General features: G+C 64.2%; 41 protein-coding genes, 1 tRNA gene and 7 pseudogenes. 26 read left to right on the top strand and 23 right to left on the bottom strand.

What is annotated here, in order from left to right; all coding sequences use genetic code 11:
• The 4 genes and pseudogenes from CLG85_RS21080 to CLG85_RS21065 all read right to left on the bottom strand — a co-directional run.
• Positions 1-1,004, bottom strand: a pseudogene (locus tag CLG85_RS21080) (CoA-binding protein); the annotation flags it as partial.
• 460 nt (positions 1,005-1,464) lie between these two features.
• Positions 1,465-1,938, bottom strand: coding sequence for a lipocalin/fatty acid-binding family protein (locus tag CLG85_RS21075; protein ID WP_260349953.1), 474 nt, complete (start codon positions 1,936-1,938; stop codon positions 1,465-1,467).
• An 82-nt stretch (positions 1,939-2,020) separates the two neighbouring features.
• On the bottom strand, positions 2,021-2,737 hold the full coding sequence (locus CLG85_RS21070) for an RlmE family RNA methyltransferase (RefSeq protein WP_260349952.1): 717 nt from the start codon (positions 2,735-2,737) through the stop codon (positions 2,021-2,023).
• A 131-nt stretch (positions 2,738-2,868) separates the two neighbouring features.
• Positions 2,869-3,980, bottom strand: a pseudogene (locus CLG85_RS21065) (Ppx/GppA phosphatase family protein).
• Between the two features lie 364 nt (positions 3,981-4,344).
• Between CLG85_RS21065 and CLG85_RS21060 the strand changes: the two are divergent.
• The 4 genes from CLG85_RS21060 (at position 4,345) to CLG85_RS21045 (ending at position 7,355) form a co-directional block, all read left to right on the top strand.
• Positions 4,345-4,671 carry a virulence factor gene (locus CLG85_RS21060; protein ID WP_260349951.1) on the top strand — a complete coding sequence of 109 codons (327 nt, stop codon included), beginning with the start codon at positions 4,345-4,347 and terminating at the stop codon, positions 4,669-4,671.
• Between the two features lie 81 nt (positions 4,672-4,752).
• Positions 4,753-5,589 (top strand): methylenetetrahydrofolate reductase, encoded by an 837-nt coding sequence (locus CLG85_RS21055; RefSeq protein WP_311735020.1) that lies wholly within the window; start codon positions 4,753-4,755, stop codon positions 5,587-5,589.
• 41 nt (positions 5,590-5,630) lie between these two features.
• Positions 5,631-6,281: an HAD family hydrolase gene (locus CLG85_RS21050; protein WP_095882517.1), complete on the top strand. Its 651-nt coding sequence runs from the start codon at positions 5,631-5,633 to the stop codon at positions 6,279-6,281.
• Positions 6,282-6,305: 24 nt separating this feature from the next.
• Positions 6,306-7,355 carry a dihydropteroate synthase gene (locus CLG85_RS21045; protein WP_095882516.1) on the top strand — a complete coding sequence of 350 codons (1,050 nt, stop codon included), beginning with the start codon at positions 6,306-6,308 and terminating at the stop codon, positions 7,353-7,355.
• A 78-nt stretch (positions 7,356-7,433) separates the two neighbouring features.
• Here CLG85_RS21045 and CLG85_RS21040 read toward each other — a convergent pair whose 3' ends face one another.
• Positions 7,434-8,303 carry an AraC family transcriptional regulator gene (locus CLG85_RS21040; protein WP_095882515.1) on the bottom strand — a complete coding sequence of 290 codons (870 nt, stop codon included), beginning with the start codon at positions 8,301-8,303 and terminating at the stop codon, positions 7,434-7,436.
• Positions 8,304-8,476: 173 nt separating this feature from the next.
• Between CLG85_RS21040 and CLG85_RS21035 the strand changes: the two genes are divergently transcribed.
• The 11 genes and pseudogenes from CLG85_RS21035 to CLG85_RS20985 all read left to right on the top strand — a co-directional run bounded on the left by CLG85_RS21035 (position 8,477) and on the right by CLG85_RS20985 (position 19,167).
• A complete protein-coding gene (locus CLG85_RS21035) occupies positions 8,477-9,703 on the top strand; it encodes an amino acid ABC transporter substrate-binding protein (RefSeq protein ID WP_095882514.1) in 1,227 nt (408 codons plus the stop codon).
• A gap of 68 nt (positions 9,704-9,771) precedes the next feature.
• Positions 9,772-10,644, top strand: coding sequence for a branched-chain amino acid ABC transporter permease (locus CLG85_RS21030; RefSeq protein WP_095882513.1), 873 nt, complete (start codon positions 9,772-9,774; stop codon positions 10,642-10,644).
• A 4-nt stretch (positions 10,645-10,648) separates the two neighbouring features.
• Entirely contained in the window at positions 10,649-11,587 is a 939-nt protein-coding gene (locus CLG85_RS21025; RefSeq protein WP_095882512.1) for a branched-chain amino acid ABC transporter permease, read from the top strand.
• Entirely contained in the window at positions 11,584-12,312 is a 729-nt protein-coding gene (locus CLG85_RS21020; protein ID WP_095882511.1) for an ABC transporter ATP-binding protein, read from the top strand. Before CLG85_RS21025 ends, CLG85_RS21020 begins: the two co-directional genes overlap by 4 nt.
• A complete protein-coding gene (locus CLG85_RS21015) occupies positions 12,305-13,039 on the top strand; it encodes an ABC transporter ATP-binding protein (protein ID WP_095882510.1) in 735 nt (244 codons plus the stop codon). The genes CLG85_RS21020 and CLG85_RS21015 overlap by 8 nt, the downstream gene beginning before the upstream one ends.
• Positions 13,040-13,058: 19 nt before the next feature.
• Positions 13,059-14,507, top strand: coding sequence for an aldehyde dehydrogenase (locus tag CLG85_RS21010; protein ID WP_095882509.1), 1,449 nt, complete (start codon positions 13,059-13,061; stop codon positions 14,505-14,507).
• 42 nt (positions 14,508-14,549) lie between these two features.
• On the top strand, positions 14,550-15,599 hold the full coding sequence (locus CLG85_RS21005; RefSeq protein ID WP_095882508.1) for a TRAP transporter substrate-binding protein: 1,050 nt from the start codon (positions 14,550-14,552) through the stop codon (positions 15,597-15,599).
• Positions 15,599-16,105: a TRAP transporter small permease gene (locus CLG85_RS21000; protein ID WP_095882507.1), complete on the top strand. Its 507-nt coding sequence runs from the start codon at positions 15,599-15,601 to the stop codon at positions 16,103-16,105. The genes CLG85_RS21005 and CLG85_RS21000 overlap by 1 nt, the downstream gene beginning before the upstream one ends.
• Positions 16,102-17,460 (top strand): TRAP transporter large permease, encoded by a 1,359-nt coding sequence (locus CLG85_RS20995; RefSeq protein WP_260349950.1) that lies wholly within the window; start codon positions 16,102-16,104, stop codon positions 17,458-17,460. Before CLG85_RS21000 ends, CLG85_RS20995 begins: the two co-directional genes overlap by 4 nt.
• A gap of 2 nt (positions 17,461-17,462) precedes the next feature.
• A pseudogene (locus tag CLG85_RS20990) lies at positions 17,463-17,810 on the top strand (thiamine pyrophosphate-binding protein); the annotation flags it as partial.
• 880 nt (positions 17,811-18,690) lie between these two features.
• Complete coding sequence (locus CLG85_RS20985) at positions 18,691-19,167, top strand: thiamine pyrophosphate-dependent enzyme (RefSeq protein ID WP_260349949.1); 477 nt, start codon at positions 18,691-18,693, stop codon at positions 19,165-19,167.
• A 192-nt stretch (positions 19,168-19,359) separates the two neighbouring features.
• On the opposite strand, the pseudogene CLG85_RS20980 reads toward CLG85_RS20985, so the two are convergent.
• The 3 genes and pseudogenes from CLG85_RS20980 to fabG form a co-directional block, all read right to left on the bottom strand.
• Positions 19,360-19,905 (bottom strand): annotated as a pseudogene (locus CLG85_RS20980) (YaeQ family protein).
• A 243-nt stretch (positions 19,906-20,148) separates the two neighbouring features.
• A complete protein-coding gene (locus CLG85_RS20975) occupies positions 20,149-20,382 on the bottom strand; it encodes an acyl carrier protein (protein ID WP_007800270.1) in 234 nt (77 codons plus the stop codon).
• A 219-nt stretch (positions 20,383-20,601) separates the two neighbouring features.
• Positions 20,602-21,339: a 3-oxoacyl-[acyl-carrier-protein] reductase gene (gene fabG / locus CLG85_RS20970; RefSeq protein ID WP_095881442.1), complete on the bottom strand. Its 738-nt coding sequence runs from the start codon at positions 21,337-21,339 to the stop codon at positions 20,602-20,604.
• A gap of 44 nt (positions 21,340-21,383) precedes the next feature.
• On the opposite strand from fabG, the pseudogene CLG85_RS20960 reads away from it, so the two are divergent.
• Both CLG85_RS20960 and CLG85_RS20955 read left to right on the top strand, forming a co-directional pair.
• A pseudogene (locus CLG85_RS20960) lies at positions 21,384-22,362 on the top strand (serine hydrolase domain-containing protein).
• A gap of 93 nt (positions 22,363-22,455) precedes the next feature.
• On the top strand, positions 22,456-22,749 hold the full coding sequence (locus CLG85_RS20955) for a hypothetical protein (RefSeq protein WP_260349947.1): 294 nt from the start codon (positions 22,456-22,458) through the stop codon (positions 22,747-22,749).
• A gap of 583 nt (positions 22,750-23,332) precedes the next feature.
• Here the strand turns inward: CLG85_RS20955 and CLG85_RS20950 are convergent.
• On the bottom strand, positions 23,333-24,412 hold the full coding sequence (locus tag CLG85_RS20950; protein WP_095881445.1) for an acyltransferase family protein: 1,080 nt from the start codon (positions 24,410-24,412) through the stop codon (positions 23,333-23,335).
• Positions 24,413-24,905: 493 nt separating this feature from the next.
• Between CLG85_RS20950 and CLG85_RS20945 the strand changes: the two genes are divergently transcribed.
• Together CLG85_RS20945 and CLG85_RS20940 are read left to right on the top strand one after the other, a co-directional pair.
• Positions 24,906-25,988 carry a helix-turn-helix domain-containing protein gene (locus CLG85_RS20945; RefSeq protein ID WP_095881446.1) on the top strand — a complete coding sequence of 361 codons (1,083 nt, stop codon included), beginning with the start codon at positions 24,906-24,908 and terminating at the stop codon, positions 25,986-25,988.
• Between the two features lie 107 nt (positions 25,989-26,095).
• A complete protein-coding gene (locus CLG85_RS20940) occupies positions 26,096-26,425 on the top strand; it encodes a plasmid mobilization protein (RefSeq protein ID WP_235865337.1) in 330 nt (109 codons plus the stop codon).
• Between the two features lie 404 nt (positions 26,426-26,829).
• On the opposite strand, the gene CLG85_RS20935 is transcribed toward CLG85_RS20940, so the two are convergent.
• Positions 26,830-27,222 carry a hypothetical protein gene (locus tag CLG85_RS20935; RefSeq protein WP_235865338.1) on the bottom strand — a complete coding sequence of 131 codons (393 nt, stop codon included), beginning with the start codon at positions 27,220-27,222 and terminating at the stop codon, positions 26,830-26,832.
• Here CLG85_RS20935 and CLG85_RS20930 point away from each other — a divergent pair.
• Both CLG85_RS20930 and CLG85_RS20925 read left to right on the top strand, forming a co-directional pair.
• Positions 27,221-27,739, top strand: coding sequence for a hypothetical protein (locus CLG85_RS20930; protein WP_235865339.1), 519 nt, complete (start codon positions 27,221-27,223; stop codon positions 27,737-27,739). The genes CLG85_RS20935 and CLG85_RS20930 overlap by 2 nt on opposite strands.
• 3 nt (positions 27,740-27,742) lie before the next feature.
• On the top strand, positions 27,743-27,979 hold the full coding sequence (locus CLG85_RS20925; protein ID WP_235865340.1) for a hypothetical protein: 237 nt from the start codon (positions 27,743-27,745) through the stop codon (positions 27,977-27,979).
• A gap of 32 nt (positions 27,980-28,011) precedes the next feature.
• On the opposite strand, the gene CLG85_RS20920 is transcribed toward CLG85_RS20925, so the two are convergent.
• Positions 28,012-28,155 carry a hypothetical protein gene (locus CLG85_RS20920; protein WP_260349954.1) on the bottom strand — a complete coding sequence of 48 codons (144 nt, stop codon included), beginning with the start codon at positions 28,153-28,155 and terminating at the stop codon, positions 28,012-28,014.
• Positions 28,156-28,341: 186 nt separating this feature from the next.
• On the opposite strand from CLG85_RS20920, the gene CLG85_RS20915 reads away from it, so the two are divergent.
• From CLG85_RS20915 to CLG85_RS20905, 3 genes are read left to right on the top strand one after another with little or no spacing between them, the layout of a single operon-like run.
• Positions 28,342-29,220: a hypothetical protein gene (locus CLG85_RS20915; protein ID WP_141244485.1), complete on the top strand. Its 879-nt coding sequence runs from the start codon at positions 28,342-28,344 to the stop codon at positions 29,218-29,220.
• Positions 29,217-29,633, top strand: a complete 417-nt coding sequence (locus CLG85_RS20910; RefSeq protein WP_095881450.1) for a hypothetical protein — start codon at positions 29,217-29,219, stop codon at positions 29,631-29,633. The genes CLG85_RS20915 and CLG85_RS20910 overlap by 4 nt, the downstream gene beginning before the upstream one ends.
• A gap of 53 nt (positions 29,634-29,686) precedes the next feature.
• A complete protein-coding gene (locus CLG85_RS20905) occupies positions 29,687-30,085 on the top strand; it encodes a DUF6634 family protein (protein WP_095881451.1) in 399 nt (132 codons plus the stop codon).
• Positions 30,086-30,224: 139 nt separating this feature from the next.
• Here the strand turns inward: CLG85_RS20905 and CLG85_RS20900 are convergent, their stop codons facing one another.
• The 10 genes and pseudogenes from CLG85_RS20900 to CLG85_RS20855 form a co-directional block, all read right to left on the bottom strand.
• On the bottom strand, positions 30,225-30,719 hold the full coding sequence (locus CLG85_RS20900) for a DUF3387 domain-containing protein (protein WP_260349946.1): 495 nt from the start codon (positions 30,717-30,719) through the stop codon (positions 30,225-30,227).
• Positions 30,720-30,781: 62 nt separating this feature from the next.
• Positions 30,782-31,004 (bottom strand): annotated as a pseudogene (locus tag CLG85_RS27845) (type I restriction enzyme endonuclease domain-containing protein); the annotation flags it as partial.
• Between the two features lies 1 nt (position 31,005).
• Positions 31,006-33,366, bottom strand: coding sequence for a type I restriction endonuclease subunit R (locus CLG85_RS20890; protein WP_260349945.1), 2,361 nt, complete (start codon positions 33,364-33,366; stop codon positions 31,006-31,008).
• Complete coding sequence (locus CLG85_RS20885) at positions 33,359-34,114, bottom strand: abortive infection family protein (protein ID WP_095881453.1); 756 nt, start codon at positions 34,112-34,114, stop codon at positions 33,359-33,361. Before CLG85_RS20885 ends, CLG85_RS20890 begins: the two co-directional genes overlap by 8 nt.
• Before the next feature lie 131 nt (positions 34,115-34,245).
• Positions 34,246-34,995, bottom strand: a complete 750-nt coding sequence (locus CLG85_RS20880) for a DUF6615 family protein (protein WP_260349944.1) — start codon at positions 34,993-34,995, stop codon at positions 34,246-34,248.
• Positions 34,992-36,608 carry a restriction endonuclease subunit S gene (locus CLG85_RS20875; RefSeq protein WP_095881455.1) on the bottom strand — a complete coding sequence of 539 codons (1,617 nt, stop codon included), beginning with the start codon at positions 36,606-36,608 and terminating at the stop codon, positions 34,992-34,994. Before CLG85_RS20875 ends, CLG85_RS20880 begins: the two co-directional genes overlap by 4 nt.
• Positions 36,605-37,009 carry a nucleotidyltransferase substrate binding protein gene (locus CLG85_RS20870; RefSeq protein ID WP_095881456.1) on the bottom strand — a complete coding sequence of 135 codons (405 nt, stop codon included), beginning with the start codon at positions 37,007-37,009 and terminating at the stop codon, positions 36,605-36,607. Before CLG85_RS20870 ends, CLG85_RS20875 begins: the two co-directional genes overlap by 4 nt.
• Positions 37,006-38,556: a class I SAM-dependent DNA methyltransferase gene (locus CLG85_RS20865; RefSeq protein WP_095881457.1), complete on the bottom strand. Its 1,551-nt coding sequence runs from the start codon at positions 38,554-38,556 to the stop codon at positions 37,006-37,008. Before CLG85_RS20865 ends, CLG85_RS20870 begins: the two co-directional genes overlap by 4 nt.
• Positions 38,553-38,843, bottom strand: a complete 291-nt coding sequence (locus CLG85_RS20860) for a hypothetical protein (RefSeq protein WP_095881458.1) — start codon at positions 38,841-38,843, stop codon at positions 38,553-38,555. The genes CLG85_RS20865 and CLG85_RS20860 overlap by 4 nt, the downstream gene beginning before the upstream one ends.
• A gap of 2 nt (positions 38,844-38,845) precedes the next feature.
• The gene (locus tag CLG85_RS20855; RefSeq protein ID WP_095881459.1) at positions 38,846-39,247 is read right to left on the bottom strand and encodes a helix-turn-helix domain-containing protein; all 402 of its coding nucleotides are present in this window, start codon (positions 39,245-39,247) and stop codon (positions 38,846-38,848) included.
• Between the two features lie 537 nt (positions 39,248-39,784).
• Between CLG85_RS20855 and CLG85_RS20850 the strand changes: the two genes are divergently transcribed.
• Positions 39,785-39,988 (top strand): AlpA family transcriptional regulator, encoded by a 204-nt coding sequence (locus tag CLG85_RS20850; protein WP_095881460.1) that lies wholly within the window; start codon positions 39,785-39,787, stop codon positions 39,986-39,988.
• A pseudogene (locus CLG85_RS27500) lies at positions 39,985-40,932 on the top strand (site-specific integrase); the annotation flags it as partial. The gene CLG85_RS20850 and the pseudogene CLG85_RS27500, both read left to right, overlap by 4 nt.
• Before the next feature lie 185 nt (positions 40,933-41,117).
• On the opposite strand, the gene CLG85_RS20840 reads toward CLG85_RS27500, so the two are convergent.
• Together CLG85_RS20840 and CLG85_RS20835 are read right to left on the bottom strand one after the other, a co-directional pair.
• Positions 41,118-41,201 (bottom strand) — tRNA-Leu (locus CLG85_RS20840).
• Between the two features lie 139 nt (positions 41,202-41,340).
• The coding region (locus CLG85_RS20835; RefSeq protein WP_260349943.1) for an ADP-dependent NAD(P)H-hydrate dehydratase at positions 41,341-41,965 on the bottom strand (625 nt) is incomplete at its 5' end.

Below are 41,965 nucleotides of genomic sequence, written 5' to 3'. Positions count from 1 at the left end.
CCCGCCGCCGCGCCGCCCGTCACCACCGGCGGCTCCGTTCCCGGGCGCGGCATCAGCAGCGCCTCGCCCCCGGGCGCCAGCCGGCCCGTCTCGATCGCGGCGCGCAGGGCCTCGAGCGAGGGGCTCAGCCCGGCAAGCGGGATCACTCCCGCCTCCAGCAGCTCGATCGAGCGTGCCTCGGTCATCTCGGTCCGGTTCGGTGCAAGCAGCGCCAGCGGCATGCCGACGTGTTCGCGCGCCAGGGCCGCCGCCTGCGCCGCCCGGGTCCAGCCGTCCTCGCTGGCATGGCGGATCACCGCCAGCGACAGCACCGCATCCCCCATCATCATTTCGGTGAAGACCCGGGCCAGCGCCGCGGCATCCCGCTCGATCAGCCCGGCACAATCGAGCGGGTTGGCCACCGCGCGCCCCACCGGCAGCTCGCGGGCCAGCGCCTCGCGCTGCAGCGCGCCCAGCGTGGCGAAGCGCAGCCCATGCGCCGCGCCGAGGCTTACCGCCCAGTCCACCAGCCCCGGACCGCAGGCCATGGCAGCCAGCGCGTTGGCGGGCAACGGGCCGACCAGATGCAGGATCCACAGCGCCTCGACCAGCGCTGCGGGCCCTTCGACATGCGCGATCCCGGCGCGCTGCAGCAGCGCGGTCGGGCCCGGCGCCAGCCCCCGGCTCCAGTAGATCACCGCCTTGCCGTGCTTGCGCGCAAGCCGGCCAAGCTCGAGGACGTCCGGCGGCGCGACCGGCCCGCCCGCCTGGATCGCCAGAACCGTCACCCGCTCGTCCGCCAGGAGTTGCGCGGCCAGGGGTAGCAGCCCCGGCCCCTCGGCTCCGCCCAGAGGAGCCACGCAGGCCAGCGGAAGGCCGTGGCGCAGCGCCAGGAACCGCCCAAGTCGCCCAGTGTCGGACAGAAGCAGCGCCGGACCGCGCGGGCTCGCCTGGATCGGCGCGACCCCCGGCCAGAGCGGCAGGCGGCTCGCGGCCGAGAGCAGCCCCCCGGCAAACACCGGCAATGGTGGCGCTCCCAAGGCGGCAAGACCCGCGGCGTCGAGATAGGGGCAGACAGCCCCCCCCGGCCCCACGCTCGGCGAGGGCCTCCAGCGCCGCGCCGAGCGGCGCGCCCCGTAGCGCCACATAGGCCAGATCAGGCGCCCCCGGCAAATCCGCGATCCCGGCCACCGAGGCGATGCCTGCCACCGCGGCGCCCTCCTCGGTCACCGGCCAGAGCTCCCAGGCATATCCGAAGGCGCGCAGCGCCTCGATCACCGCCGAAAGCTCGGCGGCGGGGCCAATCAACGCGATGGACCGCGGCGAGAGGCTGCGGGACAGGGCTTCGGACATGATACGGACACCGGTTCTAACCCTGGAAGTCTCACCCGAAACCCGCGCAAATTGCGAGAGAATTCCGGGTTTTACCGCTGCAAGCCCGGCGTGGCGCGCAGCATTGCGGCGCCAAAGCCACCCAAGGCCGCCTCAGCCCCCGCTCATCCGCGACAGATCGTAGCCGTACCAATCGAGAATCTCGCGCGCCGCCGCCCTTCGCTCGCCGGGAGCGCCGCGGCGATCCATGATCCAGACCCGGCCGCCGCCCGGCTCGCCCATGGCCGCCGTGCGGTTGTCGGCGTCGATCCAATGCACCCAGAGCACCTCCTGCCCGATCCGCAGACGCCCCGGCGTCTCCTCGGCCAGCGGCAGCGCGACGCCGTCGATGCGCAGCTCGGCGGGGGTGATCTCGATCCGCGCGCCCGCGGGCATGCCGGCGCCCTCGGTCACCGTCCAGCCGCCCTGCAGCCGCGCCAGCCCGGCATCGGCCTGCGAGCCCACGGGCGCGGTGGGATTGCGCAGCGGGATCTCCACCGCCGCGGGCGGCGCCTTGGCCGCGCAGGCGCCCAGCAGCGCCAGCGCCAGCAGCGCGGCAAGCGGATTTGAAAAACGACTGATGGACATACCGGCACACTCCCGAAACCTCGGGCGCAGCCTGTCGCAGCGGCAGGCGCAGTGCAAGCGGGTGCTCGGGCCCCGGCGGAGATCAGCCCCGGAAGCCGGTGGCGACGACGAATTTCTCCGACGAATCCGAGCGGCTCGCCGGCGGTTTCACGTTGGCCACCTTGTCGAAACGCTGCTTGAGGATCTGCTGCAGCGAGCCCTCGGCGCCGCCCGCCAGGACCTTGGCGACAAAGGTGCCGCCCTCCTCCAGCACGTCGAAGGCAAGATAGGCCGCCGCCTCGCAGAGCGCGATGATCCGCAGGTGGTCGGTCTGCTTGTGCCCAGAAGAGGCCGCCGCCATGTCCGACATGACCACGTCGGCCTTGCCGCCGAGCCATTCCTTGACCTTCTCGTCGGCGCCGTCTTCCATGAAGTCGAGCTGATGAATCTCGGCACCGGCGATCGGCGTCACCTCCTGCAGGTCGACCCCGAGCACGGTGCCGATGGCCTTGCCCTTCTTCTCGCCGAGCGCGTTGACCCGAGGCACCGCCACCTGGCACCAGCCGCCGGGGGCGCAGCCGAGGTCGACCACCCGCGCGCCGGGCACGAGGAAGCGGAACTTCTCGTCGAGCTCTAAGATCTTGAAGGCGGCGCGGCCGCGGTAGCCCTCGGTCTGCGCGCGCTTCACGTAGGGATCGTTGAGCTGGCGCTGCAGCCAGCGGGTCGAGCTGAGCTTGCGCCCGCGCGCCGACTTCACCTTGACCTTCAGATCGCGCTGGCCACGTCCAGAAGTGTTCTTTCCGTCAGGTTTCTTCGCCATGGTCCCGCTCTTCTTCCAGCCGCTTCGATCAACAGGTTTCTTCTAGGCCCAAATATCCCGGGGGAGTCTGCCGCAGGCAGACGGGGGCAGCGCCCCCTTTTCCGGGCGTGGACCACGAAGTCAAGCCGCTCCTATAGCGGCCCGTCCTCCAGAACACCATCCACCGACATCTGCGCATAGAGCAGACCCTCGCGCAGGCCCCGGTCAGCCACCGACAGCCGGTCCGTTGGCCAGATCCGCAGGAGCGCCTGCAGGATCGCCGCGCCCGACATGATCAGCGACTGCCGATCCTGGCCAATGCGCGGATCGCGCCGCCGCCCGGCCGGCCCATCTCGAGGTACTTGCCGATCACCGCCTCGATCTGGTCCGAGGACATACGCAGCCCGTCGACCTTGGTTCGGTCGTAGCGCCGCAGCCCGAGGTGTGAGGCCGCCACGGTGGTCACCGTGCCAGAGGTGCCGATGATCTGGAAGCCCTCGCGGCTCTGCGCGTCCTTGTAGGGCGCGAACTCGGAAAGGTTCTCCTCGAAGAACCAGCTCATCAGCGCGTAGCGCGCGGCGTCGTCCTGCACGTCGTTGAACTGGTCGCGCAGCGTGGCGACCCCGAGCGGCACCGAGATCCAGTCCACCACCTTGGCGGCGGGAAACGGGCTTTCGGGTGGGTGGAAGCCGGAATGCAGCCGCATGATGGCGCGCGGCCGGTCGCGGTTGGGCACCGACGACAGGTCGATCCACACCAGCTCGGTCGAGCCGCCGCCGATGTCCACCACCAGCAATTGCTCGGTGCGCGTCGAAACCAGCGGCGCGCAGGAGATCACCGCGAGACGGGCCTCCTCCTCGGGCTGGATGATCTCCATCTCGAGGCCGGTTTCGCGCTTGATCTGGCGGATGAAGTCGCGGGAGTTCTTCGCCCTCCGGCAGGCCTCGGTCGCGACCAGCCGCATGCGCACCACCTCGTGGCGGCGGATTTTCTGCTGGCAGACCCGCAACGCGGCGACGGTGCGCGCCATCGAGGCACGCGACAGCCGTCCGCTCCGCTCGAGGCCATGCCCGAGCTGGACGGATTTGGAAAACGAGTCGATCACATGGAACTGGCTGCCCTTTGGCTGGGCAATCAGCATGCGACAACTATTGGTCCCCAGATCCAGCGCCGCGTAGAGCGCATTCGGATCGGGTTTGTTCGGCGCGGGGCTCTCGACCGGTTTCGGGAAAGCGCCCGCACCTCTGGGACGCCTTGGCGCCATGTTCTGCGCCTTTCCGTATATCTAGTTGCGCTCACGATACGCGGCGCAACGAGGCGGCGCAAGAGAACCTTCCGCCCGGTTTGAACGCGTTTGGAAAGAAGATGATCAAATATTCGTACGCGGGCGACGGATGCACGGCGCGCGCGGCAGGCGCGAAACCGGCACTGCGATCCGGCTCGGCGGCAATGACCCTGACCAGTCCCTTGCAACCTTGCGGCCGGGCGGCAGGAGACCCTCCCGAAAGCCCCAAGCCGGACGCGATCTCCCTGCGTCGCTCACGGCCCCCATGTCGTCGAAAACCGACCGCGCCTCGCGACGCTGGCATCCTAGACTGGGGGCAACAAGCCTTGCGGACCCCGGCGGAATGACCGAAGTCACCCTCCTCTACTGGCGCGACATCCCCGCGCAGGTGATCGTCGGCTCCGGGCGGCGCGCGGCCAAGGGTGTGCTGCCCGCCCGCTTCGAGGCCGCCATCGACCGCGCTGCCATGCGCAGCGGTGCCCAGGGAACCGACGCCTATCTCTCGGCCTGGCGCCGCGTCCCGGCACCACCGCAGCAGGGCGACGCGCAGGAGATCGCCGCGGCGATGGCCGCCCGGCTCGACGAGGACTATGGACCCGACCGGCTTTCCGCGCTGGTCGATCAGGACGGCTGGGCGGACCGCCCGGCCAAGGGGAAAGGACCCAGATGACGCTACTGAACTTCCGCCCCCCCGCGCCCGGCCGCACCGCACCTGCCGCCCTCGGCGCTCGAGGGCTACTCGATCGAAGTCATGCCGCGCACCGCGGCGCAGATCGGCGACTTCCGAGCCCTGCTCCCCGAAGCCACCCGCGTCTACATCGCCCATATCGACGGCACCCCGATCGAGGACATGGTGGCCACCGCCGCCCGTCTTGCCGCCGAGGGCTACAGCGTCATGCCGCATTTCCCTGCCCGCTCGATCCCCGATGCCGCCACGCTCAAGGATTGGATCGCCCGCTACCACGGCGAGGCCGGGGTCACCCAAGGGCTGATCCTCGCCGGCGGCATCCCGTCGCCGCGCGGCGACTTTCACTCGTCCATGCAACTGCTCGAAACCGGGCTCTTCGACCGCGCCGGCTTCACCCGGCTGCACGTCGCCGGCCACCCCGAGGGCAGCCGTGACATCGACCCCGATGGCTCGGACCGCGCGGTGCTGCAGGCGCTGCGCTGGAAGCAGGCCTTCTCGCAACGGACCGACGCGCAGATGGGGCTGGTGACGCAATTCGCCTTCGACACCGCGCCGGTTCTGGCATGGGCCCGGCGGCTGCGCGCCGCGGGCATCAACCTGCCCGTCCACCTCGGCATCGCCGGCCCCGCCAAGCTCCAGACGCTGATCCGCTTCGCCGTCACCTGCGGCGTCGGCCCCTCGATGAAGGTCCTTCAGAAGCGCGCCCGTGATGTCAGCAAGTTGCTGCTGCCCTACGAGCCCACCGACTTCGTCGCAGAGATCGCCCGCGCCTGTGCCGCCGAGCCCGACCTGCCCATCGCGCAGTTGCATCTCTTCCCGCTCGGGGGCATCCCTGCTGCGACGGACTGGGCCGCCCGCCATGGCGGCGATGCCGCGCAGCCGGCCGCACGGGCCGTCTGAGGGTCCCGTCCGCCGAGCCACACAACGCGCAAGGGACAGGCATGATCAAGGCACTCCTCTTCGACCTCGACGGTACACTTCTGCACTCCGACCCGCTGCATTTCGAGGTCTTCGCGGATCTCTACGCCGAGCGCGGGCGCGAGTTGACCGAGGCGGGATACCTGTCGGACATCCACGGTCGGCACAACCTCGAGAGCTTCCCCGAGATCTTCCCCGGCGAGGACGCCCAGACCCTGTCGGACCTCAAGGAGGCGCGCTTCCGCGACCGGTTGGCCACCGGCCATGCGCCGATGCCCGGCGCCGAGGCGCTGCTGGACCACGCGCAGGCGCGCGGCTGGCGCATTGCCGTGGTCACCAACGCACCGCGCGCCAACGCCGAGGTGATGCTGGGTGCCATCGGGCTGCGGGACAGGATCGAGCTTCTGGTGATCGGCGACGAATGCATCCGCGCCAAGCCCGACCCCGAGCCCTATCTCGCCGCCATGCGCGGCTTCGACGTGGAGCCGCGCGCCTGCATCGCCTTCGAGGACAGCCCCTCGGGCATGCGCGCCGCTGCCGCCTCGGGCGCGCATACGGTCGGCATCCGGTCCTCGGGCCTGAGCGCCCGGCAACTTCACGACGCCGGGGCGCAGACCGTGATCACCGATTACACCGACCCCGCGCTCGCGGAGCTGCTGACCAGACTGGACTAGACCGCACCCAAGGGAGGAGAGCCCATGACCCGCACCGTTCTCGAGTCGAAGACCCGCACCGTGATCATGGGGTTCGACGAGCCCTTCTGCGTCATCGGCGAGCGGATCAACCCCACCGGCCGCAAGAAGCTGGCGGCCGAGTTGGAGGCGGGCGATTTCTCTACCGTCGTCGCCGATGCTCTGGCGCAGGTGGCGGCGGGGGCGGCGGTGCTCGATGTGAACGCGGGCGTGGTCTACAATTCCAACCCCGATCCGAACGTGACCGAGCCGCCGCTCATGCGGCAGGTGATCGAGTTGGTGCAGGGGGTGGTGGATGTGCCGCTCTGCATCGACAGCTCGGTGCCCGGCGCGCTCGAGGCCGGGCTCGAAGCCGCCGAGGGTCGCCCCCTGCTGAACTCGGTCACCGGCGAGGAAGAGCGTCTGGAACGGGTTCTGCCGCTGGTGAGGAAGTACAACGTGCCGGTGGTGGCGATCTCCAACGACGACACCGGCATTTCCGAGGACCCCGATGTGCGCTTCGCCGTGGCCCGCAAGATCGTCGAGCGCGCGGCGGATTTCGGCATCCCCGCGCATGACATCGTGGTCGATCCGCTGGTCATGCCAGTGGGCGCGATGGCCACAGCCGGCCAGCAGGTCTTTGCGCTGGTGCGGCGGCTGCGCGAGGAACTGGGGGTGAACACCACCTGCGGTGCCTCGAACATCTCCTTCGGCCTGCCCAACCGGCACGGGATCAATACCGCCTTCCTGCCCATGGCGATCGGCGCGGGGATGACCTCGGCGATCATGAATCCCGTGGCTCTGCCGGTGACGCAGGCAAGGATCGCGGCCAAGAAGGCCGAACTGGAAACCGCCGGGGTGATCCTGCCGCCGATGGAGGATGCGGAGTTCGTGCGGCTCTTCGGGCTGGGATCGATGCGCGCCGGTCCCGGCGCCGAGATGATGGCGATCCGTGCGGCGAATTTCCTGGTGAACCACGACCCGCACGGCAGCGCCTGGATCGCGATGAACAAGGGCGAGGAAGCGGGCACCGACGCCCGTGGCGGGCGGCGGGGCGGACGGCGTCGGCGGGCTTGACCTCTCCGCCTCGGAGATGAGGGATGCGCGCGGCCCGGGGCTGGTCGCCCCGTGTCCTGCCGGATCAAACGCAGCGCCCTACGGCCAGGCCGCATAAGACGTCGCAGGCGCACTGCGCTTGGCCATCCGGCGCCGGAACCGGCTCGGAGGGACGCCCTCCATCCGTTTGAAAAACCTGTTGAAATAGGCGGGGTCTGAAAACCCGAGACGGAACCCCACCTGCGCGACCTGAAGCCCCGAGTTGGTCAACAGCTCCGCCGCCTCGCGATGCAGCGCCTCGTGCAGCCAGGTCTGTGGCGAGCGCCCTGTCGCACGGCGCACCGCCCCCGCCAGACGGTCCCGCGACACGCCCAGCGCGCGGGCGTAATCGCCCACCTCCCAATGCTCGCGCAGATGCAGACCGGCGAGCTGCACAAAGCCCTGCACCAGCCCGCCCGTCGCCACGTCGGGCCGCGCACGCCCCTCCTTCACCCCGCGCCAAAGCTGCACCAGCAGCATCGACAGCATGTGCCCGGCCATGATCTCGACCCCCGGCGCGCTCTCGGCCAGTTCCTCGCGCAGCTCCGCCAGCCGCCGCACCACACGCTCGCGCTCGTCCCCCAGCGGCACCGACAGATCGGCGCTCAGCACCTGGCTCAGCTCGTCGCCGAAGGCCGAGCCCGGCAGCACCCGGGCAAGCGCGCCCTTGGTGAGCAGCACCAGCTCGCCGCGGCTGCCCGGCGAGAGTTTCAACGTCCCGTCCCGCCCCGGCGCCAACCAGACGAATCGCGGCGCCTCGAGCCCCATGTCGCGCTCGCCGCTCAGCACCCGACCCCGCCCCGATCGCAGCACCAGAAGACAGGCGTTTTCAGCCCGGAGGCCGTAGGTGGTCTCGGCCAGGGGGCTGCGGATCTCATGGGCCGTAATGCCGTGATGCGCCGCGGGCCGCAGGGGGAAAGTTTTCATCATGCTCAGGTTTTGTGCGCGAATTGTGACCGATACGTACAATTCATCCCCTCATACGTGCATTTTATCAACGCGCTTTTCAGATATTTTCGTCTTCACCCGCCACAGGACGCCTCGGGGAGAGGGACGCGTGTGGCGCAACGCGATGCTGCAAAGGCATCAAACGGGAGGACAACATGTCACAGAACTCGAGGCGCGCCCTGCTGCGTGCCCTGCCGCTTGCCATGGTCTCGGCGCTGGCCCTGACCTCGGCGCTGAGCACCCCGCTCGCCGCGCAGGAAACCCCGGTCACAATCGGCTACGCGGTGTCGAAATCCGGCCCCAACGCCACCGGCGCGGGCATCACCACCATCCCCAACTACGAGCTCTGGGTGAAGGAAGTGAACGAGGCCGGCGGGCTCGAGATGCCGGATGGCACGCGCCGCCCGATCGAGGTGGTGGAATACGACGACCGCTCCAGCGCCGAGGATCTCGTGCGCGCCATCGAACGGCTCGCCACGCAGGACAAGGTCGACCTGATCCTGCCGCCCTGGGGCACCGGCGGCAACCTCGCCATCGCCCCCCTGATGGACCGCTTCGGCTATCCGCAACTGGCGGTGACTTCGGTGACCGACATGGCTCCCGAGTTCGCCAAGCGCTGGGACCGCTCGTTCTGGATGCTCGGCGGCGGGCATGACTATGCCACCGCGCTGGTCGAGACACTGGCCGCTGCCAAGGAAGCAGGGACGATCAACGACAAGGTCGCGATGATCTCGGTCGCCGACGGCTTCGGCATCGACCTCGTCAAGGCCGCCCGCCCCGCCTTCGAGGAAGCCGGCTTCGATCTGGTCTACGACGAGAGCTACCCGCTCGGCACGTCGGACTTCGCCGCCATTCTCAACGAGGTGCAGGGCTCGGGTGCCGACAGCTTCGTCGCCTTCTCCTACCCGCCGGGCAGCTTCGGCGTGACCAAGCAGGCGATGACCGTGGGCTACAACCCCAAGGTCTTCTACATCGGTGTCGGCGGCGCCTTCCCGATCTACGGCAAGATCACCGAAGGCAAGCAGGAAGGCGTCATGTCCATCGGCGGCGTCGACGCGATGAGCCCGGCGATCGAGGAATATTTCGCCAAGCACACCGCAGCCATCGGCAACCCGCCGGACAGCTGGGCGAGCGCCATCACCTATGCCTCGCTGGAGATGCTGGAAGAGGCGGTGAAACGCGTCGGCCTCGACCACGAGGCGCTGGCGGGTGAGCTGTCCACCGGCACCTTCGACACGGTGATCGGCGAGGTCAAACTCGAGGACAACCAGCTGCGCAAGCTCTGGTGGGTCGGACAGTGGCAGGGCGAGCACTTCGTCGCCGTCAGCCCCGCCGACCGCGAAGGCGCGGCCACCCCGGTCACCCCCAAACCCGAATGGTAAATCGCGGTGGCGGGCCCTGCGCCCGCCCCGCCCCGATACCCGCAACGGTATCCGAACTGGGACGTTAGATGTTTCTCTCAACTCTCTTTCTCGGGCTCGTGCTCGGCGGCACCTACGCGCTTCTCGCGCTGGGCCTGTCGCTGCAATACGGCATCGCCCGGATCATGAACCTCGCCTATGGCGAGTTCATGCTGCTCGCCTGTTTCGCGGTGACGATGATGTTCACCAGCTGGGGTCTCGGCCCGCTCTGGGGGCTGCTTGTCGTCGTGCCGCTGGGCTACGCGCTCGGCTGGATCATCCACACCGTCATGATGCGCCCGCTGATCAAGCGCTCGGGCGGCGGAGGCCGGCTCGAGGTCGACACGATCCTCGCCACCTTCGGCCTGCTCTTCGTCGTGCAGGGGCTGATGCTGGTCACCTTCGGCAGCGATTTCACCTCCTACAGCTATCTCGACCGGGGCATCGGCATCCTCGGCACCACCATCGCCGCCAACCGCCTGATCGCCTTCGTCGTCTCGCTGGTCATCGGCTTCGGGCTCTATGCCGTGCTGATCCGCACCCGCTGGGGCCGCGCACTGCGCGCCGTGGCGCTGGCACCGGGCTCGGCCTACCTTGTCGGCATCGACGTCAACAAGCTGGGCCGTCAGGGCTTTGCGCTTGGCGGCGCGCTGGCCGCTGCCGGGGGCGCGCTGGTGTCGATGTTCCAGACCTTCTCGGCCACCGACGGCGTGGTCTTCACCATGAAGGCGCTGATCGTGGTGATCATGGGCGGCGTCGGCAATATCCTCGGCGCGTTGATCGCAGGTCTGCTTCTGGGCCTTGCCGAGACCTTCGTCGCAGCCTTCATCGATCCCGGTCTGACCATGGCCGCAACCTACACGATGTTCCTTGCGGTGCTGCTCTGGCGACCGACGGGGCTCTTCGGCAAGGCGGGAGGCTGAGACCATGACGTACATCCTTTCCGCCCTCGGACTTGCCGCCCTCGCCGTCCTGCCGATGCTCTTCGGCGACTATGGCACCGGCATGCTGGTGGGCCTCGCGGGCTACGTGACGCTGGCCACCTCCTGGGCGATGTTCTCGGGACCGACGCGTTACATCTCGCTGGCCACGGTCGCCTTTTTCGGCGTCGGCGCCTACACGGTCGCGGTGCTGAACGAGGTGCTTCCCTACCCGCTGGTGCTGCTTGCCGCCGCCGGAATCGGCGCAACGATGGCGCTGCTGGTCGGCCTCTCGACGTTGCGCCTCGCGGGCATCTACTTCGTGATCTTCACCTTCGGCCTCGCCGAGCTGGTGCGCCAGCTCATCACCTGGTTCGAGGTCAACGTGACCGGCACGCTCGGCCGCTACATCTTCCTCGACCTCGAGGCCAAGCACATCTACTGGCAGCTGCTGGCGCTCGGCGCCGCGACGCTGGCGCTCTCGGCCTGGATCCGGCGGTCGCGCCTTGGCCTCGCGCTGCGGGTGATCGGCGACGACGAGACCGTGGCGGCGCATTCGGGGATCAACCTCGCCCGCACCAAGCTGGTGCTCTTCGTCGCCTCCTCGACGATCATCACGCTGGTCGGCGCGATCCAGGCCCCGCGCTGGGTCTATGTCGAGCCCTCGATCGTCTTCAACCCGACGGTCAGCTTCCTGACGGTGATCATGGCGCTGCTCGGCGGGGCCACGCGGCTCTGGGGTCCGCTCTTTGGCGCGGTGCCGCTCTTCCTGCTCTTCGAGTGGCTCTCGGCGCGCTTCCCGGATCACTTCTCGATCCTGCTGGGCCTCATGTTCATGGCCGTGGTCTACGCCCTGCCCGACGGCGTGCTGGCGGCGCTGGAGAAGTTCCGCCGAAAGGGCAACGGAAACTCGGCCACCAAACCGGCAAAGGAGGCCAACGCATGAGCGTGCTTCTGGAAACCCAAGGGCTGACCAAGCGCTTCGGCGGGCTGACGGCGGTGAACGGCGTCTCGCTCACCGTCAAGCGCGGCGAGGTCCTGGGACTGCTCGGGCCGAATGGCTCGGGCAAGACCACCCTGATGAACCTGATCTCCGGGGCGCTGAAGTCCTCGGAGGGTGCCCTGCTCATAAACGGCAAGGACATGACCGGTGCCCCGCCCCATCGCATCGCGAAGTCGGGCGTGGCGCGGACCTTCCAGCTGGTGAAGATCCTGCCCTCGCTGACGCTGGAAGAGAACGTCATGGTCCCGGCCGCCTTTGGCCCGGACCGGCTCTGGGGCAAGGCGCTGAAGGCGCAGGTCGCCGAGTGCCTCGCCATGGTCGGGCTCAACGCCCGCGCCGGGCAGCAGGCCTCGGAGCTGACCTACATTGACCAGAAACGGCTCGAGCTGGCGCGCGCGCTTGCCTCGGCGCCGAAGCTGCTGCTGCTCGACGAGTGGCTGGCCGGGCTCAACCCGACCGAGCTGCACGAGGGCATCAGGCTCATCCGCGAGCTCGAGCAGACCGGCATCACCATTATCATGGTCGAACACATCATGGACGCGGTGCGCGCGCTCTGCCCGCGCTGCGCGGTGATGAACTCCGGCACGCTGATCGCCGATGGCCCGACGGATCAGGTTCTGTCGGACCCGCATGTGGTCGCCGCCTACCTGGGAGAAGAGGATGCTTGAGATCGACGACCTGCGCATCACCTATGGCAAGCATACGGCGCTTGGCGGGGTGAGCATGGCGGTGGACAAGGGCGAATGCGTGGTGATCCTCGGCGCCAACGGCGCGGGGAAATCCTCGCTTCTGAAGGCGGTGGGCGGCACGGTCCGCCCCGCCTCGGGGCGAATCCTGCACGAGGGGCAGGACCTGGCGCAGGTGCCCGCCCATGAGATCGTGGAGCGCGGCATCGCGCTGGTGCCCGAGGGGCGCGGCGTCTTTGCCCGCATGAGTGTGGCCGACAACCTCGCGCTCGGCTGCCACCCCACCCGCGCCCGAGGCGGCGCCGAAAGGCGCCGCAAGGAGGTGCTGGAGCTCTTCCCGCGCCTTGCCGAGCGGCAGAAGCAGCTTGTCGGCACCATGTCGGGCGGCGAGCAGCAGATGGTCGCCATCGCCCGCGCGCTGATGTCGAACCCCGACCTCCTGCTGCTCGACGAGCCGAGCCTCGGCCTCGCGCCGATCGTGACCAAGGAGGTGTTTGCCGCCCTTGGCCGGATCCGCGAGACCGGGCTCACCCTGCTCATCGTCGAACAGAACGTGCGCGCCAGCCTCGCGCTTGCTACCCGCGGTTACCTGCTGGAAGCCGGGCGCGTGGTGGGCGGCGGCAGCGCCGCCGAGCTGCAGAACGACGCGGCGGTGCAACGCGCCTTCCTGGGCGGCACGACCGAGCCGCTTGAAACCGAATTGAACTGACCCAAGGAGACGGACAGGCATGGACAGCCTCAACCTCTTTATCGACGGCGAATACGTACCCGCCGAGGACACCCGCGAATTCGAACGCGCCAACCCGGTGAGCGGCGAGGTGGCCACCCGCGCCGCCGCCGCCAGCAAGGCCGATGCGATCCGCGCGGTGGATGCCGCCGCAGCGGCCTTCCCCGAGTGGGCGGCCGTGGCTCCCGGCCAGCGCCGCAAGCTGCTGATCAAGGCCTCCGAGGCACTGGCGGCGCGCGGCGATGACATCGTCGCGGCCATGAAGGCCGAGATCGGCGCGACCGAGGCCTGGGCCCGGTTCAACGTCATGCTCGCCGCCGACATGCTGCTGGAAGCCGCCAGCCTGACGACGCAGATCAAGGGCGAGATCGTGCCCTCGAACCGCCCCGGTTCGACCGCCTATGCCGTGCGCCAGCCGGCGGGCGTGGTGCTTGCCATGGCGCCCTGGAACGCGCCGGTGATCCTTGGCGTGCGCTCGATCGCGACGCCGCTGGCCTGCGGCAACACCGTGGTGATGAAAACCTCCGAGCTTTGCCCGCGCACCCATGCGCTGATCCTCGAGGCGGTCTCGGAAGCGGGCTTGCCGAAAGGCGTGGTCAACGCCATCTCCAACGCGCCCGAGGATGCGCCGGAACTGGTCGAGACGCTGATCGCCCACCCCGCCGTGCGCCGGGTGAACTTCACCGGCTCGACCCGCGTCGGCCGCATCGTCGCCGAGCTCTCGGCCCGCCATCTCAAGCCCTCGCTGCTGGAGTTGGGCGGCAAGGCACCGTTCATCGTGCTGGATGACGCCGACATCCCCGCCGCCGTCGCGGCTGCGGGCTTCGGCGCCTACATGAACCAGGGCCAGATCTGCATGTCGACCGAGCGCATCATCGTCATGGACGAGATCGCCGACGCCTTCGTCGCAGCCTTTGCCGAGAAGGTCGAGAGCCTCACCGCCGGCGATCCGCGCGAGGGCAAGGCGCCGCTCGGCAGCCTCGTCAACATGGGGGCCGCCGACCGCATCCGCGACCTCATCGAGGACGCCGTGCAGAAGGGCGCGCGGCTGATCGGCGGCGGCGGCACCGGCACCATCCTCAACGCCGCGGCGCTGGATGGGGTGACCCCGCAGATGCGCCTCTACTCCGAAGAAAGCTTCGGCCCGGTCGCCTCGATCATCCGCGTGGGCAGCGTCGACGAGGCGGTGCGCGTGGCCAACGAAAGCGAATTCGGCCTGTCGGCGGCGGTCTTCGGCCGCGACCAGGCCCGCGCCATGGCGGTCGCCCGGCGCATCGAGAGTGGTATTTGTCACGTCAACGGCCCGACCGTGCATGACGAGGCGCAAATGCCCTTCGGCGGCGTGAAGGATTCAGGCTACGGTCGCTTCGGCGGCACCTGGGGAGTCGCCGAGTTCACCGAACTGCGCTGGATGACGACGCAGGACGGCGATCTGCACTACCCGATCTGACCTGGAAGCGATCAGATCGGTTCAAAACGGGAGGAGAAATCCATGAAACTGAAACTGGCAAAAACCGCGGTTGCGGTCCTGGCCCTGAGCGTCGCCGCCGGCGGCGCCTGGGCCCAGGAGTACACCCTGAAGCTGCACCACTTCCTTGGCGCCAAGGCACCGGCCCAGACCGAGATGCTCGAGCCCTGGGCCAAGGCCGTGGAGGAGAACTCGGGCGGCAGGGTCAAGATCGAGATCTACCCCTCGATGACCCTCGGCGGTCGCCCGCCAGAGCTGATCAACCAAGCGCGCGATGGCGTGGTGGATCTCATCTGGACGGTGAACGGATACACGCCGGGCCTGTTCCCGCGCACCGAGGTGATGGAACTGCCCAACGTCTTCACCAACGATCCGGTGGCCACCAACCTCGCCATGTACGACATGTACGACGAGTACCTGAAGGACGACTATGCCGGCGTGGAGCCGATGTTCCTGCACGTGCACGCGGGCCAGGCCATCCACACCGTGGACAAGGAAATCCGCAAGCCCGAGGATCTGGCGGGTCTGAAGATGCGCATCCCCACCCGCACCGGTGCCTGGGTGATCGAGGCACTCGGCGCTTCGCCGATCTCGATGCCGGTCCCGGACCTGCCGCAGGCCCTGTCGAAGAAGGTTGTCGACGGCGCCTTCATCCCCTGGGAGATCATCCCGGCGCTGAAACTGCAGGACCAGACCGAGTACCAGATCGAAGGTGCGGACAAGACCCGCTTCGGCACGACGACCTTCCAGGTCTCGATGAACAAGGCGCGCTGGGATGGTCTGCCCGAAGACATCCAGAAGGCCTTCCGCGACGCGTCGGGCCGTGACTGGGTCGCCGAGGTGGGCAAGATCTGGCGCAACATCGACGAGCGCGGCATCAAGGTCGCGACTGACGCGGGCAACACCCATGTGACGCTCACCGAGGAAGAGACCGCGGCCTTCGAGACCGCGCTCGAGCCGGTGGTTGACCGCTGGATCGAGGACGTCTCGTCCAAGGGCATCGACGGCGCCGGCATGGTTGCCAAGGCCCGCGAGATGATCAAGGCCAATGCCGACGAGAGCATGAGCAACTGATGTTCAGCGCAGAAGTTCAGGGCCGCAGCGGAATTTCCGCTGCGGTCGCACGTCTTGTCACCCTCTGGGCGCTGCTGGGCGGCGCGCTGCTGCTGGTGATCGTGTTGATAAACGTCGCCTCGGTCGTCGGTGCCGTGGTGCTCAAACCCTTTCCCGGCGATTTCGAGCTGACCGAGATGGGCGTGGCGGTGGCGGTCTTCGCCTTCCTGCCCTACTGCCAGCTCACCGACGCCAATGTCACCGCCGACATCTTCACTGCGAATGCCCCCCGCCCCGTGTTGGCGGTGCTGCGCGCGCTCGCCTCGCTGATCGCCTTCGGCTTTGCCGGCATCCTCGTTTGGCGCATGTACCTCGGGATGCTCGACCAGAAGGCCTACAATTACACGACGACGATCCTGCAGGTGCCGATCTGGTGGGCCTTCGTGCCGATCCTCGTCTCGCTGGCGCTGCTCATCGCTGCCGCCGCCGTCACCTTCCGCGAAAGCCTGTCGGAGGTCCGGACATGAGCGATCCCATCACCCTCGGCATCCTGTCGCTCGTCGTCCTGATCGTGCTGATCGCGATCCGCATTCCCATCGCCTACGGGATGATCCTCGTCGGCGGGGTCGGCATCGCGCTGGTCAACGGCCCCATGCTGCTGATGAGCCAACTCAAGACCCTCGCCTACGGACAGTTCTCCGTCTACGACCTCTCGGTCGTGCCGATGTTCGTTCTGATGGGCGAGCTGGCCACGGTCGCCGGGCTGAGCCACGCGCTCTTCCGCGGCGCCAACGCCTGGCTCGGCTGGATGCGCGGCGGCACCGCCATGGCCGCCATCGCCGGATGCGCTGGCTTCGGCGCGGTCTGCGGCTCGTCGCTGGCCACCGCCTCGACCATGGGCAAGGTCGCCCTGCCCGAGCTCAAGCGCTACAACTACTCGGGTGCGCTGGCCACCGGCGCGCTTTCGGCGGGCGGTGTGCTGGGCATCCTGATCCCGCCCTCGGTGGTGCTCATCGTCTACGCGGTGATCGTCGAGGCCAATATCGTCACCATGTTTGCCGCGGCCATGCTGCCCGGCATCCTCGCGGTGCTTTTCTTCATCCTGACCATCGCCATCTACGTCCGCGTCCGCCCCGCCGCCGGCCCCGCGGGCGGCGCCGCCAGCCGCTCGGAGTTCATCACCGCCACGCTCGGCCTACTGCCGGTCATGGTGATTTTCGGCCTCGTTCTGGGCGGCATCTACGGCGGCTTCTTCAACCCCACCCCGGCGGCCGCAGTTGGCGTCTTCCTCGTATGGCTCTACGGCCTGGCAAAACGCCGCGTCGGCCTTGCCGAGATGGTCATCGCGCTCAAGTCCACCGCCCGCACCTCGGGGATGATCTACGTCATCCTGCTGGGCGCGGAGCTGATGAAGATCTTCATGTCCCGCATCGGCCTGCCGCAGCAGGCGGCGCAATGGATCGCCGAAAGCGGCATGGCCCCGATGATGGTCATGGTGCTGATCCTCATCGCGCTGATCCTGCTCGGCTGCCTGATGGACAGCATGTCGATGATCCTGCTGGTCATCCCGTTCTTCTGGCCGATGCTGGTCGAGCTGAACGGCGGGCTCTACGCCACGGCCGACGGCGCGGGCTTCGGGATGAGCACCGAGGACCTCAAGGTCTGGTTCGGCATCCTGGCCCTGATCGTCGCCGAGCTGGGGCTGATCACCCCACCGGTGGGGATGAACGTCTTCATCATCTCGGCGCTGGCCAAGGACACGCCGATGATCGAAACCTTCAAGGGCGTTGCCCCCTTCTTCTGCGCCGAGCTGGTGCGGGTCGCGCTGATCCTCGCCTTCCCCGTTCTCACGCTCTGGCTGCCAACCCTGCTGGGAGGCTGAACATGAAAGACCAATCGACCGTCACCGCCGGGGGAGCGATCTTCCCCCGGCTGAAGGCGCTTGGCGTGGACTATGTCTTCGCCAACTCCGGCACCGACTTCCCGCCGATCATCGAGGGGCTGGCGCAGGCCGCCGCCGAGGGCATCGATCTGCCGCAGGCGCTGGTCATGCCGCATGAGCACGCCGCCATGGGCATGGCGCATGGCTACACCCTGATGACCGGCAAGGCGCAGGCGGTGATGCTGCACACCAACGTCGGCCTCGCCAATGGCGCCATCGGCGCGATCAACGCCGCCTGCGAGCATATCCCGATGATCCTCATGTCGGGCCGCACCCCGGTCACCGAGGAGGGCCGCTTCGGCGCCCGCACCGTCCCGATCGGCTGGGGCCAGGAGATGCGCGACCAGGCCGCGCTGGTGCGCGAGGCGTCGAAGTGGGAGTACGAGCTGAAGTTCCCCGAGCAGGTCCCCGGCCTTCTGGACCGCGCCCATGCCATCGCCACCTCCACCCCCAAGGGGCCGGTCTACCTGTCGATCCCGCGCGAGGTGCTTTGCGAGCCGGTGCCGACCGAGGGGCTGGACTCTGCCCCCTCCATGGCCGCCTCCGAGGCCGCGCCGAACCCCGAAGCCATCGCCACCCTCGCCCGCTGGCTGGCCGAAGCCGAGGCGCCGCTGATCATCGCGCAGCGCGGGTCCGGAGACGCCGAAAGCTTCGCCGCCTTCTCGGCATGGGCCGAGGACTGGGGCATCGCGGTCTGCTCGTGGTGGGCAACGCATCTTGCCATCGCCACCGATCACCCCTGCCACGTCGGCGCCGATCCCGGCCCCTGGCTGGCCCAGGCCGACGCGGTGCTGATCCTCGACTGCCTCGCCCCCTGGATGCCCGACGCCCATGCGCCGCGCGCCGGGGCGAAGGTCGTCAACATGGGCCCCGACCCGATCTTCTCGCGCTTCCCGGTGCGCAACTTCCGCTCGGATCTCTCGATCACCGGCGAGAACGCCCGGACCATCCCCGCCCTGATCGCCGCCATGGACGCCCTGCCTAAAGGCGATCACGTCGCCCCCCCGCCGCGCCCGCCTTGCCGAGACCACGGCGCGCGCCCGGCAGGCCCAGGCAGACGCCGCCCGGCCGCAGGGAGACCTTCTCACCAAGCCCGCCGTCAGCCGTATCCTCGGCGAGGCCCTCGACGCGCAGGAGGCCCCCAGCACGGTCTTCTCCGAGCTCGGCACCATGCTCGGCCCCCTGCCGCGCCGCGCGCATCGCGCCTGGTTCCAGGAGCCACATTCGGGCGGGCTCGGCTGGTCCTTCCCGGCCGCGCTCGGGGCACAGCTCGCCGAGCCGGAGCGGATCTGCGTCGCCACGCTCGGCGACGGCAGCTACATGTTCGCCAACCCCGTGGCCTGCCACCAGATCGCCGAGGCGCTGGCCCTGCCCATCCTCATCGTCATCCTCAACAACGCCGAATGGGGCGCGGTGCGCGCCTCGGTGAGCGGGCTCTACCCCGACGGCGCGGCTAGCCGCGCCAACGCCATGCCGCTCACCGGCCTCTCGCCCTCGCCGGACTTCTGCAAGGTGGCCGAGGCGAGCAACGCCTTTGCGCGGGCCGTCGAGACCCCCGCCGAGCTGCGCCCGACGCTCGACGAGGCGCTGCGGGTGATCCGCGAGGAGCGCCGCTGCGCCCTGCTCAACGTCCGCATCGCCGGCTGAGCTTGCATACCCCCCTGCCCGGCGGCGCGCCCGGACCCGCCGCCGGGCAGGGGGTATTTGGAAAAAGAAGAAGGGCCCCGGTCGCACCTTGGGCCCTTCTTCTCTTTTCAAATACGCCGGGGGTGAGCCGCGCAGCGGCGAGGGGGCAGCGCCCCCTGCGCCACCGATGTCGGCCCTCGGAGCGACTGCCCGCTATGCGACGTCCTTCCATGTGACCGGGGTCACGTAGACGATGCGATCCTCCGCGCTGACCATGACATCGCCGTCCTGGATATTGACCTGCAGCTACATCGAGCGGCTTGCCAGTCCGGCCAGATCACGCGTCGCCTCCTCCGAGAAGCTGGTGACCTGCAGATTGTCGAACCGGGTGGTCGTGCCCTTGATCTTGTCCCACCAGACCTCGGCGGGCCTGCCGCCATAGGCGTAGACGACCACCTTGCCGGCCTTGCCGCAGGACTGGCGTACGACCTTGTCGCTCGGAAGCCCCAGGGCCACCCAGAGGTCCAGCTCGCCGCTCAGGCTCTTTTGCCAGATGTCGGGCTCGTCATCGGTCGACAGGCCCTTGGTGAGCTCCAGGTGTTCACCGGCATTGAGCGCAAAGGCCAGCAGGCGCACCATCAGCCGCTCGTCGGTTTCCGAAGGGTGCTTCGCGACGGTCAGCTTGTGCGTCTCGTAGTAGTGACGATCCATGTCCGAAACGGATAGCTCGACTTTGTAGATGGTGGATTTTTGCGCCATGACAGGTCCCTCACTCGCGACGATTGCGCTGCCTAGTGGATCCGGGAGCTTTGTGAAAGGCGATAGCGCAAGCTCCTCGAACAAAATGCGGGACGTTGGATTCGCCACACGGGTTGGCCCATGCCAGCAGGTCGATGCTCTGCGCCCGCTTCGGCCCGTCACGGGCGATGCCGAGGTCCGGAAACGCAGAACGGCGCCCCCTAGGGGCGCCGTCCGCAACTCCGGTCAGGGAGTCGGAAAAGCTCAGGAGGCTTCCTTGATGAACTTCACCGCGTCGCCGAAGGTCTGGATGGTCTCGGCTGCGTCATCGGGGATCTCGATGCCGAACTCTTCTTCGAAGGCCATGACCAGTTCCACGGTGTCGAGGCTGTCTGCGCCCAGATCGTCGATGAAGGAGGCGCTCTCGGTCACCTTGTCCTCTTCAACGCCCAGGTGCTCAACCACGATCTTGCGCACGCGATCAGGGATATCGCTCATTCTTCTGTCCTCACAATGTGTCTGGGTCTCTCGACCCGTCTTTGCCCTTGCCCCAGCGGGGTGGCTGCTCAATCCGCCCGGAACCGGGCAACGTAACCCCGGAAGACCCGGGAAAGACCAGGCCGGCGCGACTGCACCAACCCGATCAAAGTTCCTGCGCGCCTATAGCATAAGCACGCAGGATGGCAAACGCTTTCCGCCGCACCCTAGGGCGCGTGGTCAGAGCATTGCCATACCGCCGTTCACATGCAGCGTCGCGCCTGTGACATAAGCAGCTTCCTGGCTGGAAAGATAGAGCACTGCCGCGGCAATTTCTTCTGCGGTGCCCATGCGGCCCGCGGGGATCTGCCCCATGATGCCGGCTTTCTGGTCGTCGTTCAGCTTGTCGGTCATCGCCGTCTCGATGAAGCCCGGTGCCACGGCGTTGGCGGTGATCCCGCGCGAGGCGACCTCATAGGCCAGCGACTTGGTCATGCCGACAAGACCTGCCTTGGCCGCGGCGTAGTTGCCCTGGCCCGGGTTGCCGGTGGCGCCGACGATCGAAGAGATGTTCACGATGCGGCCCCAGCGCGCCTTCATCATGCCGCGCAGCACGCCCTTGCAGAGCTTGAAGGTGGCGGTGAGGTTGACGTCGAGCACCTGCTGCCACTCGTCATCCGACATGCGCATGAAGAGGTTGTCGCGGGTGATGCCGGCGTTGTTCACCAGGATGTCCACCGAGCCCATCGCGTCTGCCGCCTGCTTCGGCAACGCCGCCACGGCCTCGGGGTCGGAAAGGTTGCAGGGCAGCACGAAGGCGCGCTCGCCAAGTTCCGCCGCCAGCTCCTGCAGTGGCGCCTCGCGGGTGCCCGAGAGCCCCACCGTCGCCCCTGCCTCGTGCAGTGCCTTGGCGATGGCGCCGCCGATGCCGCCCGAAGCGCCGGTGATCAGCGCGTTTTTTCCCGTCAGATCGAACATAAGGCCCGTGCCCCTCTGCTTTGCCGAAAATCGTTCCGGGCGATATGGCATCCCAGCCGCCTTCGAGCAAGGGCCACCGCCCCGGGCGCGCATCCCTGTCCCGCCTGCCGCTGCCGTGTTATGCCCGCCGCATGGACCCGAACCCGCCCGCCTTCACCTGCCGGCTGACCGGCACTGCCGCCGAGGTGCGCGGTGGCAGCGGGGCCGAGATCTTCCCCTACTGGAGCTTCACCAAGACCGTGCTGGCGGTCTGCGCCCTGAAGCTGGTCGAGGCCGGGAAGCTGCGGCTCGACACCCCCCCGCGCCGGCGAGGCCTTCACCCTGCGCCAACTGCTGGATCACACGGCGGGGCTGCCCGAGTATTGCGCCCTGCCGGCCTATCGCGATGCGGTTGCCGCGAATGAGGAGCCCTGGCCCCGCGACCATCTCTACGCGGCCACGATGGCGCAGGGGCTACGCTTCGCGCCGGGTCGCGGCTGGGCCTATTCCAACCTCGGCTACATGCTGGTGCGCGAGCGCATCGAGGAGGCCGCCGGTCAACCCTTCGCGGCCCTGCTCGCCGAGGCGATCACCCGGCCACTTGGCCTGCAGAGCATTGCCCTCGCCGCACGCCGCGCCGATTTCGCCCGCGTCCACTGGCCCGAGGCACAGGGCTACCACCCGGGCTGGGTCTACCACGGCTGCCTCACCGGCACCGGACTCGATGCCGCACGCCTGTTGCAAGCGCTCTTCTCGGGCGCCCTGCTCTCCCCTGCCACCCTCGAGCAAATGCTTCGGCGCCACCCCCTCGGCGGCCCGATCGAGGGCCGACCCTGGACCGATTGCGGCTATTCGCTCGGGCTGATGAACGGCCGGGCCGGGACCGCCGGGCGCGCGCTCGGCCATTCCGGCGGCGGCCCCTTCTGCGTCAACGCGGTCTACCACTTCCCGGAAGCGGTGCCGCCGGTCACCGTCGCCAGCTTTGCATCCGGTCCGGCAGAAGGCGCCGCGGAAAACGCCGCCGTGGACCACGCCTTCGCCTGACCCCCTGCGCCTGTCCAATCAGGAATTTTGCCCGCCTGGAAAGGCGTTGGTCGGGTTCGTGCCTCGGCAAAGCCGTCGCACCCGATGCCACCGATGTTCGAGCCAGCAGAATCCGACAAAATTTCTCAACTATATGATTTTTCAATGTTTTTTTCGCTTCTCCTCTTGCGTCGCACCCGACAGAGGGTTATGCAGATCGCAAGACAGCGAGCCAGCCCGCACGCCAGCCAGCTATCGATCTCCCGCCAGCCAGATGACGTCGCCACCCGCCTTTTTCCGAGGTTCGGCAGCCACGCAAACACCGCCAGCGTCCCGGAGATCGAATCGATGGATATCCTCGGCGCGAAGATCCGGCAGCAGGCACGATCCGGTGAATCCTGTGTGTGACGCTGGACATCGCTGTGCCAGCCGTCTGCAAAAGCCATCCCCTCGACCAGTCAGGCTACACGCTGCCCAAGCGAACCGGGGCCTTTGCAACCGGTCGAGGGATCGCCGTCATGGGCACTTGCGCAGTCTCACCGTACCGTTGGGTCGGAAACCGTGGGGGAAGCGACGCAGCCCAAAAGCCCCGGAAAATGGAAAGATTTTCCAAACCCGGGGCAACTGGTATTACAAAAGGTCTTTTGCATAAGTAACGCCCTTCCCCCTGGCACCGGGAAATTCCGGCAAGTTGCGCCAAAGGATCGTCAGGCATGTCAGTCCACTCACGGACCAATTTGACGTTGGGTCACACGAGCGATTCCGTCCAGCTTTCTCACCTCTCGGTTGCCAAGATTTCTGCGCCAATCAATCGGGAGAAATCAGAAGACCTAGATGCTGTGGCGAGACCTTCACCTCTACATAGAGCCCCCTGTCCCAGGCGCTCACAAAGCAGGCACGTTCCATCTTCACCGAGCTGATGTTGATGCGACTGCGATAGCCCCCGCCGCCGGTGGTGCGGATCAGCACACGCCTGCGGCCATCCAGACTTTCACCCTGCCGTGGCCAGTCCTTTCGACGCGCCTCCTTTCCATTTCAATGCCGGCGACTCGACTAGGTGCCAAGACAAAGCCGCAAGCATGAGTGTCGCCGGCAGCGCCAAAGCCATGTTCCAGAGCGGCAGCATGATGCCGGTCCAGGCCAGGACCTGCTGCACCGGGAAGGCATAGAGATAGGTTCCGTAGGAATAGTCCCCCAGGCGGTTGTAGGCCTGCAGCCGTGGCAGCCGCGCGTAGCCAAGGACGAAGACCGCATAACTCCATGCCACGCCGAGAAGTGGGTGGAAGAACGAGGTCGACCAAGACATTGCCGCAATCCCGGCACCGGTCGCCGCAAGCCACGGTGAAAGCGGGATTTTCTCGCGCCAGACCCAAAGCCCCATTCCGGCCGAAAAGGGCAGCGCCAGGCTCGCCAGCGCGGGCAGGCGTGGATGAAGATCACTCGCCGCCGTGAGTGTCCAGCACGCCCCGACGCAGGCGACCCCGAGCACGAAGAGGCGCGGGCGCGCGAGCAGCCCGAGGAGACCGCAGAAGATCACGCCGAGGTAGCACAGGACTTCGTAGTTGAGCGTCCAGAGCGAGCCATTGATTGCCGGTCCGTAGGGGTTGGCCTCGAAGACGCCCGGCAGTTCATAGTGCAGGAAGAACAGGGACATATTGTGCAGAACATAGCCCGGCGCCGCACCCAGGTAGATGCCGGCCGGGGCATGGGTCAGCCCCGCGCCTGCGAGCACCGTCAATCCCAGGACGACGGCCAGCGCCGGAAAGATTCGCAGAGCCCGGGCGCGCAGGAAGTCGCTCACCGAGGCTTTTGTCGCGAAACTGCGGGCGATAAAGAACCCCGAGATCGCAAAGAAGGTCATCACGCAGAGCGTGCCCAGCGACCATCCTCTCAGCACAGCCGCCAAGGGCTCCTCGGCGCCCGTGCCGAGGCTGATCGGATAGGCGTGCGAAATTAGCACCCCGATCGCCGCCAACATCCTAAGAAGATTGAAATTGTTGTCGCGGCCGGCAGCGCGGTCAGCGATCGTTGGACTCCACTGTCGCAGCACATGAACCTCCTCTCTTGCCATAGTCGCGCCAGTTGGTGGGCGACACTACGCACCATGGTCTGCCACAAGCCCCAATAATCGCTTCGCCTGCCGGGCAGCGCAAAGGGAACTGCGGCCGATATCGATTACCGCGAGATCCATCTTTGGCCGAAGAAAGGAAATATTCTCTTAATGCGCGACGGGTCCCCTGCAGAGGTGATCCATAGAGCCGTGACGCTGGCCGGTCTTGCCTAGAGAACCGAGGAAAATGGTGCGGGTGAAGGGACTTGAACCCCCACGCCTTGCGGCGCCAGAACCTAAATTCGACGAATAATACGTCTAATCAGATGGTTGGTCGAAAAATTTCGCAAGACATAGGTAGAACGAACCATGACTCTGCGAAACGCGCTGGAATGGCTTTCAGGCAAAGAAAAACCGCCGGGGAAGCTGCAACTTCCACCGACGGCAACACAAAAGTAGATCTTCCGGCAGCATACTCCGCCGCCTCCTTTGCTGCAAGTGTTGGGGTGGCGCCATGAGCATCACTCTGACCCACTGCGGCCTCCCCTCAGGCGTGAAACCGTTCGAGCTGCTCGACATGCTCGCCAAGCTGCGCACCGAACTGGGCTTGCGCGACGAGGATCTGGCCTATCTACGCTGCGTCTTCAGGCTGGCCCGCGCGGAGGACTTCTTGCCCGGCCGCATCTGCGCCGTCTGGGAGCGCGTCGCGGGTCTGGCCGATCGCATGAACTTCCACATCCGCAGGATCACGCGAATAGAGACCCGGCTGGAGGAGCGCGGGCTGGTTCTCCGGACCGGCGCGGCGAATGGCCGGCGTTTCGGACGGCGCAGCGAGGACGGCCGTATCGTCTCGGCGGGCGGCATCAACTTCGCGCCGCTCATCGAGCGTACACCGGAGCTGCTGGCGCGCATCCGTCGTACAGCGCGCGCGGCGGAAGGGCTGCAGGAGGACCGGAACCGGCTGAACGATCTGATCCGGCAGATTCGCAGCCTCGATGCGCCGAAGGCGCTCATTGCAGCGCGTGAGGCCTTCCCGCGTCTACGGCCCTCCGAGGTCCGGGAGGCCGGTCGGATGTCCGCGCTGATCGACGCGCTGGAGGTCATCCTCGCCGAGTTTTCACCCGCCTCCGGTCAGACAGTTCAGACCGCGCCGTCGGACAGTTTGGTCCGACCTGATACCAAGAGAGATAAAAAAATCGAAACCTGTAGGCCCGAGCCCGCGGTTTCGATTAGCCCGGCGCAGGTCTGTCTGTTGGCCAGCGACGAGATGGCCGAGGTCATTCAGGTCTACGCCGAAGCGGCGGACGAAGGGGCCCGACCCAGCATGAGAACACTGGCGCTGGCGGCACGAGAACGGGCGCAGATGCTGGGGATATCCGGGCTGGAATGGGATGCGGCGCGCGACCGGTTGGGAGAGCTGCGCGTGCTGCTCTGCCTGGTCATTGCGGACAGAAACGGCGAGAGGCATGACCGCTTCGCGGTGCGCAATCCGGCGGCAGCATTCATCGGATTGGCGCGAAAAACAACACGCGGCGACGCGGCCATTGCAGCACTCGTGGCTGAACTAAGACGCTATACAGGCGAGGTGCGTCCGTGACTGATCGACAGACAGCAAGGTCACCCGTGTTGCACACGGGACCATGCGATGGGCCTGCCGCCCCTTCGAACCCCGCCAAGAGCAGGACGCTCAAATACGCCGAGCCTTTGACCGAAACCATCGCGTTCCGCTGCTCTGCTTCGGAGAAGGCGCGCCTTGAGGCGGAAGCCCGCCGCGCCCGGCGTCCGCTGGCTGAGCTGCTTCGCGAGCGGTTGCCATTGGTGCGCTCCGGTCATCGAAAGGTGGTCCCCGAGGCCGACCCGGACCTTTTGGTCGCCCTGTCGCGTATCGGAGCCAACCTCAACCAGATCGCCCGTGCGCTCAACGCGGCGCGCAAGCTGGAGGTCTACGACCGGCTGGATACGTTGGCCATTGCTGCCAGCTTGGTCGCCATCGAGCGACAACTTGACGGCCTGCGGGAGGACGGACGCTCATGATGGTGAAGTTCTTTCCCCATGGCCAGGGACCGGCTGCCCCCGCCGTTGCCTACTTGGTCGCCGAGACGGTGAAGGCCTACGACGAGCACCGCAACGCGATCCGGGACGAGCGCGGGCAGCAGGTCTGGGATCGGCGTGCCACGCTCCCCGAGGTCGTCGAAGGTACGCCTGCGCGGATGCAGGCGCTCATCGACGCGGTACCGCACCAGTGGCGCTACAAGAGCGGTGTCATCAGCTTCGCCGCCGAGGACGCGCCGACCGAAGAGCAGCAGCGTGCGGTCATCCAACGGTTCGAGGACTTCGCCTGTGCCGGGCTGGAGGCCGACCAGTTTGACATGCTCTGGGTGCGCCACACCCACGCCGGGCGCGTCGAGCTGCACTTCCTGATGCCCCGTATGGAGCTTTCAACGCGCAAGAGCCTTAACATTGCCCCGCCCGGCCACGAGACCGCCTTCAGCGCTTTCGTGGATCTGGAGAACCGGCTGCATGGCTGGGCCGATCCGCTCGATCCGGCGCGCGCTCGGCAGACGCAGGCCGTGCCCGAGGAACCGCCACGCGCCGCCACGCGCGAGCAGCTGAACAGCTGGATCGAGGGTCAGATAGCGGTCGGCGCGATCCGGGACCGGGGGTCGATGATTTCGGCGCTGACCGAGATCGGTTTCAAACTTCCCCGCAAGGGCAAGGCATACCTCACTGTACTGGCCCCAGACAGCGGCGAGCGCTGGCGTCTGAAAGGAGCGATCTTCGATGAAACCTGGACCGCAGAGCAAACTCAACCCGCGCATCCAGGCGAACATGGACAGCCTGCTGACCTCTCAGCTCGACTCACTGGAATCGCAGTTGAAGAGCTTAAGCGGCGCGTGGACGACGAGCGCCAGAAGCGCCTTCTCTACAATCAGGAGCGATACGGTCGAGTTCGAGAACCAGACCCGCAAGCGGCTGCACAGCCTGAACCGCGAGACGACCGAGACCCTGCACGCGATCGAGGAGAGGATCGAAGCGCTCCAAGCGCGCAGCCTGCGGCTCAACAGGCTGCTGACCCGGCACACGCTCGCGCGGGTGGCGCTGGTAGGCGGAGTAATGGCTGCGCTGACGCTCAGCGGGTCATTCCTGGCGGTGACGTTGATGATCGCCAGCAATCAGCCCACGCCGACCCCGCGCCTGGCGCAACCACCCGAGGCGCTGCAAGACAGCAGGACGATCCGGGGCGTTGGCGGCCTTGGAGAACTGATCGCCCTGCCGCCTGGCCTCGTGCCGACACGCTGTCCGCTGGGGACCGGGGCTGGACGCATCTGTCTTCATCAAGAGGAGTAGAGGATGACCTTGACGAACTTGGAGCGCGAGTTGCTGTCTTGCGTCGAAGAGCTCGGCAAAGGCGTGGAAGACTGCATGACCAGATTGGCCGAACAAGAAGATATGCTCGCGAAGTTGCAAAAGGACTTGCGCGCATCGTTGAGCGGCATGGAAAGATCATTGCAGGACGCGCCTCCCCTCGAGACGACGGAGGCCCAGCCAGAGAAGCCCGCCCGTGGGTTCCTCAGACGCAGCAAGTAGCATCGCCTCAGCGGCGCGAAGTTGTCGCGTCTTCACCGCCAACAGAGCGCAGGACAGGCCCTAGCAGATCGCCATAGTCGGCCCCTAGGGCGATGGTCCACTCGGCGAACTCGACGACGTCCAGGCGCCGCTCTCCCCCCCTCCACTTTCGCGACAAACGACTGGGGTCGTTTCATGCGGTCTGCGAGTTGCTGCTGGGTCATTCCAGCGGCCTTGCGGGCATCCGTCAGCGCGTCAAGCAGCGCGAGATGCCCCGGTGTTCTGAGACTACGCGCCAATCGCCGCTCTCCAAAAGGGTCATACCCTTGCCGCGTAATCCTGTTTTGGTATTATCCCATTACGGGATATTTGGAGGTGTTGAGATGAATTCAGTTCTGTCCGGTTCTTGTCGCGTGTCGTCGTTTGCGCTTTCCGCTATCGTGTCCCTTTGTGCCGCGAGCGGGTCGGCTACCGCCGAAAACTTGCATGCGGTCGGCGGCATCGAGGCGCGGCCATACCCTTACAAGCTCCTCGGCCTGCGGCCGGGTGATCCAGTCGATGATCTGGCTGCACTTTTCGCTGAGCGGTCGCAGGCAGTGCCGACACAGACAGAGCGCCGCCTGCGCATTCAGTCGCCACAGGGAAAGGCGTTTGACCTACGCTATGAAGCGACCCGTGAGATCGGCGATGTCGGCATGCAGGGGCGTCTTGCCAACGCGCCGCAAGACCACATCACGGCGTTCCTGGCTACTGAAGCCTTCGGGAAACGTCCATTGGCACTGTTCCGGGTGCTGAAGGAGCCGACTGAAAAGGCCCCCGAGCCTGCAGCGCTGAAAGCCCAGCTAGAAGAGCTTTACGGGCAACCTTCCAAGGCGGAGATGCAGGGGCAGTCGATGACCCTCCTCTACGCCTGGGGAACCGATGGCTTCATCGCGGACCTCGACGGCCAACCGGTGCAGACGTTCGTAGAGGATCTTGGCGGAAATCGTACCAGCGAGCGCCAATTTCGCACCTGCGCAGCTGGTGGACCGTTCAACGCCTCCGTCGAGTACGACTTCAAGTCTCCGCGCGTCGCCGAAGATGCGATCATGCCGGACTGCGTCGCGACCTATGAGATCACGTATCAGGGCGGCCCGGAGATCAGCACCATCAAGGTCGCGCTGAAGGACTACGAGCTGGCGCGCTTGCACCAAGCAGAGGCCGATCGCCAGATCATGGAAGCACTCTCATCCCCCACCTCGAAATCGGATATGGACCTATGACCCGCATGGCAGATTGGGCAGAGCCCATCCAAGTGGAACACATGTACCGCGAGCTATTCGGCAGCACTCTGATGCTCGTGGATCAAGCCCGGTGGGACGATGGCTCCCCCGGAACGGCTGCAGAGACTATGCAAAGATTCCAGCAGGCCATGCGCCCCATCCACCAGCACTGTGAGGTCTTCACCGAGGTCGAGGAGGATGAAGCGGCGATGCGGATTACATTCACCGATGAAGCACGAGGAAAGGTCTTCCGGTTGTCGGCGCGTCCCGATGGCCTTTGGGACCTCTACGTCCGTAAGTCGGGGCTGCAATCAGATGAGCGTGGGTTGGTTCAGGACGTCGTCTTGCTTAAGCTGCTCGCCTATGATTGCGGACCAGCGGGGGACATCCCACTCGGCGAAATTTTCGAGTGACGCTTCGCGCCTCCAACCGCGCCGATGACGCCCAGAACAAAGGATCCGAGGTAATGCGCTATATCAACGGAGAAGACTTGCTGGCGGCTTTCGACGAAGCGGAAGCCGGCCCCGAACCAGATGATCTTCAGGACGCCCCGATGATCGATAATTGGTTCCTGATCTGGCGCGACGGTGATGTCGTGCGCGCCGACGGTGATGTGCACGGCCACCCGACGATCGACGATCCTTGGGTCACAACCTCGCCAGTGCTCGGATACGACTATGACTTCGATAGGGAAGAAGGCTGGCTTCGTTCGGTCTCGCGCTGGTACCGGCTCGGGCAGCTGAGGGAGGTACCGGTCAACTCGACTAGGCCTGAGCAAGCGCGCCGAGACGCTTTGTCCGCCGCAAGCCACCATCTCGCGCGGCAGCGGTCGGACTGGCGTGGCCAATATGGACCTTCTCGCTAGAGGCAAAGAGCCAAGCCCGTCCCTACGGCCCGTCGTGATGCGAGCGGGTCGGGCCTGGTCCCCGCCGCTTTGGAGGACATCGCCCCCACAAGGCAGGGGACGGAAAGGCGGCTGCCGCCAAGGGCGGCAAGGTTTTATATCATGTGATCTCGTGCAGCAGCGCTTCGGCCTGTTCTAAGACGGTCTGAATAGCTTCTTTTGATAGGTCAGGAGGATAGCCGTATTTTCGAAGGATGCGGCGTACAAGAATCCGCATCTTGGCCCGCGCACTTTCTTTCTTGTGCCAATCGACCGTAGCGTTGCGGCGGACTTGATCCAGCAATTCATGGGCGATGATACGCAGTTGCTCATTCCCCATTGCTTCAACGGCGGTGTCATTTTGTGCCAAGGCATCATAGAACGCCAGTTCATCATCTGACATCCCTTCAGCTTCACCGCGCATGGCGGAGGCTTTGACGTCTTTAGCAATATCAATAAGAGCTTGAATCATCTCGACGGTCGAGATGGCGTTGGCATGGTAACGAGCGACGGCTTCCTCAAGTCGCTGGCTGAATGCCCGGCTTTCAACAACGTTGCGCTTGGTTCGGCTCTTAATTTCTCCGTTGAGCAACTTTTTTGAGCGCTTCCAGAGCAAGGTTTTTTTCGCTCCATAGAATGAACTTCCAACAAGAAGTCATCTGACAGGATGGAAATATCCGGGGTCTTGATACCGGAAGCCTTCAATATATCGACGATTTCGGCGTCGGCGACAGCCTTGTTGACAAGTTGTTCTATCGCAAAGTTTTTTTGCCCGTGAGGATAGTTTGCCTTTGGCTGATGTCTTCGCCATCGCTGCGCGAACAGCCTGCAAAAACCCTACTTCGTCCTTCACAGATTTTGCTAGGTCACTGGAAGATGCCAGCGCAAAAGCGCGTGACATCTCAAGACAAGCATCCTGAAATCGTGATAGCTGCTTTTTTCTTTTCAGCTTCCGTTGGCGAGGCTTGAGCCTTGTTGGTCTGCTGTCCGACGATCCAGTCAACGGCATCCCCCAGGGCTTTCAAACGGGCTTGCGCGGTGCCGCTGAGCCCTAGGCTGTAGTCATGACCGCTGAACATGCTACGCACTACATCGAGCTTCTCGGCAAGCAAGGCAACGGTCTGCTCTTCGTCAATCCCGGTTCGTTCCCGATCTGCATCGGAGTACTGCGACAGCGCATTTTTCAGGTTCTGGGCGATGCCGATGTAATCGACCACCAGCCCGCCCGGCTTGTCTCTGAAAACTCGGTTTACGCGCGCAATGGCCTGCATCAGACCGTGCCCGCGCATAGGCTTGTCGACATACATCGTGTGCATACTTGGCGCATCGAAACCCGTCAGCCACATGTCTCTCACGATCACAAGCTTCAACGGATCATCCGGCGTACGCGCGCGTTTGGCCAAGTCGTCTCGACGCTTCTTGTTGCCGATGTGCTCCTGCCATTCCAGAGGATCGGACGCTGAGCCGGTCATAACAACTTTTACGGCTCCAGCTTCGTCAGCGTCCGAGTGCCATTCCGGACGCAGTTTGACGATTTCATTGTACAGTGAAACGCAGATACGGCGGCTCATACAAACAGCCATGGCTTTGCCGCCTAAAGCAGCGGTCCGAGCCTCCAAGTGCTCGACCAAGTCCGCGGCGACCTGCTTCAGACGCTTATCTGCGCCGACGAGCGCTTCAACCGTGCTCCACTTGGCTTTAGCCTTTTCCTGCTCCGATAGGGTATCGTCTTCCAGGATGGCGGCGATTTCTTCATCAATCTTGGGCTTTTCGTCTTCGTCCAACTCGATGCGAGCCAAGCGACTTTCATAGTAGATGGGAACCGTAGCTTTGTCCTCGACCGCTCTCGTGATGTCGTAAATATCAACATAGCCGCCGAAAACTGCAGGTGTGTTTACATCGGCAGTCTCAATTGGAGTGCCGGTAAAGCCAACAAATGAGGCGTTCGGGAGTGCCTGCCGGACGTAGTGAGCATAGCCGTACTTTCGTTCGCCAGTCTTGGCGCTCACTTTGGCATTCAGCCCATATTGGCTTCTGTGCGCTTCATCGGCGATCACGATGACGTTGCGGCGGTCAGTCAATGTAGGAAAGTGCTCCTCCCCTTGCTCGGGAGCGAATTTCTGCATGGTTGTGAATATTACCCCACCGGATTGACGCGCTAGAAGCTCGCGGAGCTCGTCCCGGCTCTCAGCATGTTCTGGGGTTTGCCGGATCAGGTCCTTAGTGGTCGCGAACGTTTGGAACAGCTGGTCGTCGAGGTCGTTTCGGTCCGTGAGTACAATCAGAGTAGGGTTCTGAAGCTCGGGGCTTCGAACCAGCAAGCCTGCAAAAAAGGCCATAAGCAGCGATTTCCCTGAGCCCTGAGTATGCCAGATTACACCGATGCGACGATCACCCTCAGGCTTTGAAGCCTCGATTGCGTTCGCCAAGGCCTTTCGTGCGCCGAAAAACTGGTGGTAGCCGGCGATAATCTTGAAGGGGCCATCGCCTGTGTCACCAAATACGGTAAAATCCCGTAGCAGTTCCAGGAAGCGGCCTTTGTCGAATACGCCCTTCAGAAGCGTCTCCATCTCCTGCGGGCCTTCAGGGGTAAAGTCCTCCGCAGCACCAGTTACAGAGCGCCATGGCATGAACCGCTCTTCATTGGCCGTCAGTGAGCCGATCCGCGCCAGCAAACCATCCGAACCGATTAAGACAGCGTTTGTACGAAACAGGGATGGGATCTGCTGCTTATAGGTTTGAAGCTGGGCGAAGGCATCTTCGATCGTAGCGGCCTCGCTTGCGGCGTTCTTTAGTTCGATCACCGCCACCGGTAAGCCGTTTAAGAACACAACCAAGTCAGGGCGGCGCTTGTGCTTACCCTCAATCACAGTGAACTGGTTTGTCACCAACCAGTCGTTAGCCTGAGAACCCACGAAGTCGATCAGCCAAACTTTGTCACCGCGGATCGTCCCGTCATCCGCCTTGAATTCGACATCCACACCATTGACCAGAAGCGCGTGTATGCGTCGGTTCTCTTCGGTCAGGCTTTGCGAGGCTGCGCCGGTGATCTGGCGCAGCGCGTCTTGGCGAGCACCTTCCGGGATGTGGGGATTCAGCCTCGCAACAGCGGTCTGCAGCCGCCCCATCAGCAAAACTTCCTCATAGGACGTACGCTCGGGAGCTGTGCCATCAGGGGAGATCACGTCCGCTCCCAGATAGGGAATGTCTTCACCCTGCAGGATTGCCAGTGCGGCTTGTTCGACCAGATCTTCGTTAATCATCGACGGCCTCCTCTTCGGATAAAGGAAGCGGGAGAGCAGCCGTCCGGCGGAGTGCTTCCTTATAGGTCTGCCGCTCTACACCGAACAGCAGCTGGGAGACGCTGACATCAATGCGCCTGGTGTCGAACTCTTCCAGCTCAATGCCGACAATCAGTCTGCCGTCTTCTATCCGCGCACCCACAAAGCCAATATGTGCATCAATTTTGTCATTGAATACGCCGAAGCGCTCGTAAGGCTCGAAGGTGCGCACTGGGTCTGTCTGTTGATCCAGATAGGCATCATGTAGGAACCCGATCACCGTATCGGCTGCAATTATTGCCATCCGTCGATGATGTTCGCTTAGTCGACTTACAAAGCCCAACTTGCCATGACTGAGCGGCCCAGCCTTTTTTCGAAAATTTCCAAGTTCAACAGTCAATGTGTTGTACTGTGAAATTACCTTGTTCAAAGGGTCTGTACGGTCATCGACGAGATTGAGAAGGCGTATTGCGGCAGTCAGCCAATTACCAAGGCTTGGGTTGTCACTTTTTATGGGGCTGTCTGAGCGCTCCCGGATAGGGTTGATCGGATCATCTAGTTCTTCAACCAAGGTCTTGCAGGCGCATTCAAGGATACTCTTTGCAGCGTCGATGCAGCCGTCGTTCCCGGCTTTGAATTCACGCTCAAGTGCCTCGTAGGTATGCTGGAGCATCGATGCATTGGTCCAGTGGCGGCAAAATGCGTCGATGTTGGGGTAAAGGTCACTCATCTCGGGTTTCCGTCTCCTCGAGGATCGCAATCCCTCTCAGGTTCAGGCGGGCCATTTCCTCATGCAAAAGGCTCTCACTCTCGCCACCTTCCCGCAGCAAACCTACCCAGCTTGGGATGTTGTCGGTCGGCTCAAACGAAAAAACCCAAGCCTGTAGGCGCTGCGAGATCTTCTTCAGCGTCACCCATACTGTAGTTGTAGAGTTGCTGCAGACCGTGCCCGATCAGTGATGGGAGGGATGTGTCCGTGGGGTGATCGTCCCAACAACACGGACATACAAGGCAGTGCCAAGGGATCATCGGGAAGTCGCCGGGGCGATTATCTTTGCCCCAATCCGCCGACTTGATCGCAAGTGCACTGGCGGCGCTGATACCCCACTCCGGCGAGGAAAAAGGAAATCCGCACCACATGCGCCAGTACAGTCGTTTGTGGGCTGACCAGAACCTGCGCGCGCCTAGGCCGTCGTCGTTATAGAAGACATAGAGGGGCACCGCTCCATCCCGCCAGCCCAACATCGCCTCACACTGGTTGGCCCAGGTCTGGCCGCTCTTGGACGGTCCGTTGTACGGGTGGTAAAGTTGGTCGTAGCGACCGGACTTCCGATAGAGCCGCTTTGCCTGCACCCTTACTGGCAGTCCGCGATTGTGACCATCGCCGAACCAGAACCCCCAATCCGCGCCGTTGTCCCGTTCAACATCCTTCGTGAAGGTTTTAATCGTCAGGCCCCGTCCATGATGCTTGCGCGCAAGTCGAAGGAGTAAATGTTCCGTCGTGGTTTCTTCACCCCGCGCGATATCGAACCGGGCCGCATCCGACATATCGGCCCAGACACGAGCGGCTTCTTCCTGAAAAGAGCGGCAGAAGTTGGGAACTAATTTCACGCCGCATCCTCCGCGCCAACCAGGCGGATTTCGCCGGACATGAGTTTTGGGAGAAGGAGGTCTCGGGTGGCGACGAGGGTTTGGCTTTCCTGGCCATTTGCCTTGATCAACTCGAACATTGGTTCGACCAAGCCTTCAAAGACTGCGAACACGTCCTTGCCCGCCCATGCGAAGTTTAGGCTTTCGAATGTCGCGCGGGTGATTGTCGAGAACACAGATCCATGGGCCATGGCCTTGAGCCGTTCGACCATGCGTTCGGTTGCGAGGTAGATGAAAATATCGCCAACTGGGTTAACCGCACGCAATGCGTAGCAAGACTGGTTAAACGTCATCGGACGCGCGGCCATCGCGATGTTCCCTACCGTGCCTCGTGCCGAGATGATCGTCGTGCCGGCTTCGATCATCCGGACAGAGCTTTCGGTAACGCCGCGCTCGGTGATGGTCTTTTCAGTATTCCAAACGAACACGCCGCCCTTAGGCGGAGTGTCCACCACTGAGAACCACGGCACCTCTCCGCCCCAATACTCAGGAACTTTTGTTTTGGGGGTTCCGCCACCGATGATGTCAAGAAAACCGACAAATGGGCGCTCTTCCCACCCTTCCGGAAGACCATTGTCTCCGAAGTTGCCGGGGAAGAGGGCGGCAAGGGCGTTGGCTTTTTGGGGATCGGGGAGAAGGCCGCCGAGGATGGCGGCGGGGTCGGTTACATCTGCGGCCTTGCGGCGGGTGGGGCCGAAATCGACGAACCAATCCTGAAAGAGCGCCCGCGCCATTGCCTCTAGCGTCTCATTCATCCGCCGGTTCAGCTCGATCTTGTTGTCAATCGCTGAAAGGGTAGATCCGATTTCCTCCTGCTCTGAAATACTAGGCAGGATCACGGGCATCTGTCTCAATGCCTTTTGGCTGATGCCCAAAACTGTTGTTCCTGTTGCTCGCCCCTCTATCACTGCGCGCTGTTGCGGGGATGTCAGAAGGTACCGTAGGAACGTGTTGTCTAGTTTTCCTTTCTTGCCTCTCAGGCACACGATCCGCTGCCCTAGAGCGTATTTTGACGTTTCCTCATCTAGTTGAATTACCTCGCCGAGAGGCCCCTCAGTTGTGAAAATCACATCTCCAATTGTCGGAATTCCACGTGTCATCCATTTGGGGTAATAATCCAAAGCGATCTTCTGTTCGATTGGCCGAACCAAACCTTCGGTTTTCACTACCTTTGCTGAAAGTACAGGGATACCAGAGTCAGATTTTTGAGGACTTTTGCCCCGATAGTCGATTAGACGGTCTATACAGTCTTCGAATACGTGCTCTTCCCAATCCGCAGGCACCCTCCGCCGCTCCACAATCGCCCGAAACTCCGGCGATACGGCGTTCAGGTCGATCACGTCCACCTTCCATGGCAGGTCGGAGGCCTCGAAGGCCTCTTCCAGATCGACTAGCATATCGGATGACAACGGCGTCGGCCCTTCCAGCGCGATATCCAGGTCGGAAAAGGGTTTGGCCGTCCATGTCACGCGGCTACCAAATGCCCAGGCCAGCGTTCCCTTGGGAAGGTGAACTTTCAGTATCCCTTGCACGATACCCAGCTGTTCAGGGCTGATGTCGATCTTGGCACTCATTCCGCGCTCCGCTCCTGCAAGCGCTTCAGCAAGATTGCCGCCTCATCTCGAAAGGCCGGAATGCGTTCGAAGACCTCGTTGGCCTTTTTCTCGTTGTAGGCGTGGCTGGTGGCGTTCCGAGCCTCACGGAAACGTCGCCACTCATCCCAGCCATTGGCAAGCAACCCGCGTTCCGCGCCGGATCGGATCATGTCCGGAAAGCTCATCTGGTCGATCTCGGACGGGTTCGGCGACATCGCCTCCAACTGCCGTTTCAGCAGCTTATGCGCCAGCTCGTAGGTGTATTCGAACCGCTGGATGCAGGCATCCTTGACGAACTGGCTCTGCGTGCGGTCGTACTCCGCCAATGCCTCTTGCAGCGAGGCGAGGGCTTTCTCGAAAGAGGACAGTTCCAGCTTCATTGCTTGCCCCCCGTATGGGTAGGGATGCGCCCAAGGGTGCGGCGAATCAAGTCGGCCATGCGGGCACTTTCCGTCAGTTGCGTGTCGAGCTGCGTCGCAAGTGTGGCGAATTTTTCTTCGAACGGAACGCCATCGTCCTCCTCATCCGCTGCGCCGACATAGCGGCCCGGCGTCAAGACGTAGTCATGCTTGCGGATTAACTCCAAGTCGGCACTGGCGCAGAAACCGGGCTCGTCCTTGTAGGGCTGCTCCGGCGCCTTGGCTCGCCAACGATGGTAGGTGTCTGCGATCTTGGATATCTCACTATCGTCGAAGTCGCGACGTACTCGGTCGACCATGTGGCCCATCTGGCGCGCATCGATGAACAGCACCTCGCCTTGCCGCTCACGATGTCCATTGGCGGATTTGTCGTTTGCGAGGATCCAAAGGCAGGCAGGAATTTGGGTGGAGTAGAAGAGCTGTCCAGGCAGGGCGACCATGCAGTCGACCTTATCCGCTTCGATCATCGCTTTACGGATGTCGCCTTCGCCCGATTGCTGGGACGACATGGAGCCGTTGGCCAGCACCACACCTGCTGTACCGCGCGGAGCCAAATGGTGTAGGATGTGCTGTAGCCACGCATAGTTGGCGTTCCCCTTCGGCGGTGTTCCGAACTTCCATCGCACATCTTCGGTAAGCCGCTCGCCGCCCCAGTCCGAGATGTTGAATGGTGGGTTGGCCAAGATGTAGTCAGCACGCAGGTCGGGAAGTTCATCGCGGATAAACGAGCCTTCGTTGTTCCACTTGATCTCGGCATCGATGCCTTGGACGGCGAGGTTCATCATCGCCAGGCGCCAAGTCGTGTGGTTGATTTCCTGTCCATAGACCGAGATGTCATCGCGGCGGCCACCGTGATCTTCGATGAAATTCTCGGACTGGATGAACATACCGCCCGATCCGCAGCAGGGGTCATAGACGCGGCCTTGCTTCGGCTCCAACATGGACACCAACGTGCGCACGACGGAACGCGGCGTGAAGAACTCGCCGCCGCGCTTACCTTCTGAAGAGGCGAAGCCAGACAGGAAGTACTCGTAGACCCGGCCAAGGAGGTCGCGGGCTTCAGAAGCATTCCCGCGCATATCGATCTTGGAGAACAGGTCGATCAAATCGCCCAGCATTTCCTTGTTCAGCGTGGGACGGGCATAGTTCTTGGGGAGAACACCTTTGAGCTTTTCGTTGGCTGGTACTTTCTCGATGGCCTCCATGGCGTCATCAATCAACTTGCCGATGTTCGGATCACGCGCCTTGTCGCGAAGGTGCGTCCAACGAGCTTCGGCAGGCACCCAAAAGATATTCTCTGCAAGATACTCTTCAGGGTCTTCCGCATCCGCGTATTCATCGGCAGCCAGCTGAGCATGATAGGTTTCAAAGGCTTCAGAGATGTACTTGAGGAAGACTAGGCCAAGCACGACGTGCTTGTACTCCGATGGCTCTAAGTTGCCGCGAAGCCGGTCCGCAGCTTTGAAAAGGTCGGCTTCGAAGCCCAAGTCGGTGGTTTGTAGGCTCATCGGATTGTCTCGATCTTCGGCTTTGACGTGAAGGACATGCAGGCGGCTGACGTCCATGCGACGACAATGCTCAGTATGGTAATGACCGCGAAGGCAGCGGCTGCCAGTTTAGGGCCTTCGTTAAGGAAGAAGATGCCAAAACCTGCCCACCCAAGCCCGGCCACTGCACAAGCTGCGATAGCGAGCTGAAAGCACCGATTGCGGGCCTGATCCAGGCGCCGTGCACTGGATTGAGCGCGCGCTTGGGCGAGAACCTTTCGCGCCTCCGCTAAGATGATGTTCTGCATCACTAATCCTTCCTCAATGTCTTGAAATACGCATCCATGCGGGTAGGGTTGAGCCCTCCCTCGCGCAGTATTTCGTCAAAGACGTACTGTACGACGTCAGATTCATAGTCTGGGCTCGGGGTCTGCCCCTCTTCAATGAAGTGCTCGCGCACAGCGATCACTGCTGCTTTGAGCGCGTCACGCATCTCAGGGCCGGTTCTGGCTCCTTCGCCAGTCAGGAGCCAAGCGATGTTCACGTCGTACTTGTCAGCTATGCCAAGAGCGATGGCCAACGGCAGTTCACGAATCCCGAGCTCATAATTTTTGTAGGCACGATCAGAGATGCCGAATTCGGCACCGAAAGCTGCCTGGGATAGCCCCGTTGCCTTTCTGATTGCCGATAAACGCTCTTGCAGACTGCTCATTGTTACCCTATGGTATCAAATGTTACCAATATCCGCGAACGAGTCACAATCGCACCGCTTCATTCCCAACCGTAGCTGATCGTTCCTAGTTCGCCAAGAAAATGGAGAGCGTTTTGCAAGGATTTCAGACTCCACGTGAGCTCGCCACTACGTCTGGATGGCCCGAAAAGACGATCCGTAGCCTCATTGCATCCAATGAGCTGCGCCATCTCCGGCTTAACAATCGCTTCTTTGTTCCAGATGGAGCTCTAGACGAGTTCATCAAACGCAAGATGGTTGTCCCGTCTGCGCTGCCAAAGCACGAGAAGCAGCCATGAAGACCTTCTCTTTTACGCGCCTATGCTCCCAACAGCTTCCTGAATGGCATGAGAGCACGTCTTCTTCCTGTACTCTCCACCTTCACACCCCCTCCGTACTCACTTGTCGGTCGCAAACCGGGGCCCTGAGCAGCAGCTCCCGCGCGATCTGCTTTCGGAGCGGCCATGGGCCACTCGTACTAGTGCGATCAGCTTTCTCGGCCTGCAATTGGAGGCGCCAATGACCAAGTATGAGAGATTGGCGATCCGTGCCACGCAAGCCGCCAGAATGTTGTCCCTATCACATATGGAATTTCGGCGTCTGGTCGGTCTGGGCGTCTTACCGGCTCCCATCTTCCTCGGAGGCACGGAACTTTGGGTTGTTGATGATCTGAAGGCAATTCTGAGCGGCGCCGATGTCGAACAGCAGGAGTTCAGGACATGAAACGACCCGACCTTCCCTATTTGGAGTTCAAGGCTGTCAAAGGCCGCGAATATATCTACTTCCGAAAGGGACAGACCCGGGTCCGGCTGCCAAACGATCCGGACACCCCTGAATTCTCTGCTGCTTACTGGAAAGCAAGGCGCGGCGGGTCCAAGCGGGCGATCCAGACTACATGGAACGCGCTTATCGCCGACTTCTACGCGAGCCCAAGCTACAGGAACAAGAAGGCAAGCACCCAGAAGAACTATCGCTCCCATTGCGAGGCCATCCGCGAGATGAACGGGGATTTGGATGTTCGGAAGTTCCGACATGCGGATGCGCTCAAAGTCCAAGCTGCGCTTCAGGAGACCTGGTCCAAGGCGAACGAGCGAATAGCCGTCCTGTCGATCCTGCTCAAACATGCAATGCGACTGGCATGGCTGGATGCCAACCCAGCAGCGGGCATTACTAAGCTCAAGGGCGGCAGCTATGCGCATTGGCCCGACACCAAGTTAGCCGCCTACGAAGCCTACTGTGAGAGGAATGACTGTACCCTGGCTCGCACCGCCTACGAGATAGCCATCGGCACCGGCCAGCGCCTTGGCGACTGCGCGAACATGCGGTGGGACGATTACAACAAGACGAGAGGCGTCATTTGGGTCGTACAGGAGAAAACCGGAATCCGCGGCGAAGTCCCCTGTCCCCGGCGACTCAAAAGATACCTCGATTCCCTTGAGCGCACTGGTGATTACATCATAGCGAAATCTCCAACGGAGCCTCTCGGGCTACGCCAGGTCCAGGCCGCCATCGCCGAAGTGCGCGCAGCGATCGGAGTGATGCATGGAAAGAGCAGGCTCGTTCCCCACGGCTGGCGCTATACCGCAGCCAAGCAACTGGCCGACGCTGGTTGCAGCGTTCAGATGATCCAAGCCGTCACCGGTCACAGCTCTCTTGCCATGGCACTCAAATACAGCGCTGGCGCCGATCGAACACGTCTAGCGAAGCAGGCACAGGATGCGCGAGATCGCTGTCTCGAAGAGCAAGAACAGAGGCAGGACGAACCGGAAACGTGCGAAACCGATTGCGAAACTCTCTCGCAGCCGCCCATCAGGAAACGGAGGAGGGGCAAAAATGATAAGCAATTTCAAAATGGTGCGGGTGAAGGGACTCGAACCCCCACGCCAAAGGCGCCAGAACCTAAATCTGGTGCGTCTACCAATTTCGCCACACCCGCACGCAGGTGCGCAAGGCACCTGGATCGGGCGGATATCTAACAAAGTGCCTCGGGCGACGCGAGAGGAAAAATCGCCCCGGGACCCGCTGCGGCCTTAACCTCATATTAGCGCATGGCCAGCCATAAGAGAGCGGTGCGCCTAGTCCCCCAGGTCGCGCAGGACTGGGGCCAGCGCCTCGGCAAGATCTTCGGCGATGAGCCCCGGGCCGAAGTGACGCGCCGCTTCGACATGTAGGAAGGCGGCGGTCTGCGCGGCCTGCAGCGGCGCGGCGCCGCGCGCCATGAGCCCGCAGATCAGCCCGGCGAGCACATCGCCGGCTCCCGCGGTGGCGAGCCACGGTGCACCCCGCCCATAGACCGCGGCATGGACGGAGGCCGTGCCGCCCGGAGCGCCGATCACCGTGTCCGGGCCCTTCAGCAGGATGGTGCAGCCCGCTCGATCGGCCGCTGCCCTTACCGCGTCGACGCGCGAAAAGGCGGGCCCCGATTGCGTAGGCGCGACGAGGCGCGCGGCAAGATCGGGGAAGAGCCGGGCAAACTCGCCGTCATGCGGGGTCAGCACGACCGACGGATGCACCATGGCAAAGAGCGTTTCGGGGCTTTCCGAATAGGCGCTCAGCGCATCGGCGTCCAGCACGGCCGCCCGGCCTGCGGCGAGGGTGACCGGCACCAGATCGCGCGCGCGCTCGAGCCCGAGGCCCGGCCCGAGGCAGAGCGCGCCGAGGCGTCCGTCCTCCAGCAGGCCGGCGAGCATCCGAGACCCG

The organism is Alloyangia mangrovi (genome assembly GCF_002300555.2).
In the GTDB taxonomy this organism is placed as follows: Bacteria; Pseudomonadota; Alphaproteobacteria; order Rhodobacterales; family Rhodobacteraceae; genus Salipiger; species Salipiger mangrovi.
Note: the sequence above shows the minus strand (reverse complement) of the source record. Positions and strands in the feature narration are given on the sequence as shown.

Excerpts from the sequence above, each read along its gene's own strand:
- CLG85_RS21020 (WP_095882511.1), top strand. The coding sequence starts at position 11,584 with ATGAGCGTGCTTCTGGAAACCCAAGGGCTGACCAAGCGCTTCGGCGGG.
- CLG85_RS20975 (WP_007800270.1), bottom strand. The coding sequence starts at position 20,382 with ATGAGCGATATCCCTGATCGCGTGCGCAAGATCGTGGTTGAGCACCTG.
- CLG85_RS20875 (WP_095881455.1), bottom strand. The coding sequence starts at position 36,608 with ATGAGTGCCAAGATCGACATCAGCCCTGAACAGCTGGGTATCGTGCAA.
- fabG (WP_095881442.1), bottom strand. The coding sequence starts at position 21,339 with ATGTTCGATCTGACGGGAAAAAACGCGCTGATCACCGGCGCTTCGGGC.
- CLG85_RS20920 (WP_260349954.1), bottom strand. The coding sequence starts at position 28,155 with ATGAAACGACCCCAGTCGTTTGTCGCGAAAGTGGAGGGGGGGAGAGCG.
- CLG85_RS20910 (WP_095881450.1), top strand. The coding sequence starts at position 29,217 with ATGACCCGCATGGCAGATTGGGCAGAGCCCATCCAAGTGGAACACATG.
- CLG85_RS20905 (WP_095881451.1), top strand. The coding sequence starts at position 29,687 with ATGCGCTATATCAACGGAGAAGACTTGCTGGCGGCTTTCGACGAAGCG.
- CLG85_RS20890 (WP_260349945.1), bottom strand. The coding sequence starts at position 33,366 with ATGATTAACGAAGATCTGGTCGAACAAGCCGCACTGGCAATCCTGCAG.
- CLG85_RS21005 (WP_095882508.1), top strand. The coding sequence starts at position 14,550 with ATGAAACTGAAACTGGCAAAAACCGCGGTTGCGGTCCTGGCCCTGAGC.
- CLG85_RS21050 (WP_095882517.1), top strand. The coding sequence starts at position 5,631 with ATGATCAAGGCACTCCTCTTCGACCTCGACGGTACACTTCTGCACTCC.
- CLG85_RS20915 (WP_141244485.1), top strand. The coding sequence starts at position 28,342 with ATGAATTCAGTTCTGTCCGGTTCTTGTCGCGTGTCGTCGTTTGCGCTT.
- CLG85_RS21060 (WP_260349951.1), top strand. The coding sequence starts at position 4,345 with ATGACCGAAGTCACCCTCCTCTACTGGCGCGACATCCCCGCGCAGGTG.
- CLG85_RS20855 (WP_095881459.1), bottom strand. The coding sequence starts at position 39,247 with ATGAGCAGTCTGCAAGAGCGTTTATCGGCAATCAGAAAGGCAACGGGG.
- CLG85_RS21015 (WP_095882510.1), top strand. The coding sequence starts at position 12,305 with ATGCTTGAGATCGACGACCTGCGCATCACCTATGGCAAGCATACGGCG.
- CLG85_RS20950 (WP_095881445.1), bottom strand. The coding sequence starts at position 24,412 with ATGGCAAGAGAGGAGGTTCATGTGCTGCGACAGTGGAGTCCAACGATC.
- CLG85_RS20955 (WP_260349947.1), top strand. The coding sequence starts at position 22,456 with ATGTTCGAGCCAGCAGAATCCGACAAAATTTCTCAACTATATGATTTT.
- CLG85_RS20930 (WP_235865339.1), top strand. The coding sequence starts at position 27,221 with ATGGACAGCCTGCTGACCTCTCAGCTCGACTCACTGGAATCGCAGTTG.
- CLG85_RS21075 (WP_260349953.1), bottom strand. The coding sequence starts at position 1,938 with ATGTCCATCAGTCGTTTTTCAAATCCGCTTGCCGCGCTGCTGGCGCTG.
- CLG85_RS20925 (WP_235865340.1), top strand. The coding sequence starts at position 27,743 with ATGACCTTGACGAACTTGGAGCGCGAGTTGCTGTCTTGCGTCGAAGAG.
- CLG85_RS20935 (WP_235865338.1), bottom strand. The coding sequence starts at position 27,222 with ATGTTCGCCTGGATGCGCGGGTTGAGTTTGCTCTGCGGTCCAGGTTTC.
- CLG85_RS21035 (WP_095882514.1), top strand. The coding sequence starts at position 8,477 with ATGTCACAGAACTCGAGGCGCGCCCTGCTGCGTGCCCTGCCGCTTGCC.
- CLG85_RS20995 (WP_260349950.1), top strand. The coding sequence starts at position 16,102 with ATGAGCGATCCCATCACCCTCGGCATCCTGTCGCTCGTCGTCCTGATC.
- CLG85_RS21030 (WP_095882513.1), top strand. The coding sequence starts at position 9,772 with ATGTTTCTCTCAACTCTCTTTCTCGGGCTCGTGCTCGGCGGCACCTAC.
- CLG85_RS21045 (WP_095882516.1), top strand. The coding sequence starts at position 6,306 with ATGACCCGCACCGTTCTCGAGTCGAAGACCCGCACCGTGATCATGGGG.
- CLG85_RS21000 (WP_095882507.1), top strand. The coding sequence starts at position 15,599 with ATGTTCAGCGCAGAAGTTCAGGGCCGCAGCGGAATTTCCGCTGCGGTC.
- CLG85_RS21055 (WP_311735020.1), top strand. The coding sequence starts at position 4,753 with ATGCCGCGCACCGCGGCGCAGATCGGCGACTTCCGAGCCCTGCTCCCC.
- CLG85_RS21040 (WP_095882515.1), bottom strand. The coding sequence starts at position 8,303 with ATGATGAAAACTTTCCCCCTGCGGCCCGCGGCGCATCACGGCATTACG.
- CLG85_RS21070 (WP_260349952.1), bottom strand. The coding sequence starts at position 2,737 with ATGGCGAAGAAACCTGACGGAAAGAACACTTCTGGACGTGGCCAGCGC.
- CLG85_RS20885 (WP_095881453.1), bottom strand. The coding sequence starts at position 34,114 with ATGAGTGACCTTTACCCCAACATCGACGCATTTTGCCGCCACTGGACC.
- CLG85_RS20865 (WP_095881457.1), bottom strand. The coding sequence starts at position 38,556 with ATGAGCCTACAAACCACCGACTTGGGCTTCGAAGCCGACCTTTTCAAA.
- CLG85_RS21010 (WP_095882509.1), top strand. The coding sequence starts at position 13,059 with ATGGACAGCCTCAACCTCTTTATCGACGGCGAATACGTACCCGCCGAG.
- CLG85_RS20985 (WP_260349949.1), top strand. The coding sequence starts at position 18,691 with ATGCTCGGCCCCCTGCCGCGCCGCGCGCATCGCGCCTGGTTCCAGGAG.
- CLG85_RS20870 (WP_095881456.1), bottom strand. The coding sequence starts at position 37,009 with ATGAAGCTGGAACTGTCCTCTTTCGAGAAAGCCCTCGCCTCGCTGCAA.
- CLG85_RS20850 (WP_095881460.1), top strand. The coding sequence starts at position 39,785 with ATGACCAAGTATGAGAGATTGGCGATCCGTGCCACGCAAGCCGCCAGA.
- CLG85_RS20860 (WP_095881458.1), bottom strand. The coding sequence starts at position 38,843 with ATGCAGAACATCATCTTAGCGGAGGCGCGAAAGGTTCTCGCCCAAGCG.
- CLG85_RS20945 (WP_095881446.1), top strand. The coding sequence starts at position 24,906 with ATGAGCATCACTCTGACCCACTGCGGCCTCCCCTCAGGCGTGAAACCG.
- CLG85_RS21025 (WP_095882512.1), top strand. The coding sequence starts at position 10,649 with ATGACGTACATCCTTTCCGCCCTCGGACTTGCCGCCCTCGCCGTCCTG.